The 55,437-nt window shown below is 59.5% G+C and carries 56 protein-coding genes (2 of these 56 cut by a window edge); 32 read left to right on the top strand and 24 right to left on the bottom strand.

What is annotated here, in order from left to right; all coding sequences use genetic code 11:
* The 4 genes from addA to AB1E33_RS24310 form a co-directional block, all read left to right on the top strand.
* A protein-coding gene (addA, locus tag AB1E33_RS24325; RefSeq protein WP_372579833.1) for a double-strand break repair helicase AddA crosses the window boundary here: on the top strand, positions 1–1,480 show its 3' end. It extends 1,880 nt beyond the left edge of the window; only the last 1,480 of its 3,360 coding nucleotides appear in the window; its start codon lies off the left edge, out of view; its stop codon occupies positions 1,478–1,480.
* Between the two features lie 61 nt (positions 1,481–1,541).
* Positions 1,542–1,862, top strand: a complete 321-nt coding sequence (gene trxA, locus AB1E33_RS24320) for a thioredoxin (RefSeq protein ID WP_249708743.1) — start codon at positions 1,542–1,544, stop codon at positions 1,860–1,862.
* A 101-nt stretch (positions 1,863–1,963) separates the two neighbouring features.
* On the top strand, positions 1,964–2,329 hold the full coding sequence (locus AB1E33_RS24315; RefSeq protein WP_372579832.1) for a Lin0512 family protein: 366 nt from the start codon (positions 1,964–1,966) through the stop codon (positions 2,327–2,329).
* Positions 2,326–2,694 carry a Lin0512 family protein gene (locus AB1E33_RS24310; RefSeq protein ID WP_372579831.1) on the top strand — a complete coding sequence of 123 codons (369 nt, stop codon included), beginning with the start codon at positions 2,326–2,328 and terminating at the stop codon, positions 2,692–2,694. The genes AB1E33_RS24315 and AB1E33_RS24310 overlap by 4 nt, the downstream gene beginning before the upstream one ends.
* A gap of 55 nt (positions 2,695–2,749) precedes the next feature.
* On the opposite strand, the gene AB1E33_RS24305 is transcribed toward AB1E33_RS24310, so the two are convergent.
* Complete coding sequence (locus AB1E33_RS24305) at positions 2,750–2,947, bottom strand: DUF1127 domain-containing protein (RefSeq protein ID WP_372579830.1); 198 nt, start codon at positions 2,945–2,947, stop codon at positions 2,750–2,752.
* A gap of 221 nt (positions 2,948–3,168) precedes the next feature.
* Between AB1E33_RS24305 and hslV the strand changes: the two genes are divergently transcribed.
* Positions 3,169–3,726, top strand: coding sequence for an ATP-dependent protease subunit HslV (hslV, locus tag AB1E33_RS24300; protein WP_372579829.1), 558 nt, complete (start codon positions 3,169–3,171; stop codon positions 3,724–3,726).
* A 160-nt stretch (positions 3,727–3,886) separates the two neighbouring features.
* Here the strand turns inward: hslV and AB1E33_RS24295 are convergent, their stop codons facing one another.
* On the bottom strand, positions 3,887–5,125 hold the full coding sequence (locus AB1E33_RS24295) for an MFS transporter (RefSeq protein WP_372579828.1): 1,239 nt from the start codon (positions 5,123–5,125) through the stop codon (positions 3,887–3,889).
* A 134-nt stretch (positions 5,126–5,259) separates the two neighbouring features.
* Positions 5,260–5,655: a DM13 domain-containing protein gene (locus AB1E33_RS24290; protein ID WP_372579827.1), complete on the bottom strand. Its 396-nt coding sequence runs from the start codon at positions 5,653–5,655 to the stop codon at positions 5,260–5,262.
* Between the two features lie 198 nt (positions 5,656–5,853).
* On the opposite strand from AB1E33_RS24290, the gene hslU reads away from it, so the two are divergent.
* From hslU to AB1E33_RS24275, 3 genes are read left to right on the top strand one after another with little or no spacing between them, the layout of a single operon-like run.
* Positions 5,854–7,161, top strand: coding sequence for an ATP-dependent protease ATPase subunit HslU (gene hslU / locus AB1E33_RS24285; RefSeq protein WP_372579826.1), 1,308 nt, complete (start codon positions 5,854–5,856; stop codon positions 7,159–7,161).
* Between the two features lie 54 nt (positions 7,162–7,215).
* The gene (locus AB1E33_RS24280) at positions 7,216–8,328 is read left to right on the top strand and encodes an alpha/beta hydrolase (RefSeq protein ID WP_372579825.1); all 1,113 of its coding nucleotides are present in this window, start codon (positions 7,216–7,218) and stop codon (positions 8,326–8,328) included.
* Entirely contained in the window at positions 8,325–9,566 is a 1,242-nt protein-coding gene (locus AB1E33_RS24275) for an MFS transporter (RefSeq protein WP_372579824.1), read from the top strand. The genes AB1E33_RS24280 and AB1E33_RS24275 overlap by 4 nt, the downstream gene beginning before the upstream one ends.
* On the opposite strand, the gene AB1E33_RS24270 is transcribed toward AB1E33_RS24275, so the two are convergent.
* From AB1E33_RS24270 to AB1E33_RS24260, 3 genes are read right to left on the bottom strand one after another with little or no spacing between them, the layout of a single operon-like run.
* Entirely contained in the window at positions 9,530–10,126 is a 597-nt protein-coding gene (locus AB1E33_RS24270) for a Smr/MutS family protein (RefSeq protein WP_372579823.1), read from the bottom strand. The genes AB1E33_RS24275 and AB1E33_RS24270 overlap by 37 nt on opposite strands.
* The gene (gene mltA, locus AB1E33_RS24265) at positions 10,126–11,169 is read right to left on the bottom strand and encodes a murein transglycosylase A (RefSeq protein WP_372579822.1); all 1,044 of its coding nucleotides are present in this window, start codon (positions 11,167–11,169) and stop codon (positions 10,126–10,128) included. Before mltA ends, AB1E33_RS24270 begins: the two co-directional genes overlap by 1 nt.
* Entirely contained in the window at positions 11,166–11,822 is a 657-nt protein-coding gene (locus tag AB1E33_RS24260; RefSeq protein ID WP_372579821.1) for a Tim44/TimA family putative adaptor protein, read from the bottom strand. Before AB1E33_RS24260 ends, mltA begins: the two co-directional genes overlap by 4 nt.
* A gap of 108 nt (positions 11,823–11,930) precedes the next feature.
* Here AB1E33_RS24260 and AB1E33_RS24255 point away from each other — a divergent pair, with 108 nt between their 5' ends.
* Positions 11,931–12,434: an FxsA family protein gene (locus tag AB1E33_RS24255; RefSeq protein ID WP_372579820.1), complete on the top strand. Its 504-nt coding sequence runs from the start codon at positions 11,931–11,933 to the stop codon at positions 12,432–12,434.
* 55 nt (positions 12,435–12,489) lie between these two features.
* Positions 12,490–12,993 carry a protein-export chaperone SecB gene (secB, locus tag AB1E33_RS24250; protein WP_372579819.1) on the top strand — a complete coding sequence of 168 codons (504 nt, stop codon included), beginning with the start codon at positions 12,490–12,492 and terminating at the stop codon, positions 12,991–12,993.
* A 24-nt stretch (positions 12,994–13,017) separates the two neighbouring features.
* Here secB and dnaQ read toward each other — a convergent pair whose 3' ends face one another.
* The 4 genes from dnaQ to AB1E33_RS24230 are packed head-to-tail and all read right to left on the bottom strand — an operon-like array spanning position 13,018 to position 15,752.
* Positions 13,018–13,743 carry a DNA polymerase III subunit epsilon gene (gene dnaQ / locus AB1E33_RS24245; RefSeq protein WP_372579818.1) on the bottom strand — a complete coding sequence of 242 codons (726 nt, stop codon included), beginning with the start codon at positions 13,741–13,743 and terminating at the stop codon, positions 13,018–13,020.
* The gene (gene coaE, locus AB1E33_RS24240) at positions 13,736–14,326 is read right to left on the bottom strand and encodes a dephospho-CoA kinase (RefSeq protein ID WP_372579817.1); all 591 of its coding nucleotides are present in this window, start codon (positions 14,324–14,326) and stop codon (positions 13,736–13,738) included. The genes dnaQ and coaE overlap by 8 nt, the downstream gene beginning before the upstream one ends.
* Positions 14,323–15,156 (bottom strand): shikimate dehydrogenase, encoded by an 834-nt coding sequence (locus AB1E33_RS24235; protein ID WP_372579816.1) that lies wholly within the window; start codon positions 15,154–15,156, stop codon positions 14,323–14,325. The genes coaE and AB1E33_RS24235 overlap by 4 nt, the downstream gene beginning before the upstream one ends.
* The gene (locus AB1E33_RS24230) at positions 15,153–15,752 is read right to left on the bottom strand and encodes a Maf family protein (RefSeq protein ID WP_372579815.1); all 600 of its coding nucleotides are present in this window, start codon (positions 15,750–15,752) and stop codon (positions 15,153–15,155) included. Before AB1E33_RS24230 ends, AB1E33_RS24235 begins: the two co-directional genes overlap by 4 nt.
* Before the next feature lie 402 nt (positions 15,753–16,154).
* On the opposite strand from AB1E33_RS24230, the gene AB1E33_RS24225 reads away from it, so the two are divergent.
* The 7 genes from AB1E33_RS24225 to AB1E33_RS24195 all read left to right on the top strand — a co-directional run bounded on the left by AB1E33_RS24225 (position 16,155) and on the right by AB1E33_RS24195 (position 23,512).
* Positions 16,155–16,604, top strand: coding sequence for a CopD family protein (locus AB1E33_RS24225; RefSeq protein ID WP_372579814.1), 450 nt, complete (start codon positions 16,155–16,157; stop codon positions 16,602–16,604).
* A 121-nt stretch (positions 16,605–16,725) separates the two neighbouring features.
* The gene (rho, locus tag AB1E33_RS24220) at positions 16,726–17,997 is read left to right on the top strand and encodes a transcription termination factor Rho (protein WP_372579813.1); all 1,272 of its coding nucleotides are present in this window, start codon (positions 16,726–16,728) and stop codon (positions 17,995–17,997) included.
* 31 nt (positions 17,998–18,028) lie between these two features.
* On the top strand, positions 18,029–19,315 hold the full coding sequence (gene mnmE, locus AB1E33_RS24215; RefSeq protein WP_372579812.1) for a tRNA uridine-5-carboxymethylaminomethyl(34) synthesis GTPase MnmE: 1,287 nt from the start codon (positions 18,029–18,031) through the stop codon (positions 19,313–19,315).
* 3 nt (positions 19,316–19,318) lie between these two features.
* Positions 19,319–21,196, top strand: coding sequence for a tRNA uridine-5-carboxymethylaminomethyl(34) synthesis enzyme MnmG (mnmG, locus tag AB1E33_RS24210; RefSeq protein WP_372579811.1), 1,878 nt, complete (start codon positions 19,319–19,321; stop codon positions 21,194–21,196).
* Positions 21,196–21,813, top strand: a complete 618-nt coding sequence (gene rsmG / locus AB1E33_RS24205; protein ID WP_372579849.1) for a 16S rRNA (guanine(527)-N(7))-methyltransferase RsmG — start codon at positions 21,196–21,198, stop codon at positions 21,811–21,813. Before mnmG ends, rsmG begins: the two co-directional genes overlap by 1 nt.
* Positions 21,806–22,609, top strand: a complete 804-nt coding sequence (locus tag AB1E33_RS24200; RefSeq protein ID WP_372579810.1) for a ParA family protein — start codon at positions 21,806–21,808, stop codon at positions 22,607–22,609. The genes rsmG and AB1E33_RS24200 overlap by 8 nt, the downstream gene beginning before the upstream one ends.
* Before the next feature lie 12 nt (positions 22,610–22,621).
* A complete protein-coding gene (locus AB1E33_RS24195; RefSeq protein ID WP_372579809.1) occupies positions 22,622–23,512 on the top strand; it encodes a ParB/RepB/Spo0J family partition protein in 891 nt (296 codons plus the stop codon).
* On the opposite strand, the gene AB1E33_RS24190 is transcribed toward AB1E33_RS24195, so the two are convergent.
* From AB1E33_RS24190 to rph, 4 genes are read right to left on the bottom strand one after another with little or no spacing between them, the layout of a single operon-like run.
* Positions 23,502–23,855: a YbaN family protein gene (locus AB1E33_RS24190; RefSeq protein WP_372579808.1), complete on the bottom strand. Its 354-nt coding sequence runs from the start codon at positions 23,853–23,855 to the stop codon at positions 23,502–23,504. The genes AB1E33_RS24195 and AB1E33_RS24190 overlap by 11 nt on opposite strands.
* A gap of 4 nt (positions 23,856–23,859) precedes the next feature.
* Positions 23,860–25,017: a radical SAM family heme chaperone HemW gene (gene hemW / locus AB1E33_RS24185; RefSeq protein WP_372579807.1), complete on the bottom strand. Its 1,158-nt coding sequence runs from the start codon at positions 25,015–25,017 to the stop codon at positions 23,860–23,862.
* A complete protein-coding gene (rdgB, locus tag AB1E33_RS24180) occupies positions 25,007–25,621 on the bottom strand; it encodes an RdgB/HAM1 family non-canonical purine NTP pyrophosphatase (protein ID WP_372579806.1) in 615 nt (204 codons plus the stop codon). The genes hemW and rdgB overlap by 11 nt, the downstream gene beginning before the upstream one ends.
* On the bottom strand, positions 25,618–26,331 hold the full coding sequence (gene rph / locus AB1E33_RS24175; RefSeq protein WP_372579805.1) for a ribonuclease PH: 714 nt from the start codon (positions 26,329–26,331) through the stop codon (positions 25,618–25,620). Before rph ends, rdgB begins: the two co-directional genes overlap by 4 nt.
* Before the next feature lie 114 nt (positions 26,332–26,445).
* Here rph and hrcA point away from each other — a divergent pair, with 114 nt between their 5' ends.
* Together hrcA and AB1E33_RS24165 are read left to right on the top strand one after the other, a co-directional pair.
* Complete coding sequence (hrcA, locus tag AB1E33_RS24170; protein ID WP_372579804.1) at positions 26,446–27,510, top strand: heat-inducible transcriptional repressor HrcA; 1,065 nt, start codon at positions 26,446–26,448, stop codon at positions 27,508–27,510.
* A gap of 10 nt (positions 27,511–27,520) precedes the next feature.
* Entirely contained in the window at positions 27,521–28,084 is a 564-nt protein-coding gene (locus tag AB1E33_RS24165) for a nucleotide exchange factor GrpE (RefSeq protein ID WP_372579803.1), read from the top strand.
* A gap of 28 nt (positions 28,085–28,112) precedes the next feature.
* On the opposite strand, the gene mutS is transcribed toward AB1E33_RS24165, so the two are convergent.
* Positions 28,113–30,731 carry a DNA mismatch repair protein MutS gene (gene mutS, locus AB1E33_RS24160; RefSeq protein WP_372579848.1) on the bottom strand — a complete coding sequence of 873 codons (2,619 nt, stop codon included), beginning with the start codon at positions 30,729–30,731 and terminating at the stop codon, positions 28,113–28,115.
* Between the two features lie 156 nt (positions 30,732–30,887).
* On the opposite strand from mutS, the gene AB1E33_RS24155 reads away from it, so the two are divergent.
* Positions 30,888–33,143: an NADP-dependent malic enzyme gene (locus tag AB1E33_RS24155; protein ID WP_372579802.1), complete on the top strand. Its 2,256-nt coding sequence runs from the start codon at positions 30,888–30,890 to the stop codon at positions 33,141–33,143.
* 61 nt (positions 33,144–33,204) lie between these two features.
* Here the strand turns inward: AB1E33_RS24155 and msrA are convergent, their stop codons facing one another.
* A complete protein-coding gene (gene msrA, locus AB1E33_RS24150) occupies positions 33,205–33,867 on the bottom strand; it encodes a peptide-methionine (S)-S-oxide reductase MsrA (protein ID WP_372579801.1) in 663 nt (220 codons plus the stop codon).
* Positions 33,868–34,066: 199 nt separating this feature from the next.
* Between msrA and AB1E33_RS24145 the strand changes: the two genes are divergently transcribed.
* Positions 34,067–34,780, top strand: coding sequence for a sulfotransferase-like domain-containing protein (locus AB1E33_RS24145; RefSeq protein WP_372579800.1), 714 nt, complete (start codon positions 34,067–34,069; stop codon positions 34,778–34,780).
* Between the two features lie 10 nt (positions 34,781–34,790).
* On the opposite strand, the gene AB1E33_RS24140 is transcribed toward AB1E33_RS24145, so the two are convergent.
* The 3 genes from AB1E33_RS24140 to AB1E33_RS24130 form a co-directional block, all read right to left on the bottom strand.
* Entirely contained in the window at positions 34,791–35,831 is a 1,041-nt protein-coding gene (locus AB1E33_RS24140) for a M48 family metallopeptidase (RefSeq protein WP_372579799.1), read from the bottom strand.
* A gap of 18 nt (positions 35,832–35,849) precedes the next feature.
* The gene (locus AB1E33_RS24135; protein ID WP_372579798.1) at positions 35,850–36,917 is read right to left on the bottom strand and encodes a YjgN family protein; all 1,068 of its coding nucleotides are present in this window, start codon (positions 36,915–36,917) and stop codon (positions 35,850–35,852) included.
* A 146-nt stretch (positions 36,918–37,063) separates the two neighbouring features.
* Positions 37,064–38,287, bottom strand: a complete 1,224-nt coding sequence (locus AB1E33_RS24130; RefSeq protein WP_372579797.1) for an argininosuccinate synthase — start codon at positions 38,285–38,287, stop codon at positions 37,064–37,066.
* A 139-nt stretch (positions 38,288–38,426) separates the two neighbouring features.
* Here AB1E33_RS24130 and AB1E33_RS24125 point away from each other — a divergent pair, with 139 nt between their 5' ends.
* Both AB1E33_RS24125 and ilvA read left to right on the top strand, forming a co-directional pair.
* Complete coding sequence (locus AB1E33_RS24125) at positions 38,427–39,191, top strand: hypothetical protein (RefSeq protein WP_372579796.1); 765 nt, start codon at positions 38,427–38,429, stop codon at positions 39,189–39,191.
* A gap of 57 nt (positions 39,192–39,248) precedes the next feature.
* On the top strand, positions 39,249–40,475 hold the full coding sequence (ilvA, locus tag AB1E33_RS24120; RefSeq protein WP_372579795.1) for a threonine ammonia-lyase IlvA: 1,227 nt from the start codon (positions 39,249–39,251) through the stop codon (positions 40,473–40,475).
* Here ilvA and AB1E33_RS24115 read toward each other — a convergent pair whose 3' ends face one another.
* On the bottom strand, positions 40,476–40,805 hold the full coding sequence (locus tag AB1E33_RS24115) for an Hpt domain-containing protein (protein WP_372579794.1): 330 nt from the start codon (positions 40,803–40,805) through the stop codon (positions 40,476–40,478).
* A 159-nt stretch (positions 40,806–40,964) separates the two neighbouring features.
* On the opposite strand from AB1E33_RS24115, the gene AB1E33_RS24110 reads away from it, so the two are divergent.
* Positions 40,965–42,236, top strand: a complete 1,272-nt coding sequence (locus AB1E33_RS24110; RefSeq protein ID WP_372579793.1) for a PP2C family protein-serine/threonine phosphatase — start codon at positions 40,965–40,967, stop codon at positions 42,234–42,236.
* A gap of 6 nt (positions 42,237–42,242) precedes the next feature.
* Here the strand turns inward: AB1E33_RS24110 and AB1E33_RS24105 are convergent, their stop codons facing one another.
* Entirely contained in the window at positions 42,243–42,689 is a 447-nt protein-coding gene (locus AB1E33_RS24105) for an NUDIX domain-containing protein (RefSeq protein WP_372579792.1), read from the bottom strand.
* A 77-nt stretch (positions 42,690–42,766) separates the two neighbouring features.
* Here AB1E33_RS24105 and hslO point away from each other — a divergent pair, with 77 nt between their 5' ends.
* The 8 genes from hslO (at position 42,767) to AB1E33_RS24065 (ending at position 52,013) form a co-directional block, all read left to right on the top strand.
* The gene (gene hslO, locus AB1E33_RS24100; RefSeq protein WP_372579791.1) at positions 42,767–43,753 is read left to right on the top strand and encodes an Hsp33 family molecular chaperone HslO; all 987 of its coding nucleotides are present in this window, start codon (positions 42,767–42,769) and stop codon (positions 43,751–43,753) included.
* A complete protein-coding gene (locus tag AB1E33_RS24095) occupies positions 43,734–44,342 on the top strand; it encodes a CoA pyrophosphatase (protein ID WP_372579790.1) in 609 nt (202 codons plus the stop codon). The genes hslO and AB1E33_RS24095 overlap by 20 nt, the downstream gene beginning before the upstream one ends.
* On the top strand, positions 44,339–45,496 hold the full coding sequence (locus AB1E33_RS24090; protein WP_372579789.1) for a CCA tRNA nucleotidyltransferase: 1,158 nt from the start codon (positions 44,339–44,341) through the stop codon (positions 45,494–45,496). The genes AB1E33_RS24095 and AB1E33_RS24090 overlap by 4 nt, the downstream gene beginning before the upstream one ends.
* A gap of 197 nt (positions 45,497–45,693) precedes the next feature.
* The gene (locus tag AB1E33_RS24085) at positions 45,694–47,532 is read left to right on the top strand and encodes an ABC transporter ATP-binding protein (protein WP_372579788.1); all 1,839 of its coding nucleotides are present in this window, start codon (positions 45,694–45,696) and stop codon (positions 47,530–47,532) included.
* Positions 47,529–49,361 (top strand): ABC transporter ATP-binding protein, encoded by a 1,833-nt coding sequence (locus tag AB1E33_RS24080; RefSeq protein WP_372579787.1) that lies wholly within the window; start codon positions 47,529–47,531, stop codon positions 49,359–49,361. The genes AB1E33_RS24085 and AB1E33_RS24080 overlap by 4 nt, the downstream gene beginning before the upstream one ends.
* Positions 49,362–49,400: 39 nt before the next feature.
* The gene (locus tag AB1E33_RS24075) at positions 49,401–50,636 is read left to right on the top strand and encodes a class I SAM-dependent RNA methyltransferase (RefSeq protein WP_372579786.1); all 1,236 of its coding nucleotides are present in this window, start codon (positions 49,401–49,403) and stop codon (positions 50,634–50,636) included.
* A gap of 16 nt (positions 50,637–50,652) precedes the next feature.
* Positions 50,653–51,438 carry an ion transporter gene (locus tag AB1E33_RS24070; protein WP_372579785.1) on the top strand — a complete coding sequence of 262 codons (786 nt, stop codon included), beginning with the start codon at positions 50,653–50,655 and terminating at the stop codon, positions 51,436–51,438.
* A gap of 62 nt (positions 51,439–51,500) precedes the next feature.
* The gene (locus tag AB1E33_RS24065; RefSeq protein WP_372579784.1) at positions 51,501–52,013 is read left to right on the top strand and encodes a L,D-transpeptidase family protein; all 513 of its coding nucleotides are present in this window, start codon (positions 51,501–51,503) and stop codon (positions 52,011–52,013) included.
* Here AB1E33_RS24065 and AB1E33_RS24060 read toward each other — a convergent pair.
* The 3 genes in view from AB1E33_RS24060 to AB1E33_RS24050 are tightly spaced (at most 6 nt apart) and all read right to left on the bottom strand, a layout consistent with a single transcriptional unit that may run on beyond the window.
* The gene (locus AB1E33_RS24060) at positions 52,010–53,443 is read right to left on the bottom strand and encodes a nodulation protein NodH (RefSeq protein ID WP_372579783.1); all 1,434 of its coding nucleotides are present in this window, start codon (positions 53,441–53,443) and stop codon (positions 52,010–52,012) included. The two genes, AB1E33_RS24065 and AB1E33_RS24060, sit on opposite strands and share 4 nt — an antisense overlap.
* Positions 53,444–53,449: 6 nt before the next feature.
* Positions 53,450–55,150, bottom strand: a complete 1,701-nt coding sequence (locus AB1E33_RS24055) for a DUF5927 domain-containing protein (RefSeq protein ID WP_372579782.1) — start codon at positions 55,148–55,150, stop codon at positions 53,450–53,452.
* Positions 55,147–55,437, bottom strand: the final stretch of a protein-coding gene (locus tag AB1E33_RS24050) for a glycosyltransferase family 2 protein (RefSeq protein ID WP_372579781.1). Its footprint extends 696 nt past the window's final position; only the last 291 of its 987 coding nucleotides appear in the window; its start codon lies beyond the right edge, outside the window — the gene reads right to left on this strand; the stop codon is at positions 55,147–55,149. Before AB1E33_RS24050 ends, AB1E33_RS24055 begins: the two co-directional genes overlap by 4 nt.

Genomic DNA, 55,437 nt, shown 5'->3' with positions numbered 1-55,437 from the left:
GGCTCTGCTGAGCTTTCTTGCAACGCCCGAAGACAGCCTGTCGCTTGCCACCGTGCTGCGCTCGCCGCTTTTCGGCTGGAGCGAGCAGCAACTGTTCGATCTGGCGCATCGGCGTGAGGAGGTGTTCCTGTGGCAAGCGCTGAGGGGCAGGGGCGAAGCGTTTCCCCAAACCCTCGCCATGCTTAGCGATCTGATGGCGCAGACCGATTTCCTGCGCCCGTATGATCTGATCGAACGGATCCTGACCCGCCATGACGGGCGGTGCAAACTGCTGGGTCGGCTGGGGGCCGAGGCCGAGGACGGCATCAACGCCCTGCTGTCGCAGGCGCTGGCCTATGAACGCAGCGACGTGCCCAGCCTGACCGGATTTCTGGTCTGGATGCAGACCGATGATCTGGAAATCAAACGCCAGATGAGCGGCGTGGGCGACATGATTCGGGTGATGACGGTGCATGGTGCCAAAGGCCTGGAGGCCCCGATCGTCGTCCTGCCCGATACCGGAGTGCGCCGTGCGCCCGCCGATGCCGAGGTGATGCGGGCAGGGGATACGCCGGTCTGGCGGGTGTCGAAAGATGTCTCCCCCGCAGTGATCGCGAGGGCGCGGGCAGAGGCGCGGGAAAAGCAGATTAACGAACGTCTGCGGTTGCTCTATGTGGCTCTAACACGAGCGGAAAAGTGGTTGATCGTCGCCGCGGCGGGGGACTTAAGCAAGACGGGTGATAGTTGGTACCAGATGGTGCAGGCCGCTATGGGACCGGCGGGAGCAAGCCTGCTGCCGGATGGACAAACCCTGCGCCTGGAACATGGCGATTGGGACGGGCTGCCGCTGGTCGAGGAAAGCGCGACCGCAGCACCAACCGCCGACCTGCCCGATCTGTTCCTGCGCAACCCGCCCGAACCAGTGCCGCACCCCAAATCGCTCAGCCCGTCCGATCTGGGCGGCGCCAAGGCGCTGCCGGGGGATCAGGGCCAGGATGAAAACGCGGCAAAGCGTCATGGGACGGCGGTGCATCTGTTGCTGGAACACATGCCGCGATGTGATTCCTCCGATTGGCCTGCGCGCAGCGAAACCTTGCTGGCCGATCATGACAAGGCAGAGAGGGATCTGGCGCTGAAAGAAGCAAGCGCGGTACTGCGCAATCCTGCGCTGGCCGCCATCTTTGCCCCCGAGACGCTGTCAGAGGTCACCGTGACCGCTCCGATGGACGGCCATCGTATTCACGGCATCATCGACCGTCTGATCATAACGCCGGATTACGTTCAGGCCATTGATTTCAAATCGAATGCCACGGTCCCTGACTCGCCCGAGACCTGCCCCGAAGGCCTGTTGCGCCAGATGGGTGCCTATGTCAGGGCCTTGGCTCAGGTCTATCCCGACCGGCGGATCAAGGCGGCAATCCTGTGGACCAGAACCGGCATCCTGATGCCTCTGCCACACGATCTTGTGACGGCTGCAGTAAGCCGCACCCAGATATCTTGACGTTGCATAGAAGGCTACATAGGTTCACTGCCCAAGCCCACCCCATTCAGGAGACATCGTAATGTCCACCGTAGCCGTCACCGACGCCACTTTCGACGCAGAGGTCAAGAACTCCGACATTCCCGTCGTTGTGGATTTCTGGGCCGAATGGTGTGGCCCGTGTAAACAGATCGGCCCCGCTCTGGAAGAGCTGGCCAGCGAGTATCAAGGCAAGATCAAAGTTGCCAAGGTCGATGTCGACAGCAACCCGAACGCCGCCGCTGCCATGGGCGTGCGCGGTATTCCGGCGCTGTTCATCTTCAAGGATGGGCAGGTGGTATCGAACCGCGCCGGCGCAGCCCCCAAGGCAGCGCTGCAAAGCTGGATCGACGATTCGATCTGAGCCGACCCAGCCCGGACCGAACAAAGGCGCCCCGACCGGGCGCCTTTTTGGTTGCGCCCGGCAAGCGGCTGGGCACACTGCACGGATCGAGGAGATACATCATGGCAAAGACACGGGTTCTGGTAGAGTTCGGCATGGGCACATCGCTCAGGCGTGCGGATTATACCGAGGCGGCGGCGCGCGCGCTCAGGGACGCACTCTGGCGTAACTCGATGAATATGGCCGAGCTGTTCGGCTTTCCCAAAGACGCCATGATCGTCGAGGCCGAGATTGGCGTGCAGCAGCCCGATCAGGTGGACACGGACGCGCTCAAGACCGTGTTTCCCTATGGGCAGGTGCAGATCGGCGTGACGCAGGGCGGGTTGGATATCGACAAACCGGATGGCCGGGGCCGCACCGTCATGGCCAACGCCGCAATATCGGTCTTTTTCGACATGGAACCGGAGCAAGGGGAGCCCGCACAATGAGCATGAAGCGCATCATTTTGGAAATGGGCTTTGGCACCAACCTGCATGGCATGGACTACACGAAAGCGGCCCGGCGCGCGGTTCAGAATGCGCTGCACCGGTCCTCGGTCACGGTGATGTCGTCGCTTGGACTGGAGCACACCGAGATGCGGGTTCAAGTGACCATCGGCGTGCAGCAGCCCGATCTGGTCGATTGCGGTCTGGTTGCCGCCGACCTGCCGCGCGGCAAGGCACTGTCGGTTCGGGCGGTCAAGGGCGGCCTGGATGTCGATGATCTGCCGACGGGCGACCGGCATATCATGGCAACCGCCGCGATCGAGGCGTTTCTGCCCGATCAGCAGGGGGCCTATCGGCTCACCAAATGAAAAAGCCGCCCGGTAACCGAGCGGCTGGTTTTCTGTAGCAGTCCTGAGATCCGGTTCAGATCAGAGCGATCTGCTCACGGGTCAGACCGATATCGTCCAGCTGAGCGTCGCTCAGAGCCGACAGTTCCTTGCGGGTCTGACGGGCTTCGTTCCAGTCCGCGACCGAACGGAGGGCCGAACCGAACGCGTCTACGATGCGGTGGATGGTGATTGCGCCCAGCGGCGCGTGTGCTTGTACAGAGGCATTTGCCATTGCGCTGTTCCTTTGATGTGAGTTTTCCGATCTCGTCGGTATGAGGCTCATGTAAGCCCGCCAGATGAGTCTCACAATTGCTCGTTCGACAGCCCCGAATTGCGCGCTGTGCATAACAAACAGGCAACGTCAAAACCCGCCCCACCGCCCGCATGGAGACGAGGCCCCTTGTGCGCCCGCACCGCCCGATCCATATAGACCACGATCAGATGGAGGCATTCATGGCGGACAGCGACTTTCCCGGTTGGCACGGCACGACGATCATCGGCGTCAAGAAAGACGGTAAAGTGGTCATTGCCGGGGACGGGCAAGTCTCGCTAGGGCAAACCGTCATCAAGGGCACCGCACGCAAGGTGCGCAGACTCAGCCCGGGCGGGTTCGACATGGTGGCCGGATTTGCCGGATCAACGGCGGATGCCTTTACCCTGCTTGAACGGCTTGAAGCCAAGCTGGAGGCGACACCGGGTCAGTTGGCACGCGCCAGCGTCGAACTCGCCAAGGACTGGCGCACCGACAAGTATCTGCAAAAGCTCGAGGCAATGCTGATCGTTACCGACGGGACCGACATGTTCGTGATAACCGGAGCAGGCGACGTTCTGGAGCCTGAGCATAACGTGGCTGCAATCGGGTCGGGTGGAAACTTTGCCCTTGCTGCCGCGCGTGGGCTGATAGACAGCGACCGCAATGCCGAAGAAGTGGCGCGCGCCGCCATGGCCATTGCCGCCGATATCTGCGTCTACACCAATGGCAACCTGACCGTGGAATCGATCGGGGGCTGAGTGTGTGCCCCAGCCCCCCGGGCCCCGTGCGTGAGTGGTGGTGCCCGTGCTTCGACTTCCGGGGGAAGCGCGAAGACTGACAGGGATATGATGAGGGCAGGGCTGCATTTGTAGCCCCGATCACGACGCGCTGATCGGGCGTGTGCCGGAATGTGGGCGGTTATTTCAGAAGTGCCCGCAGCTCCTTGCTGCGCCAACCGCGATAGGTGCCGATCAGGCCAAGGACCGCCGATACGAACACGATGTAGAAGGGCAGCCGGATATCGACGCTCATCAGCCCGCCGCCAATCAGCGACATGACCCCGCCCGCAAGGCAGAACACCGCCGTGGTCACCCCCATGACCCACCCCTGATCGCCTTCGGCAACGCTTGAAGAGAACAGGCCAAGCAAGGTGGGGTAGGCTACGCCAAAGAAGAAATAGAACAGAAAGACAGGCACATAGCTGAGCGCGCCGCTGGGGCTGAAGGCAAAGGCCAGCGTGCAGACCATCATCGTGGTCAGGGATGCCCGCAGGATCGTGTGTTTGGTAAATCTCTCCTGCGCAGGTTTGACCAGAAAGGTGCTGGAAAAGGCCAGTGCGACACCAATGGTCACCATCAGGATGCTGGCCCCGACAACGCCGTAGCCAAAGGCGCTGGTCTGAAAATTCTCGGCAAACACGTAGAATGTGACATTGGCGATCATGAAAAACGCGTAGACCGGCAGCAGTTTCAGAACCAACGGATGATCCTTCACCGCGATCAGGCTGTCGGTGATGTCGGCAGGGCGGAAGACGAAGGGTGACCGCTCGATCCTCAGGTCCTTGAAGAAGAACAGCACCAAGAAGATCGCGATTAGAACCAGCAGGAAGGCCCCGTAAAACGGCGTCTTGAACGATGCCGCCCCGAACAGCGGCAGGTTCGACAGGGCGGCCCCGATCAACGGCCCGCCCACCAGACCAAAGCTGATACCGGTGACGATATAGCCCATGTTGCGGTCGCGGTCAGCGGCATCGGTGCTGCCGTCAATCATCGCCGCCTGTGCAATCGGCTGGTTGCCGGCGGTAAACCCGGTGATGCTGCGCCCCAGGATCAACAGCAAGAGGCTGTCGAGATAAAGCGACGCAATGGTCAGCGCATAGCCCACCAACGCACCACAAAGACAGATCAGCAGCGCGTTCTTCCGCCCGATCGCGTCCGAGACTTTGGACACATAGACGACGCCCAGAAACCACGCGAGAAAGAAACACCCGATCACCAGCCCGTAGTAGAAATGCCTCCGCCCGTCCGACGTTGCCTCGGGCAGAAACCCGGTTTCGGGTTTCATTATCAAAGTGTCGATGATCGGAAAGACCAGCCCCTGACCAATCAGATCGACAAAGACAACAAAGAGCAGGGTGATCTTGGCAATTTTTGTCATGACGGGCCCCGCACGCTGTGGTCTTACGCGGCCAGCCTAGCAAATGTCTGGAATATTTCCATATTTTCCGGGCCACGGCCCGGAGGCATGAAGAAGGGGCCGAATCGTCGCCCGGCCCCCAGTATGGCGAAATCTCAGTTGATCTTGGCCACGCCCAGCGGCACACCGGCCACCTCGCACCAGATATAGACCTCGTCATAGGCCGAGACATCCCAAGTCGCGGGCACCGCATATTGTTGCTTGCCCGTCAGGTTCAGCAGGGCGCCCAGTTTTGTGTCGGGGTCATAGCTGCCGCCCTTGCCAAATGCGACACGCGGATCAGGGCCGCCATCCAGCGAGAAATCCTCGCCAAGTTCGACGATGTACCGGTCCCCATCCTTGAAGACCCGGACCGATCCCGAGGTCTCGTGGTTGGAGCGGCCTTCGAAACTGCCCTTGGCGCCGCCGGCGATGGCCGAGCCCGCAGTGGCAAGCGTCAAAAGCGCGCCGGTGGCGGCAGCGGTGGCGAACAGTGAGCGGCGGGTCATCATGATGGGGGTCCTTCCGGTTGAGGCGTTGGCAGAATTGCCTTGCCGCAATCTGTGCACAGGCCGAGCAAATAAAACCATCCTTCACAAACCCCTGAAAACGCGTGTTCATTCCGTGTGAGTCCGTGAGATTGCCGTGATCTGCTTGCGTTTTCCCGCGCCATGCTTAGGTTCCCAGCGAAACAGAGAGACCGAGAGATCATGACCGACCTGACGCCCCGCGAGATCGTATCCGAGTTGGACCGCTTCATCATCGGCCAGCGGGACGCCAAGCGCGCGGTTGCCGTCGCGCTGCGCAACCGTTGGCGGCGCAAGCAACTGAGTGACGATTTGCGCGATGAGGTCTATCCCAAGAACATCCTGATGATCGGCCCCACCGGTGTCGGCAAGACCGAGATCAGCCGACGTCTGGCCAAATTGGCCCGCGCGCCCTTCATCAAGGTCGAGGCGACGAAATTCACCGAGGTGGGGTATGTCGGCCGCGATGTCGAACAGATCGTCCGCGATCTGGTCGATGCAGCAATCATCCAGACTCGCGACTACATGCGCGAAGACGTCAAATCCCGCGCCCATGCTGCCGCCGAGGAACGCGTGGTCGAGGCCATCGCAGGCTCGGATGCCCGCGAGTCGACGCGCGAGATGTTCCGTAAAAAGCTGAAGTCGGGTGAGTTGGACAATACCGAGATCGAGCTGGAACTGTCAGACACATCCAACCCGATGTCGATGATGGAAATCCCCGGCCAGCCCGGTGCCAATATGGGCATGATGAATCTGGGCGACATGTTTGGCAAAGCCTTTGGTGGGCGCACCGTGAAACGGCGGATAACTGTTGCGGAAAGCTATGAAGTGCTGATCGGCGAAGAGGCCGACAAGCTGCTGGACGATGAAATCGTCAACCGCACCGCGATGGAGGCGGTCGAACAGAATGGCATCGTCTTTCTGGACGAGATCGACAAGGTCTGTGCTCGCACCGAAGCGCGCGGCGGCGATGTCAGCCGCGAAGGGGTACAGCGCGACCTGCTGCCACTGATCGAGGGCACCACCGTCAGCACCAAACATGGGGCCGTGAAGACCGACCATATCCTGTTCATTGCCTCAGGCGCGTTCCACATCGCCAAACCCTCGGACCTGCTGCCTGAATTGCAGGGCCGCCTGCCGATCCGGGTCGAGCTCAGGGCGCTGACCGAAGAAGACTTCGTACGCATCCTGACCGAAACCGACAATGCGCTGACCCGGCAATACACTGCGCTGATGGGTACCGAAGAGGTGACCGTGAGCTTCACCGATGACGGTATCGCTGCTCTGGCCAAGATCGCGGCGGACGTGAACCAGAGCGTCGAAAATATCGGGGCGCGCAGGCTTTACACCGTGATGGAACGGGTGTTCGAAGAGCTGTCTTTCACTGCGCCCGACCGATCCGGTGACGCGGTCACCGTCGATGCCCGGTTTGTCGAGGCAAATCTGGGTGAATTGACGAAATCAGCCGATGTCAGTCGCTACGTTCTCTAGACCTCGGCGTGGAATCGTCTAGCGTGGGGCCGCATTCAAACCGGAGTTTTGTTCATGCGGCCCGTACTGCTCGGACTTTTTGCGATTGTCCTTACCGCCTGCGTTGATCGCAGCGTCAATCCGGTCGTTCCCGAGGCGCTGGAGGTCGGAAGCCCTTACACCGTCTTTGTCGCGTCAAGCCGCGCGAAAGAGGCCGACGGAACCTATGGGTTTCGCCGCTCTGACAGTCTAAGCCTGCTTGAACTTACCGTGTCGATCCCGCCAGAGCATCAGCCAGGCAACTTAAACTTCTCTTACGCCAACCCGGACCCCGAACGGCAGTTCGCACTTGCGGGTCAAAAGGAGTTCGCGACGCAGCGCGACTTCAACACGCGCCTGGCCCAGCGTATGCGCAGCTTTGATGCAGCCAACCGCGAGGTGGTGATCTTTGTCCATGGCTATAACACGACCCAAGTAGAAACCGCCTTTCGCGCTGCACAAATGGCGCATGACGTGGAAATCCCCGGCCAGATCATGATGTATTCCTGGCCCAGCCGTGGGCGGGCCTATGGCTATGCCTATGACCTCGACAGCATGCTGTTCGCGCGCGATGGGCTGGAAAGCTTTGTAAAACAGGTCAAGGCCGCCGGGGCAAAACGGATCATATTGGTGGCACATTCCATGGGCTCGGCCCTGACGATGGAAATGCTGCGTCAGGTTGAGCTCAAGAACCCCGGCTGGGCAAACCGCACCTTCGAGGGCGTTATCCTGATCTCACCCGATCTGGATATCGATCTGTTTCGCGAACAGATGGATGAGATCACAAACGTGCCGCAACCCTTTGCCATCCTCGTCTCGGAAAAGGACAAGGCGCTTGGATTTTCCTCTCGCTTGCGCGGAACCGCTGACAGTGAACGGTTGGGAAATATCAGCTCAATCCAGAAAATCGCCGATCTGCCGGTCGAGGTGATCGACACCACCGAATTCAGCGAAGATGCGGAGTCTTCGCATTTTGTAGCGGCAACCTCTCCTTCACTTCTGGCGATGTTCAAGGCCACTCGCCCATTGAGCCAGGCACTTGAGCCCGAAAGCATCGGGGTCGAGGCATTGATTCCGGCTGGCTTGCGCAATTCGCCGGGTGCAACTTCAGTCAGACTCAGCGCGCCGCTTTCCGGCGACGAAAGATGAGCGATGGCGGGTTACGCGGATACCTGATCCGCAATGCCCGCTGGTTGGGCGCGGGAGGGCTGCTGAGTTTCCTCTCCTGTTTTGGGCAGACCTTTTTCATTTCGGTCTTTGCCGGAGAGATTCGGGGTGAGTTCGGACTCAGCCATGGCGGCTGGGGCGGGATTTATTTCATTGCCACCGCTTTGTCGGCCATCGTCATGATCTGGTCCGGCGTTATGACCGACTGGTTTCGGGTGCGTGTTCTAGGGCCAGCGGTGCTGTTGGGCCTGTCGCTCGCCTGCCTCGGCATGGCCTGGAACAGTTCGGTTGTCCTGCTGCCGATTGTGATCTTTGGCCTGCGTCTATTCGGGCAGGGGATGAGCACCCATATCGCGCTGGTGGCAATGGCCCGCTGGTTCCAAGCAACGCGGGGCAGGGCGCTGGCCATCGCGACGCTTGGCTTTGCCATCGGCGAGGCGGTGCTGCCATATGTTTTCGTCAAAGCAATGACACACTTTGACTGGAGAGACCTTTGGACATTTTGCGCAGTTGTTTGCGTGGTGGGAATTCCGATTCTGATGTGGTTGCTCCGCCGTGAGCGCACGCCGCAGAGCCTGGCAAAGGGCGATTCGAGCACCGGCATGAACCATCATCACTGGACCCGGGACGAAGCCATCTCGCATCCCTTGTTCTGGTTCATCGTGCCGTCGATCCTGGGCCCCTCCGCCTTCATGACAGCCACCTTCTTTCATCAGGTCCATCTTGCCGAGGTCAAGGGGTGGGAACACCTGACCTTCGTGTCCATGTTCCCCGTCTATACCGGGCTATCGATTCTGACCGCCATCGCGACCGGTCTGGCGTTGGACAGGTGGGGCACAGCGCGCATCTTGCCCCTGTTCCAATTGCCCATCGTACTGGGCTTCCTGATATTTGCCTTCGGCACCGGCATTGGCACTCTCTTGCTGGGTTTCGTGCTGATGGCACTGACGGCAGGGGCATATTCAACCTTGCCCAGTGCGTTCTGGGCCGAATTCTACGGCACCGCCCATATCGGGTCGATCAAGGCGCTGGCGACCGCTGTCATGGTGCTGGGCTCGGCCATCGGACCGGGGTTGACCGGAGTGCTGATCGACGCCGGAATCGGAATAGAAACCCAATTCCTCTGGTTTAGTGCCTATTTCCTGGTGGCTTGCCTGCTGGTGTGGATTGGCATCAACCGGGCTCAGAGCCCGCCACGCGAGCGTCGCAGATACACGTAATACGCTCCATCGCCACCATGGCTGATATGAGCAGGCGTGACCTGCAGCACCGCCTGCGCCAAGGGCGGCAATGACAACCATTGCGGCACCTGGTTGCGCAAGACGCCACGCGGTGTCGGGATCGGGCCGGGCTCATCGCGGTCCTTGCCCTTGCCGGTGATCACCAGCACCAGCCGCTTGCCAGAGCTGTGCGCCGACAGGATGAACCGCACCAGCGCCGGATGCGCGGTATCGGTCCGCATCCCGTGCAGGTCCAGCCGCCCCTCGGGCTTGATCCGGCCGCGTTTCAACTTGGAAAACGCCTTTTGATCCATCTGCAGCGGCAGCGCGGCAAGCCGGTCCGTCACTGCCGGTTTCAGATGAGAGCGCTGAGGCTTCTGCTTGGCCGACTGGCCCAGATCAAACGCCTCGATCCGAGGCAAAGGGGTCTTAGTGGGCTTGGGCTTGGGCAAAACTGCGGGGCGCACCGGGTCAGCCTGTTGCGGATGCAACCGTTCAGTGCGTTCGACGACCTTTTTCCAGAGGTCGATCTCGTCCTGCCGCAGTTTCCGCCGTGTCATCACGGCCCATCCGGTGCCAGCGCATAGGCGCGTTGAATGGGCAGCAGGACCACCATCCGCCCCGGATCCCTGAGCTGTCCGGCGGCCCGGCCCGCAGCGTCCCCGGTGCCAAAAAAAATATCAGCCCGCTGTGCGCCCTTTATGGCTGAGCCGGTATCCTGCGCGATCATCAGGCGGCGGATCGGGTCCTTGCCGTCTTTTTCCAGCCAGACCGGTGCGCCCAGCGGCACAAAACCGGGATCAACCGCGATGCTGCGCAGAGTGGTGACAGACCGGTTCATAGCCCCCAACGGGCCGACGCTTGCAGGCAGGTGTTTGAGTTCACGAAAAAACACATAGGAAGGATTATGAAACAACAGATCGGCACCTGCCGCCGGGTTGGCCCGCACCCAGCGCTTGATCACCTCGGCGCTGACCTGATGGGCGGCAAATAGGCCTCGGCGCACCAACTCGCGCCCAACTGAACGGTAGCCATGCCCATTCGCCCCGCCATAGCCGACCCGTACCGTGCCGCCGCCCGGCATCCGAATGCGGCCTGAGCCCTGAATCTGCAGAAAGAACAGCTCCACCGGGTCATCGACCCAAGCGATCTCAAGCCCCCGGCCTTCCATCACGCCGCTGGTCAGAATGTCGCGACGGTGCAGCCATTGGCCGGCCTCGCGCGCCTCGGGCGGCATCTTGTAGACGGGGTATTTATAGGGGCCGCCGCGGCCGCGCGCGCCGTTCAGTTCCGGCTCGAAATACCCGGTGAACAGCGGCTCGGCACCGTCCTCGATCAACACTGGCCGAAAGAACAGTTCGAAAAACGCCCGAGCGCCAACCGGGTCCTGTTCCCTGCCCAGCGCACACAGCGCCCGCCAATCGGGATCGTCCAGATCGCCACAGGTGTTCAGAAAAACCGAAAGAGCGGCGGAATGATCATCCGCCGCCCAGCCATCCAGGCCGTCATAGTCCAGCACTGTATGCGTGGCTTCTGCCCCCGACGATGGTCCCGCGACCATTATCGCACCCGCCAGAAAAGCCGACCGGAGCGCCGCAATCATGCGTCCGTGGCGACAAGTAGCCAGTTGGGGTCATCCGTGCCCATGTTGCGGGCAAAGGTCCAGGTGTCCTTCTGGCGTTTGACCGTGTTCGGATTGCCCTCGACGATCTCGCCATCGCTGTTGCGAACAACCGAGGTCAGCTCACCAACAAAGCGCATGCTGATCTGGGCCAGGTTGGTGTCCTTGTCGAATGTGACATCCGCCACCGAGGTTTCGCGCACACCGACAAATTCGGACTCGATCGTCAGGCCCTGATCCTCGCGCGCCGCGACAACCGACACAAAGGTGTCAAACACGTCTTCGGCGAGAAATGGCTCGATTTCTTTCAGGTTGCCATGTTCGAACCCCATGACGATCATCTCATAGGCACCGCGCGCGCCATGCACGAACTCTCCGACCGAGAAGGCCGGTTCGATCCGCTTCATCGCCGCCAGCGCGTTGGCCGCGTCGCTGTCCTCGTCAACATGGTCGGTGATGTCGTGGTCGGGCCCGCCCTCGATCACTTCGAAGTCGCGCTTTGACCGGCCGTCCGGTTGCTGCGTTACAGGTGGTTTTTCAAAGCCTTCGCGCGTCCCCAATACGCTTCTGAGGCGCAGGATCAGGAAGATGGCAATGCCGGCCAGCACGAGTAGCTGGATCAGGGGTGAGTTCATTTTGTCCTCGTCTTAGACCTCAGGCTTTGTAAGCAGAGCCTCACGCCATTATGTAGGGGCTAGGCGGGGGCAAGTCCACCGCTCAACCCGACGGAAAGGACCCTGAAAATGTATCTGCTTCTGGCGTTTCTGCTGATACCGATCATCGAGATCGCGCTGTTCATCCAGGTCGGTGGCCTGATCGGGCTGTGGCCGACGCTTGGCATCGTGGTTGGCACCGCCTTTCTGGGCACCTGGCTGGTGCGGACGCAGGGCCGAATGGCGCTTGGAGAATTGCAACGCGCCTTTGCCGAATTGGACGATCCGACCGAGCCGCTGGCGCATGGCGCGATGATCCTTCTGTCGGGAGCGCTGCTGCTGACGCCAGGGTTCTTTACCGATGCGGTTGGCTTTGCATTGCTTGTTCCTGGCGTGAGAGTGGCGGTGTTCCGCTACCTTCAAAAACGGGTGGTGGTCACGCGGTTCCAGATGGGTCCCGACCCGCGCACTCGACCGGATTTCCGCGATCGGGGCGCTGGCGACGTGATCGACGGCGAATACGAAGAAGTGGCCCGCCCACGCGATCCGAACGCCCCGCCTTCGGGTTGGGTCGAAGGACCGGACCGCCATTGAGGTGACGGGATCAAGCTGCTAAGCATTGGCGGATTTTTTATTCAGGAGTGGTTTCATGGCCGAAGACGACGCTGCAGCAGATCAGGAACAGCAGCAGCCCCCGCAGGTCCAGATGCGCGTTTTGGCGCAGTTCATCCGGGACCTGTCCTTTGAGAATGTCATGGCGCAGAAAGGTGCGTCGGGTCAGATCGAACCGGATATCAATGTCCAGGTCAGCGTCGACGCGCGCAGGCGCCAGGTTGAACACCAGTATGATGTGACGCTGAAGCTCAACATCACCAACAAGGCCAAGGGCATGGACGATGTCCTGTTCCTGATGGAGCTGGATTATTACGGAATTTTCCACGTCGAAGGCATTCCGCCAGAACAGTTACAACCGTTTTTGCTGATCGAATGCCCACGTCTGCTGTTCCCTTATGTGCGCCGCATCGTCAGCGACATAACCAGCGATGGTGGCTTCCCACCGCTAAACCTGGACCAGATCGATTTTGTGCAAATCTATCGCCAGCGTCTGGCGCATGTGCAGGCGCAGCAGAAAGATCAAAAGGCAGACGCCTGATCTTGGCTCCCGCGCCTGACTGGATCAGACGCGGGACCACAGGGCGTTTTCGCCCAGTTTTTTCACAAAGTCCTTGTGTGCTGCGCGTTCCTCTTCACTGATCCGTGGCGGTAGGGCTGCCGAGCGCGGCTGCGGGCGCCAGTTGTCCTTGGCGTCTGATCCGCCCCGGTCGCCGGAACTGGACAGCCCGAAATCGGGTTGCCGGCCCCCGATCAGTTCCAGATAGACATCGGCCAGGATTTCGGAATCGAGCAAAGCCCCGTGCAGAGTGCGTGCGGTGTTGTCGATATTAAACCGGCGGCACAATGCATCCAGCGTGGCGGGCGAACCAGGGAACCGCTTGCGCGCTATGGCCAACGTGTCGATGGCCTGCTCCCACGGGATCTCCTCGACACCCATCCAGCGCAGTTCGGCATTGAGGAATTTCATATCGAAGGCGGCGTTGTGGATCACCAGCTTGCCATCGCCAACAAAATCCCGGAATGCCCGTCCGATCTTGGCAAAAACCGGCTTGTCCTTGAGCAAGACCGCACCGGGCGCAGGTGTCTGCGGCGGCTCAAGCAGGTCTGGGCCGATCCCGTGCACCTCGAACGCCTCTTGCGGCATGGATCGTTCGGGGTTGATGTACTGGTGATAGGTGCCGCCTGAGGCTACATGATTCCAAAGCTCGACCGCGCCGATTTCCACAATCCGGTCACCGCTTTGCGGGTCAAAGCCCGTGGTTTCGGTATCGAGTACAATCTCACGCATTTGCCAGCCCTGTCCGTATCTGCCCGACAATATCATGAACCTGCCGTCTGGCATGGTCCAGCGTGTCGGTGATGATCACGTAATCCGAACGGGCGCATTTTTCCGCGTTCGGCATCTGCTTCGCCCGGATCTGTTCGAACTGCGCCTCGCTCATGGTGCCGCGATCCAGAACTCGCTGGCGTTGAAGATCGGCGGGGATCGTCACGCAGGCAACCGCATCCATTGCGACATCGCCGCCGGTTTCGAACAGCAGGGGGATGTCGAAGACAAGTATGTCGGCCTGTGCCGATTGGCGAAACTTGGCGCGGTCCTGGGCCACCAGCGGATGAACGATCGCCTCAATGTCTTTTAACGCCGCTGGATTGACCGTGATGATCTGTTTCAATGTCGCGCGATCCACCGTGCCATCGACAATCGCATCGGGAAACCGTGCCGCGATCGGGTCAACCGCCGCGCCCTTGTTATAGAGGCGATGCACTGCCGCGTCGGCATCCCACAATGCACAGCCTTCCGCAACAAACATGGCCGCAGTGGTGCTTTTGCCCATGCCGATCGAACCGGTCAGCCCGAGGCAAAAACTCATCTGAGCGCCGCCGCCCGCGTCGCCTCGTCCACCACCGGGCGCTGGCCAAACCAGCGTTCGAATCCGGGCACGGCCTGATGCAGCAACATGCCCAGACCGTCGACAACGGTGCATCCGGCCTCTTCTGCGGTCTGCAACAGCCGGGTTTTGAGCGGCGCATAGACCAGATCGGTCACCACGCAATCAGGTGAAAGCCCGTCCAGCGGCACGCGCAATTCCGGTTTCTCGACCATACCCAGCGACGTGGTGTTCACCACCAACTTGGCCTCCTCCACCACATTGCCTGCCTGCACCCAGTCGGCAACCACAACACGCTGACCGAAATCATCCTTCAGTCGTTCAGCGCGGGGGCGGGTGCGGTTGGTCAGGATAATCCGGGGCACACCGGCCTCGGCCAGCGAGGCAACCACCGCCCGTGCCGCACCGCCTGCGCCGAACACGACCGCCGGTCCCGAGGTCGGGTCCCAGTCGGGTGCTCCCTCGCGCAGGTTCGAAATAAAGCCATACCCGTCCGTGTTGTCGGCATGAATCAGCCCGTCGGCACGAAAAATCAGCGTGTTCGCCGCCCCGATCAGCGTCGCCCGGTCGGTGACCTTGTCGGCAATGGACATCACCGCCTCTTTATAGGGGATCGTGACGTTGAGCCCGACAAACCCGGCCTTGGGCAGGGTGCGAATGACGGTTTCAAGATCCTGCGCGGTCACATCGATTGGAACGTAGAACCCTGAAATTCCCATCGTGGTCAGCCAGTGACGGTGAATGAAGGGAGACTTCGAATGTGCGATCGGGTGCCCAATGACACCGGCCAGTGGTATCCGCATGTCTGTCATTGGTCGATAACCCCCCGCAAAACCAGATAATTGAGCAACTCCAACAAAGGGATACCCAAAACGTTAAAATAGTCGCCGTCAATGGCGGTGAACAGGCGCACACCTTCTTCTTCCAGCTTGTAGCCGCCGACCGCGTGACGGATACTGTCCCAGTTCCGCTGAACATAGCCGGTCAGATAAGCATCAGTGCTATCCCGCATCCGCAACCGCACCTGACCCACATGGCGCCAAACCGGCTTACCTCCTTCATATAACACAGCCGCCGACAATAGCATGTGCCGTTTGCCGCGCATCTGCTGCAACTGCGCCAGCGCGGCCTCGGGCGTGGCGGGCTTCGACAATAGCTGCCCCTCGAAATCCAGCACCTGGTCGCAGCCCAAAACCATCGCCTCGGGGTTTCGTTCACTGATCCGCCGCGCTTTCCAATCCGCCAGCGTGTCGGCAATATCACGGGGAGCCGCGTTTTCGGCCAGCAGGGCCGCCTTGATCTGATCCTCGTCCACACGCGGGACTTGGACCTGGAACGGGACGGCCGCGTTTCGCAGAAGCTGCGCCCGGATTTCCGAGCCTGAGGCAAGCAGGAGTGGGACAGACATGTGGAAAACCCCTTGAGCAAGTATGTAATCCGGCGTGAACCCTTTGCATGATTTCTCGCAAAAAGCGCAAGAGTTATGAGGCAAGCGAATGTGTCCCGAAACCAACCTGCTGCTATCCCACCGGGACAAGGATAAGTCGCAACCCGTGGTCAAACCCGATCTTCTAAAGTTATATCGGATTTATCCACATTTCACAGGCCTGTTACTTGCCATAACTAACCGATTAATAATGTTTTAATCCGCCCTCAACACTTTCTTGCCTCGCCCCTCGAAACTTTTCCCTGCTGGGGATAAGCGGGAGCAAAACCCAATAATCCACCGAAATCCTTCTCCCAACAAAACCATCATCCTTTTTTCTTTCTTTCTTTTTTATTAGGGAGGGTCCGAGCAGGACAGGACAGCATGACCGATTTTCTTTTCATTCTTTATCCGTGGATCAAGTCACTGCACATCATGGCCGTGATTTCCTGGATGGCGGGGCTGTTCTATCTGCCCAGACTTTATGTCTATCACGTCGAAAACGCCGGATCGGTCGAGGGTGCCTCAGCAATCTTCGTGACCATGGAACTGAAGCTGCTGCATGTGATCATGCGCCCCGCCATGATCGTCAGCTGGGTCTGCGGCCTGATCCTGGTGCTAACCCCGGGTATCGTCGACTGGAGCTATGTCTGGCCTTGGACCAAGGGCGCATCGGTGATTGCGATGACATGGTTTCACTATTGGCTCTCTCTGAGGCGCAAGGATTTCACGGCCGGGCGCAACCAGCTAACAGGGCGGCAGTTTCGGATGATGAACGAGGTTCCGACCATCTTGATGGTGATCATTGTCATCTCGGTCGTCGTAAAGTTCTGACGGGCATTTGACTCCGCCCTCCGCGCCACCTATGTAGACCGGGTCTGCCCGTCCGGGTGGAATGTTTTCCAAGTCTATGAATGTCTGTGCCGCCTTTGTCGCGGCCAAGGGTCCTATCACTATGACAACCGAATCCCTCAATCTTGCCGATCTCAAATCCAAGAGCCCCAAAGACCTTTTGGCGATGGCCGAAGAGCTCGAGATCGAAAACGCCTCGACCATGCGCAAGGGAGAGATGATGTTCCAGATCCTGCGCGAACGTGCGGACGAGGGATGGGCCATTGGCGGTGATGGCGTCCTTGAGGTGTTGCAGGACGGTTTCGGCTTTCTACGCTCGCCTGAGGCGAATTACTTGCCGGGTCCGGACGACATCTATGTCTCGCCCGACATGATCCGCCAGTTCAGCCTGCGCACCGGTGACACGATCGAGGGACAGATCAAGGCCCCCAATGACAACGAGCGCTATTTCGCGCTGACCAATGTCACCAAGATCAATTTTGAAGCGCCCGAGAAGGCCAAGCACAAGATCGCTTTCGACAACCTGACGCCGCTCTATCCCGACGAGCGGTTGCAGATGGAGGTCGAGGATCCGACCATCAAGGACAAATCGGCGCGGGTGATCGATCTTGTGTCGCCCATTGGTAAAGGCCAGCGGTCGCTGATCGTGGCGCCGCCACGAACCGGTAAAACGGTGATCCTGCAGAACATTGCGAATTCGATCGAAAAGAACCATCCGGAATGCTACCTGATCGTGCTGCTGATCGACGAACGCCCCGAAGAAGTGACCGACATGCAGCGCTCGGTAAAAGGCGAGGTCGTGTCCTCGACCTTTGACGAACCGGCAACCCGTCACGTCGCAGTGTCCGAAATGGTGATCGAAAAAGCTAAGCGTTTGGTCGAGCATAAACGAGATGTTGTGATCCTTCTCGACTCAATAACAAGACTTGGTAGAGCCTTCAATACTGTGGTGCCCTCATCTGGTAAGGTACTAACTGGTGGTGTGGATGCAAACGCACTGCAGCGCCCGAAACGGTTCTTTGGCGCGGCGCGGAATATCGAAGAGGGCGGATCGCTGACCATCATCGCCACCGCGCTGATCGACACCGGCAGCCGGATGGACGAGGTCATCTTCGAAGAATTCAAAGGCACCGGTAACTCGGAAATCGTTCTGGATCGCAAGATCGCGGACAAACGCGTCTTCCCAGCCATCGACATCCTCAAATCCGGGACCCGGAAAGAGGACCTGCTGGTCGACAAGGGCGATCTGGCCAAGACCTTTGTTCTGCGGCGGATTCTCAACCCGATGGGCACCACCGATGCCATCGAGTTCCTGCTGTCCAAGCTGAAGCAGACCAAGACAAACTCCGAATTCTTCGATTCGATGAACACCTGATCCTATTCGTGACCATCGCGAGGCCATCGGTATGGACACCATCTTTGCGCTGGCCAGCGCGCAAGGCAAAGCTGGCGTTGCCGTAATCCGTGTGTCCGGGCCCCATGCCCGGACCGCCGCCGAAGACATGTGCGGCGCGACACTGCCATCGCGCGGCATGCGGTTTCATCAGCTGAGTGATGTCTCGGGTGAGCATCTGGACGAGGCGCTTGTCTTGTCCTTTCAGGCCCCGGCCAGTTTTACCGGCGAAGACGTGGTCGAGTTTCAGACCCATGGGAGCTCTGCTACCATCTCCGCAATGCTGCGTAGCCTGTCCGAGCATGACGCGCTGCGTTTGGCAGAGCCCGGTGAATTCACCCGCCGCGCGATGGAAAATGGCAAACTCGACTTGGCCCAGGTCGAAGGTCTGGCTGATCTCATCGACGCTGAAACCGAAGCGCAGCGAAAACAGGCACAGGTGATCCTGGCCGGAGATCTCGGAAAACTGGCCGAGTCCTGGCGCAGTGATCTGATCCGCGCGGCCTCGTTGCTGGAGGCGGTGATTGATTTCGCGGATGAAGAAGTCCCGACCGATGTGACGCCTGAAGTCCGGTCATTGCTCAGCAGGGTTACGGCGGACCTCGAACGAGAAGCGGCCAATGTCAAGATCGCCGAGCGCATCCGAACTGGGTTCGAAGTCGCGATCGTTGGTCCCCCAAATGTGGGAAAATCCACTCTACTCAATGCGTTAGCAGGTCGCGAGGCGGCGATCACTTCGGAATTTGCCGGAACAACGCGTGACATCATTGAGGTCCGGATGGACCTTTCGGGGCTGCCGGTGACCTTGCTGGATACGGCCGGTTTACGCGACACGGAAGACTATGTGGAAGGTATCGGCATCCAGCGCGCCAAGGATCGTGCCGATAGCGCCGATCTGCGGGTGTTTTTAAGCGAATCGCTTGGCGATCTGAGGATCACACCGCAGTCCGAAGATATCCACGTTCGACCCAAAGGGGACCTGAGCGGGGAACAGCCCGGTTCGATCTCGGGTTTGACCGGGGCTGGCATCACGCAACTGGTCGATGATATTTCCGAGCGGTTGCTCAATCGTGCTAGTGGTCGTGGCATCGCCACGCGTGACCGCCACCGAATCGCGATGATTACTGCCCTGGCCGCGATGTCGAATGTCTCAATGATCCTCGACTCTGGTCCGGATCAGTATGATATAGCTGCTGAGGAATTGCGCACGGCAATCCGGTCGCTTGAATCACTGGTCGGTCGTGTTGATGTTGAAAACCTGTTGGACGAGATCTTTGCGAGTTTTTGCCTGGGAAAGTAAGGAGTGTTTCACGTGAAACATTCGGAGTTTGATGTCGCCGTTATCGGGGCAGGGCATGCGGGCTGCGAAGCGGCCCATGCTGCCGCACGACTTGGAGTGCGTGTGGCGCTGATCACCCTCAAGCGCGCAGACATTGGCGTGATGTCCTGCAATCCGGCGATTGGCGGGTTGGGCAAGGGACATCTTGTTCGCGAAATCGATGCGCTCGACGGGGTCATGGGCCGAATTGCGGATTACGCCGGTATCCAATTCCGCTTGCTCAATCGCCGCAAGGGGCCAGCCGTGCAGGGACCGCGTGCCCAAGCAGACCGCGCACGGTATCGTTCTGCTATGCTTTCCGAGACCGAGAACCGGCAGGGACTTACGATAGTCGAGGGCGAAGCCGTTGATTTTCTGATGAAAGGTGCAGGGGTCGCTGGCGTTCTTCTTGCCGATGGGTCCGAAATTCGATCATGCACTGTCATTCTGACCTCAGGCACATTTCTGCGTGGGATCGTTCATATCGGGGATGTCAGCCATCCGGGTGGGCGCATGGGCGATAAGCCGTCAGTCAAACTTGCCGAGCGGCTGGACTCGTTTGAACTGTCGCTTGGTCGCTTGAAAACCGGAACACCGCCGCGGCTAGACGGGCGCAGCATCGACTGGAGTGATCTGCAAATGCAGCCGGGCGATGATGATCCGGTCCTGTTTTCGTTCCTCTCTGAGGCGCCCGCAGCGCGGCAGATTTCCTGCGGGATCACTCACACCAACGCGCAAACGCACCAGATTATCGTCGATAACCTCGAACGTTCTGCGATGTATGGCGGTCATATCGATGGGGTGGGACCCAGATATTGCCCCTCCATCGAAGACAAGGTTGTCCGTTTTGCGGAAAAGGAGTCGCATCAGATCTTCCTCGAACCGGAAAGTCTCGATGATCACACCATTTATCCCAATGGAATTTCGACGTCGCTCCCGCAAGATGTTCAGGAAGAATATGTTCAGTCGATCAAAGGCCTTGAAAAAGCTGTCATTTTGCAGCCCGGTTATGCGATCGAGTATGATTATGTCGACCCTCGTTCGCTTTCTACTCGGTTGTCTTTGGACGCGGTGCCTGGTCTTTTTCTGGCAGGGCAGATCAACGGCACAACCGGATATGAAGAGGCAGCGGCACAAGGGTTGGTTGCTGGGCTGAACGCGGCGCTGGAGGCCAAGGGCGCGGAACCGCTACATTTTGGCCGATCCGACAGTTACATCGGTGTGATGATTGATGATTTGACCACGCGAGGTGTCACCGAACCCTATCGAATGTTTACGTCACGTGCAGAATTTCGGTTGTCATTACGCGCCGACAATGCCGACCAGCGATTGACGACTATGGGCATGGAAATAGGCTGTGTTGATGAAGCGCGTCGTGCGCAGTTTCTTGAGAAAATGGAGCATTTAGACAAGGCGGAATCACTTCTAACCAGAAGCACATATACACCTAAGCAACTGCAGGGCGCAGGAATTTCCGTGAATCAGGACGGAAACCGGCGGGACGGAATGGCGGTTCTGGCCTTTCCTGATGTGAAATTCGAAGATCTTCTGCCCTTGATTGACGGATTGGAGGTCGTGCAGGATCCGATCCGACGACAGGTGGAGCGCGATGCGCTGTATGCCAATTATATCGCAAGGCAACAGAAAGATGTTGATGCGTTGAAGCGTGACGAAAACCACCGCATTCCGACCGTGTTTGATTTCTCGGTTCTGGATGGATTATCCAGCGAGCTGAAGCAAAAGCTCACCGCGGTGCGGCCGGAAAACTTGGCCCAAGCCGCGCGGGTCGAGGGCGTGACACCTGCCGCCTTGGCGCTGATCCTTGCGCATCTTCGCCGTTTGAAACGAGCGCGTAGCGCATGATGGAGGCAGCGCGCGCCGTAAGTGGCTTCGATGTTTCACGTGAAACAATCGAGCGGCTGACAATATTCGCGGAATTGGTGAAGAAGTGGAACCCGCGGATCAATCTAGTTTCCAAAAGCAGCCTTGAATCCTTGTGGACCCGGCATTTTGTGGATTCTCTTCAGGTTTTTCAATGTGCCGATCTCGGCGGCCACTGGGTGGACATTGGCAGCGGCGGAGGATTTCCCGGCTTGGTCACGGCAATTGCTGCAATGGACAGGCACGTGGATCACCGCTTTACTTTGATCGAAAGCGATCACCGGAAATGTGTGTTCTTGCGAACGGTTATTCGCGAGACGGGATGTAGCGCCAAAGTTCTGACCGAACGTATCGAGTCAGTGGACCCGCAACAGGCAGATATTCTTTCAGCCCGTGCGCTGGCTGATCTGGACACGCTTTTATCCTTTTGCGACAGGCATTTGAAACCAAATGGCCTGGGCCTGTTTGCCAAGGGAGCCAGTTGGAAAAAAGAAGTGGATAACGCAGCGAAGCAATGGAATTTCATTACGGATGCGATTACTAGTTTAACCGAACCCAATGCGGTTATACTGAAAATCCGAGGAATTGCGCGTGTCTGACCTGTCTCGCCCCGACGGCCCCCGTATCATCGCGGTTGCAAATCAAAAGGGTGGTGTGGGCAAAACCACGACTGCAATCAACCTGGCGGCGGGTCTGGTCGAGCAGGGACTACGCGTTCTGGTGATTGACCTCGATCCGCAGGGCAATGCCTCCACCGGCCTTGGCATCGAAGAACGATCGGGAACCACCTATGAGCTATTGATTGATGAGGCGCCGCTGGCCTCGGTTATTCGGGATACCGACATCGAAGGCCTGTCGATTGTGCCTGCCACGGTTGACCTCAGCTCTGCGGATATCGAGATGATCTCCAACGAAAAGCGCAGTTTCCTGTTGCATGATGCGTTGCGGCAGACCGCGATGGACGCGTTTGGATGGGATTATATCCTGATCGACTGCCCGCCATCGCTGAGCTTGCTGACCGTGAACGCCATGGTCGCGGCGCATTCGGTTCTGGTGCCGCTGCAAAGCGAATTTTTTGCCCTGGAAGGTTTGTCGCAGTTGATGTTGACGATCCGAGAGGTCAGACAGACGGCGAATCCTGACCTTCGAATCGAAGGTGTAGTGTTGACCATGTATGACAAACGCAACAACTTGTCCCAGCTGGTTGAACAGGATGCGCGGGACAATTTGGGCGCGCTTGTGTTTGACACCAAGATTCCACGCAATGTACGACTGAGTGAGGCGCCTTCTTTCGCGCTGCCGGTGATGAATTACGATACAAATTCGCAAGGTGCTGCGGCGTATCGGGCCTTGGCCGAGGAATTGCTGCGCAAACATAACAAAATCGCCGCATAACGGCGGGGAGGAATGAGCATGACAACGTCGAAACCACGCGGGCTTGGTCGCGGTCTTTCTGCCCTTATGGCTGATGTGACATCTGAGCCGGCAGCGCCAGAGACCGCGCCGCGCCGGTCGGGTATGAACGTCCCGATCGAAAAGCTGCGTGCGAACCCAAATCAGCCCCGGCGGAGCTTTTCGCAAGAAAATCTGGATGAACTTGCGGCCTCGATCCGAGAAAAGGGAATTCTGCAGCCGCTGATCGTCCGCGCGCGCGCTGAGGGTTACGAGATCGTCGCTGGGGAGCGCAGATGGCGCGCCGCCCAGATGGCGCAGCTGCACGAGGTTCCGGTTCTTGTCCGCGATCTGGATGATACCGAAGTTCTTGAAATCGCAATTATCGAAAACATTCAGCGCGCCGACTTGAATGCGGTGGAAGAGGCGGCGGGCTATCGTCAGTTGATGGATAAGTTCGGTCATACCCAGGAAAAGCTGGCGGAAGCGCTAGGCAAAAGCCGCAGCCATATCGCGAACCTCCTCCGGCTGTTGTCATTGCCTGCCGATGTTCAGGCTTATGTGATCGACGGCAAGCTGTCGGCGGGGCACGCGCGAGCGTTGATTACGGCCGAAAACCCGTCTGAGCTGGCGAAACAGGTGGTGCGGGACGGTTTGTCGGTTCGGGCGACCGAAGCGCTGGTCAAGAAGCAGCAACAGGATGAAGCCGGGGAAAAACCGGACCGTCCACGCCCCTCGGCACCGACAAAAGATGCGGATACGCGTTCTTTGGAACGGGACCTGTCGGCGATCCTGGCGATGAAAGTGGCGATCAATCACAAGCCCGGGGCGGAATCGGGGCAGGTTGTTTTGACCTACGAAAACCTCGATCAGCTGGATGATCTCTGCGCCAAACTCAGCCGTTAGGCCGGGTCCAGATGAAGACCAAAACGCAGCTCAGCACCACGGCCTGGATAATCAGGACATAGGTGGGAGCGCCAAATACAAGTGACAGCAGGAATACGGCGGCAACCGACAAGGTGGCCGCCTTTTTTGCGCCGGGCCGGATTGCTCCGGAGCTATGCCAGTCGTCGATCATCGGGCCAAAAAGGCGGTGCGTCAGCAGCCAAGTATGCAACCGGCTTGAGGATCGGGCAAAAAAGAAGGTTGCCAGCAGCAGGAACGGCACAGTCGGCAGCAGGGGCAGGACAACGCCGATGATGGCGAGGCCAACGCAGATCAGACCGAGGGTTGCCCAGAGGTACTGCATCTGCTCAATCCGCCAGCAATTCGCGCAGGATAGCGTTCAAAACGGGTCGCCCCGTCGCCGTCGCCCGCAGGATGGTGCCGTCTTGTTCAACCATGCCCATATCAATGAGCTGTGTCAGTTTGTGTGGGTTGATCGGTGAATCGGAAAGTTTGGTGTACCTTTCCATATCCAGACCTTGAGACAGGCGAATACACATCATCATGTATTCCTCTGCTTGCTCCCCGGTTGAAAGCGGCGTTCTGATCAGGTCTCCGGAGCCGGAATTGACCGCTTTCAGCCACTCACCCGGTATCTGGTGGGTTTCGGTGGCATATCGTTGTCTGTTTATCGTCAGCCGCCCATGGGCGCCGGGACCGATCCCCAGATAGTCGCCATAACGCCAATAGATCAAATTGTGCCGAGATTCTGCTCCTGAACGCGCATGGTTCGAGACCTCGTAGGCGGGCAGGTCGTGGCGGGCGCAGATTTCCTGCGTGGCCAGGTACATATCGGCGGCGGTGTCGTCTTCGGGTAGCCCACGCAGTTTGCCACGGGCATACCGATCGCCAAAGGCGGTGCCGTCCTCGATCGTGAGTTGATAGAGCGAGAGGTGATCCACCGCCATGGACAGCGCTTGGGTCAGTTCTTCTGACCAATCCGCAAGTGTCTGGTTTTGACGAGCATAGATCAGATCAAAGCTGACCCTGTCAAAGCAGTTGCGTGCGATGTCAAAAGCAGCACGCGCCTCTGCCACCGAGTGGATTCGGCCCAATCGGCGCAGATCATCATCGTTAAGTGCTTGAATTCCCATTGAAATACGATTGACACCGGCATCCCGGTACCCGGCAAAACGGCCTGCCTCGACCGAACCGGGATTGGCCTCCAGTGTGATCTCAAGATCGTTTGAGACGGGCCAGTATTTGCGCGCGGCCTCGATCACTGCGGCCACGGTGTCCGGTTCCATCAGCGACGGCGTTCCGCCGCCAAAGAAGATTGTGTTCAGGACTCGGCCCGACAGATCAGGTGCGTTGCGGTCAAGCTCGGCCAGATAGGCCGCGACCCAAACCCGCTGATCGATCCGCGAGGAGACGTGGCTGTTGAAATCGCAATAGGGGCATTTGGCCTGACAGAACGGCCAATGCACATAGAGGCCAAAGCCGCCCTGTCGCCAGTCATCTGTCAAAACAACCGGTCACGAATTTCGCGACCGCGTCGGCGCGATGGCTGATCTTGTTCTTTTCCCAACGGTCCATTTCCCCAAATGTCTGGTCATAACCCTGCGGCACAAACATGGGGTCATATCCGAACCCGTCAATACCGCGCACCGGCCAAGTCAAGTGGCCGGGAGCGACACCCTCGAACACTTCGTCATGGCCGTCGGGCCAGGCCAGCACCAGCGTGCAGCGAAACTGCGCGTGTCGGGGATGGGGGGTGTTTTTGGCCTCAAGTTCGGTATGGGCGCGGGTCATGGCCATCATGAAGTCGCGGCCCTCGCCGGTTTCTGCCCAATCAGCGGTATAGACGCCGGGCGCGCCGTCCAGCGCATCGATGGTGATCCCGGAATCGTCGGACAAGGCCGGCAGGCCGGTGGCCTTCGCGGCGGCATGGGCCTTGATCCGTGCGTTGCCGACAAATGTGTCCTCGGTTTCCTCCGGCTCCAGCAGATCTATTTCACCGGCGCCGATGACCGTGACCCCAAAGGGCGTGAGGAGATGCGCCATCTCTTCAAGCTTGCCTTTGTTATGGGTTGCGACCAGCAGCCGGTCGCCGGTGAATTTACGGGTCATGCAGTGGTGGCCTTTTGCGCGGCGGCCAGTTCCGAGACACCTTTTTCCGCCAGGTCCATCAACTGGTTCAGCTGATCGCGGGAAAAGATCGACCCTTCGGCCGACATCTGCACTTCGATCAGTTTACCCGAACCTGTCATGATAAAGTTGCCGTCAACGCCTGCTTCGCTGTCTTCGGGGTAATCCAGATCCAGCACCGGCTGGCCCGCATAGATACCACAGGACACGGCCGCGACCGGATCGACCAGCGGGTCGGAAATCACGTCGCCCGTTTTCATCAGCTTGTTCACGGCGAGACGCAGTGCCACCCAGCCACCGGTGATCGAGGCGCAGCGGGTGCCGCCATCGGCCTGGATCACGTCACAATCGACGGTGATCTGACGTTCGCCCAAGGCAACCCGATCCACACCGGCGCGCAGGGCGCGACCGATCAGGCGCTGGATTTCCACCGTGCGGCCACCTTGCTTGCCCGAGGACGCCTCGCGCCGCATGCGGGTGTTGGTCGAACGCGGCAGCATGCCGTATTCGGCGGTGACCCAGCCCAGGCCCGAGCCCTTGATGAAGGGCGGCACGCGATCCTCGATGGTGGCGGTGCACAGCACATGCGTGTCGCCCATGCGGATCATGCAGGAGCCTTCGGCATGTTTGGTCACGCCGGTTTCAATTGAAACCGGGCGCATTTCATTCAATTCTCGTCCAGAGGGTCGCATGGGAAATCCTTATCCTGTCCGGCCTTGGGATACCGTCCGCGGGATGGAAAGCGCAACCCCGATTGACCTTTGTCTCTCATGGGTTTTAATGACCGCCCGACTGAGGATGCGCGTATGAACGATGCGACGAAACTGTTGGAAGACATGAACGAACGCTCGCGCGAGGTGTTCCGTCTGATTGTCGAGTCTTATCTTGATAGTGGCGAGCCGGTGGGCAGCCGCACCCTGACCCGCACACTCAGCGAAAAGGTGAGCGCAGCCACCGTGCGCAATGTCATGCAAGACCTTGAATATCTCGGCCTGCTCGACAGCCCCCATATCAGTGCCGGGCGGGTGCCGACGCAGATGGGGCTGCGGATGTTTGTCGATGGGCTGCTTGAGGTTGGCGAGCTTGAGGATGCTGACCGCACGCGCATCGATTCCACGCTTGGCAACGAAAACTCCGATGTCAGCGGTATGCTCGACCGGATCGGGTCTGCGCTGTCAGGAGTCACGCAGGGTGCCTCGCTGGTGCTGACGCCCAAGCATGAGGCCGAGATCCGGCATATCGAGTTTGTCTCGCTCGCCCATGATCGCGCTTTGGTGGTGCTGGTGTTTTCCGACGGACATGTTGAGAACCGGTTGTTCACCCCACCACCCGGTCAGACGCCCAGCTCGATGCGCGAGGCGGCGAATTTCCTCAACACGCTGATTGAGGGGCGCACAATCAGCGCCGTGCGGCGCGATATCCAGAGCCAGATCATCACGCGCCGGCAAGAGATCGATTCGCTTGCGCGTGAAATGGTGGAAAGCGGGCTGGCCGCATGGGATAGCCAGGATGTGGATTCGGCGCGGCTGATCGTGCGGGGCCGGGCGAATCTGTTGGGGGATGCGGGTCAGGCCGAAGAGTTGGAGCGGATCAGAACGCTCTTTGATGATCTTGAACGCAAGCGTGACATCGCGGATTTCCTGGAACTCACCGAAGAAGGTGAGGGTGTGCGCATTTTTATTGGCTCAGAGAACAAACTTTTCTCACTTTCGGGTTCCTCTCTGGTGGTGTCTCCATATATGAACTCTGATCGAAAGATTGTCGGTGCTGTGGGTGTCATTGGACCCACGCGCCTGAACTACGGACGGATCGTGCCGATTGTGAATTACACGGCGCAACTGGTCGGGAAATTAATTTCCGACCGGAGTTAGAGGTGAAAAGATGGCAGAGCCTAAAAACGAAGATTTTCTGGACGATATTGCTGAGGTCGAGGCCGAGGAACTTGCCGAAGAGCTGAGCGAGATCAGCAACGAAGAGGCCGACTTTGACGCGCTGCGCGCCGAGCGGGACCAGTACAAGGACCGGTTCATGCGCGCGCTGGCGGATGCCGAGAATTCTCGCAAGCGCGGCGACAAAGCGCGTCGCGATGCCGAGCAATATGGCGGCTCGAAACTGGCTCGCGACATGCTGCCGGTCTATGATAACATGAAACGCGCATTGGAAGCGGCGACCGACGAACAGCGTGAAGTGTCCGCCGCCCTGATCGAAGGCGTCGAATTGACCATGCGGGCCCTGCTGGACGTGTTTTCCAAGCACGGCATCCGGATTGTCTCGCCCGAGGTGGGCGACCGGTTCGACCCGCAGATGCACGAAGCCATGTTCGAGGCGCCGCTGCCGGGCACCCGTGCGGGCGATATCATTCAGGTTTCGGCCGAAGGCTTCATGTTACATGACCGTCTGCTGCGCCCGGCGCAGGTTGGCGTGTCGTCGATGCCGGCGAGCTAATTGCGCGAGAGCTAGATTGAAGGGGCGTTCAGGATCTGGCCGCCTCTTTCAGCTTGTAGATCAGGTCGAGCGCCTCACGCGGCGAGAGATCATCAGGCAGAATCTCGTTGAGCATGTCGAGTGCGGGTGAAGGCGCGGCTTTTGTGACGGGCGCAGCAGGCGGCGCGGCAGAAAATAGAGGCAGATCGTCGATCAGCGTCTGCTGTTTGCCGCCCTCGCGTTCGGTCTTTTCCAGCTGTTCCAACACGATACGCGCGCGCTCCACGACCGAGGCGGGCAAACCCGCAAGCTGTGCAACCTGCACACCATAAGAGCGATCCGCAGCCCCTTTGCGGACCTCGTGCAGAAAGATCACCTCACCTTCCCATTCCTTGACCGAGACGGTGGCGTTTTCGACGCCCGTGAGTTTCCCTGCAAGCGCGGTAAGTTCATGATAATGCGTGGCAAACAGTGCACGACTTTGGTTGGCGGTATGCAGGTGTTCCAGCGTGGCCCAGGCGATGGACAGCCCGTCATAGGTGGCAGTACCGCGTCCAATTTCATCAAGGATCACAAGCGCGCGGTCATCGGCCTGATTGAGGATCGCGGCGGTTTCAACCATCTCGACCATGAAAGTGGACCGCCCACGCGCCAGATCGTCCGAAGCACCGACGCGGCTGAACAGCTGGCTGACCAGCCCGATATGGGCCGCATCAGCCGGGACATAACTGCCCATTTGCGCCAACAGAGCGATCAGGGCGTTCTGGCGTAGAAAGGTCGACTTGCCGGCCATGTTTGGCCCGGTCAGCAACCAGATCGCCGCGCCGCTTTCGGTGCTCAGATCGCAATCATTGGGCACGAAACTTTCGCCGCCCTGTTGACGCAGGGCTTGCTCCACAACCGGGTGACGACCGCCGTCGATGGCGAAGGCACGGCTGGTATCGACACTTGGACGACACCAGTTTTCGCCCGTGGCCAAATCGGCAAGCGCGGTGGCCAAATCGATCTCGGCCAGCCCGCGCGCGGCCAGGTTGATTTCCGCGGAATCTTCCAGAATAGCGTCAGAAAGCCTTTGATAGAGCCGCTTTTCGATCTCAAGCGTCAAATTACCTGCGTTCAGGATGCGGGTTTCGATCTCGCTGAGTTCAACGGTCGTGAAACGGACCTGATTAGCAGTGGTCTGGCGGTGGATATAGGTCTCGCTGAACGGCGCGCTCAGCATTTTGTTGGCATGGGTGGCAGTGGTTTCGATGAAATAGCCCAGCACGTTGTTGTGCTTGATCTTCAGCGAGGCGATAGCGGTGTGTTCTGCATATTTCTGTTGAAACCCGGCAATCACGGACCGGCCCTCGTCACGCAGAGTGCGGGCCTCATCCAGTTCCGCATCGAAGCCTTCGGCGATGAATCCGCCATCGCGCGCCAGCTGTGGAGGATCTGCAACAAGCGCGGCATCGAGCAGAACGAGCAGGTCATCGAACCCGGAGAAGTTGCTGATGGATTGGGTCAGCAGGGCCGGCAGGCCCTGTTTCCCGGCGATCTGCGAAATTGCTTCGGCCTGTTTCAGGCCGTTGCGGATTGCGGCAAGATCGCGCGGACCGCCGCGTTCCAGCGCCAGTCGGGAAAGGGCGCGGTCCAGATCGGGTGTTTTGCGCAATGCCTCGCGCAGGTCGGTAGCGGTCAGGCGATCCTCGGTGGCGAAGCTGACCGCATCCAGCCGGTTGGTGATCACATCCAGATTGCGCGATGGGCTGGATAGGCGCTGTTCCAACAGCCGCCCGCCGCCGGGGGTGACAGTACGGTCGAGAACCGCCAACAGTGAGCCGGCGCGGCCACCGGAGAGCGACCGAGTCAGTTCCAGATTACGGCGCGTGGCGGCGTCGATCTGCACCACCCGGTCTTCGGCCTCTTTGACGGGCGGCTGCAAGAGCGGCAGTTTGCCTTTCTGGGTAATCTCAAGATAGTCGATCAACCCGCCCATCGCGGAGACCTCGGCGCGGGCGAATTGCCCGAACGCGTCCAGCGCGCCCACATTGAACAGCGCGCATAGCCGTTTCTCCGCCGCCGTGCTGTCGAAACTGGCACGTCCAAGCGGGGTGAGCGGAACGCCCATATCAGAGACTATTTGGGCGAAATCGTCCTCTGACCCATCCGCGATAACCATTTCGGCGGGGGCAAGGCGGGCAAGCTCGGGACCTAGCCGCAGGGGGGTCAGAGGCATGACATGGAATGCTCCGGTCGAGATATCGGCCCAGGCCAGCGCGGCAGCATCGCGCACCACTGCGTAAGCGGCCAGAAAATTGTGCCGCCGTGCCTCAAGCAGCGAATCCTCGGTCAGTGTGCCAGGGGTAACCAGCCGCACCACATCGCGTTTCACAACCGACTTGTAACCGCGCTTTTTGGCCTCGGCGGGGCTTTCCATCTGCTCGCAGACGGCGACGCGAAATCCCTTGCGGATAAGCGTCAGAAAATACCCTTCGGCAGCATGAACCGGGACGCCACACATTGGGATATCATTGCCCTCATGCTTGCCGCGCTTGGTCAGCGCGATATCTAGCGCCTCGGAGGCGGCAACGGCGTCGTCAAAGAACATCTCATAGAAATCGCCCATCCGATAAAACAGCAGCGCATCGGCATGCGCCGCCTTGATGTCGAGATATTGCGCCATCATGGGGGTGACTGTGGTCAAGGTCTGTCTCTCCGTGGGTGAACCGGCGCGACCTTACAAACCCGATTAGCATCGCGAAAGGCGAAACTGTATCGCCGTTGAGGCGGCAGCCATGCTGCGCTATGAGGCATTGGCCCCTTTAGCAAAAAGAAGACCCACATGCCCAAAGCCAAGATCAGCCGCGAAGAAGCGCTTGCCTTTCACATCGAACCCACGCCGGGCAAGTGGGAGGTGCAGGCCACCGTCCCCATGACGACACAACGCGATCTGTCGCTGGCCTATTCGCCGGGCGTTGCGGTGCCCTGCGAGGAAATCGCGGAAAACCCCGAGACGGCTTATGACTATACCAACAAGGGCAATCTGGTTGCCGTGATTTCGAACGGAACAGCTGTACTTGGGCTGGGCAATCTTGGCGCGCTTGGCTCGAAGCCGGTGATGGAGGGCAAGTCGGTCCTGTTCAAGCGCTTTGCCGATGTGAACTCGATCGATATCGAGCTGGATACCGAAGACCCGGATGAATTCTGCCGCGCCGTGCGCCTGATGGGGCCGACATTCGGTGGCATCAACCTCGAAGACATCAAGGCGCCGGAATGTTTCATCATCGAACAGCGCCTGAAAGAAGAGATGGATATCCCCGTCTTTCACGACGACCAGCATGGCACGGCCGTGATCTGCGCCGCGGGGCTGATTAACGCGCTGCATCTGAGCGGCAAAAAGATCGAAGACGTCAAGATCGTGCTGAACGGAGCTGGTGCGGCGGGCATTGCTTGTATCGAGCTGCTGAAATCCATGGGGGCGAAACACGACAATTGCGTTGTCTGCGACACCAAGGGCGTGATCTATCAGGGCCGGACCGAGGGGATGAACCAGTGGAAATCCGCTCATGCGATCAAGACCGATCTGCGCACGCTGGATGAGGCGATGAAAGGCGCGGACGTGTTCCTTGGCGTTTCGGTCAAGGGCGCGCTGACCCAGGACATGCTGGCCGGGATGGCGGAAAACCCGGTGATCTTCGCCATGGCCAACCCCGACCCCGAGATCACGCCCGAAGATGCCCATGAGGTGCGCGCCGATGCCATCGTCGCAACGGGTCGGTCGGACTATCCCAATCAGGTCAATAACGTGCTCGGCTTTCCGTATCTCTTCCGGGGCGCGCTGGACATTCATGCCCGCGCCATCAACGATGAGATGAAGATCGCCTGTGCCAATGCGCTGGCCCGGCTGGCGCGCGAGGATGTGCCTGATGAGGTGGCGATGGCCTATGGCAAGAGCCTGACCTTTGGGCGTGACTATATCATCCCGACGCCGTTCGATCCGCGGCTGATCCACCGCATTCCGCTCGCTGTTGCACGGGCTGGTATGGATACCGGTGCAGCTCGGCGGCCGATCGTCGATATGGATGCCTATGAGCTGAGCCTGAAATCACGGATGGACCCGACCGCCAGCATTTTGCGCGGGATGAACGCCCGCGCCCGTGCGGCGCAAAGCCGGATGATCTTTGCAGAGGGCGATGATCCCCGCGTTCTGCGCGCTGCGGTGATGTATCAGCGTTCGGGCTTTGGTAAGGCGCTGGTTGTGGGTCGTCCGGAAGAGGTGAAGGAAAAACTGGAAAGTGTGGGGCTCAGCGATGCCACGCGCGAAATGGAGGTAGTGAACGCCGCCAACACCCTGCATCTGGAGGCTTACAAGGAGTTTCTTTACGAGCGACTTCAAAGAAAAGGCTTTGACGAAAAGGATGTGCACCGACTCGCGGCGCGTGACCGGCATGTGTTTTCGGCCCTGATGCTGGCGCATGGGCACGGCGATGGTCTGGTCACCGGGGCGACGCGGAAATCAGCTCATGTGCTGGACCAGATCAATCATGTCTTTGATGCCGACGTGCATAGTGGAGCCGCCGGGATCACCGCGCTGCTGCACAAGGGTCGTATCGTTCTGATCGGCGATACGCTGGTGCATGAATGGCCCGAACCCGAGGATCTGGCCGACATCGCCGAACGTGCGGCAGGTGTTGCGCGCCATATCGGGTTGGAGCCGCGCGTGGCCTTCGTCAGCTTTTCGACCTTCGGCTATCCGGTTTCGGAACGCGCCGAAAAGATGCATCAGGCCCCGCGTGTGCTAGAGGCGCGCGGCGTCGATTTCGAGTTCGAAGGTGAAATGACCGTGGATGTGGCGCTGAACGCCCAAGCGCAGGCGGGCTATCCGTTCCAGCGGCTGACCGGCCCTGCGAATATCCTCATCGTTCCAGCACGGCATTCGGCGTCGATCTCGGTCAAGCTGATGCAGGAAATGGGCGGGGCCAACGTGATCGGCCCCATTCTGGCCGGGATCGGCAAGCCGGTTCAGATTTGCTCGACCGTTTCGACCGCAAATGACATTCTGAACATGGCTGTGCTGGCGTCGAACGATCTGGGGTAAGTAACTTCCAAAAAAATCCCGCCGATTTCATTGGGCGGGTTTCTTATTTCCGGTGGCAAGCTCAGCTTCCGGCAAAGGGTGCCGCGTCGCCCCAAAGCTGTTTCACCCGGGTATCCCTGCCGCAGGCCTTGCGATAGAGTTTATAGGCGGTTGCCTGACGCTTGGGGCCGAAGCGGGTGAAGACAAGGCTTTTGCCCCTGTAGTAGTCCTGATGTGAGGCATCGGCGGGGTAAAATGCCCCGGCCGGGATCACCGGTGTCACGATTTTCTGCCCCAGCGCTGACTGGGCGTCGGCCTTTACCTGCTCGGCAAGCGCTTTTTCCCCTTTGTCAGAGACGAATACCGCCGTGCGATAGCTGTCGCCGCGATCACAGAACTGTCCGCCTGCATCTGTAGGGTCGACCGATCGGAAGAACATCTCAAGCAGCCGCCCGCGCGAGACTTTTCCGGAATCGAAGGTGATCTGGACCGCCTCGTAATGCCCGGTGCCGCCTTTGGTGATTTGCTTGTAGGTCGGGTTCTTGGTGGAACCTCCGGCAAAGCCCGAGACCGCGTCGATCACGCCGGGAACCTTTTCGAAATCGGCCTCGACGCACCAGAAACAGCCGCCCGCGACCGTTAGCGTTTCTTGCCCGGCGGCAGAGGCGGGAAGGCAGCGCAGCACGGCGGCGAAGGTTATCAGGGAAAAGAGCGCAATCGGCTTGATGTGATCGGACAGGGTCATGTCGGGTCTCCTTTGTCGTGATGGTGTGGCGAAGGGCACCCGCAGGCAAGAGGGTGACATGTTTTGTCACATGCAGGTGACCGGAGTTTACCCCTTGGCCCGAGCGCCTCACGGCAGTAGCTTGCGCGCCGGAGGAGAATAGCATGGCAGACAGGAAGAGCAGGCAGGGCAAGGCGTTGATCGGCAGCGAGGCGCAGGCATGAAGATCGCCATGTGGTCCGGGCCGCGCAACCTGTCGACGGCCATGATGTACAGTTTCGGCGCGCGCACCGATTGTGCGGTGATCGACGAGCCGTTTTACGCCGCCTATCTGGCGCGCACAGGCATCGATCACCCCATGCGCAATGATATACTGGCGTCGCAGGAGCAGGACGCAGGGCAGGTGGCGCAATATCTGTCCGGCCCCAACCCTGGCGCGCGACCGTTCTGGTATCAGAAACATATGACCCAGCACATGGTGGATGGCATTCCCCGCGACTGGATGCGGGCGGTGCGCAATGTGTTCCTGATCCGCCACCCCGCGCGGGTGATCGCCAGCTATGCGGCCAAGCGCGAAAACCCGGTGCTGGATGATATCGGGTTCCGTCAGCAGGTCGAGCTGTTTGACGAGGTCAATGATCGGGGCGGGTCGCCGGTTGTTGTCGACAGCTTTGACATCCGTGCCAACCCCGCCGAGACGTTGGAAAAGCTCTGCGATGCGATCGGTGTGCCGTGGTCGCCGCACATGCTGAGCTGGCCCAGGGGCGGCCATAAGGATGACGGGGTCTGGGCGGCACATTGGTACGGTGCGGTCTGGCAGTCGACAGGTTTTGCAAAACCCGAGGGGGATCTGCCGGAGGTGCCGGAAGACCTGCAACCGCTGCTGGCGGCCTCCATTCCCTATTACGAGCGGTTAACAGCTGACCGGATTTGATCAGGGCGGATCAGTGCAAATCTTCGAGAAGGCGCAGATTGCGCTTGCGGTCATCGAACCCCGGATGGGTGCTGAGCCAGCCCGAGATCCCGTCGACATCGTACAGGTTGTGATTATCGAAGAAGTCAAGCAGCCCGTCCGGGTCATAGCCCGCCTCCCTCGAAAGCGTGGCGCCGAACGTGTCAGCATGCAGCTCATGCGCACGTGAATAGGACAGCGACAGGATCAGGTTGCCCTGCAGCAGCGCGTCCTCGATGATCGGGCCGGTATCGCCCGCCAGCATGCTTATCAGGACAAAGCCACCAACCGAGCGATAGACCTGTTTGAGCCCGTGACGACCCGCGACATGGCCCATTTCATGCCCGATCACACCGGCCAGCGCATCGGGCGAAGCGGTCTCGGCCAGTGCGTCAGTGACGATGATGGTGCCATTGGGCAGGGCAAAGGCGTTTGGCCCCATACCGGGCATATCACGAAAGGCCAGCCGGTAAGTCTGCGCCGTACCGGTCGGGCTGGAATGTTCCAGCAGCTGGCTGAAGATATCGCGCAGCTCGGCCTGCCGGGTAGGGTCAAGTTTGCTGGGCTCGGCCATGACGCGGTCGATACTGCTCAGCATGCCTTGCTCCATGGCGTTGACGACCGGGTCAGGCGTCAGCCAGACCGCGACGTGGACCAGCGCAGTCAGCCCGTATTTCCACATCGCCCATGCACCAAGGATGCAGGCCAGCGCAACAGCTACAAGCCGAAAATGGAACTGCTCGAATCCGTGAAGGGCCGCGTGATCACCCAACAGATTGTCTACCGTCTCATGCGCGACGGTCAGAAACAGCGTGCCGTCGGGCAGGATGATCCGCCGCTCTGCCTGACCCAGACGCGGCTCGATTTTCACAGTGTCCAATGCGGCCTGAGTCAGGATCTTCTGGGCTGGATCGATCAGCCAGACCTGACCCTGTCCCACAGCCAGCCGGGCCACTATCTCGCGCGAGCTGAGCGGAGGATAGGCGCGGCCCTGGATGGACACGCTGCCTTGGGTTGAGCGGATGAAAGGCATCTGCGATTACCGGACCGATTACACCGCAACCTCGATCCCGAACCCTTCGAGATCGCCATACGCGTCGCCGATGGCATTGCCGCTCGTGGTTTCCTCATCGACGAAGTCATCCAGCGACCCGCCAGGATAGAGCGTGGTATGGTCGGCCAGATAGCGCGCACGCCGCACATGCGCCCAGGGCATCATCAGGCCAAGAGTCAGCAGCACCACAAAGAAGTTCGACACCGAAATCCACAGCAGTTTCAGTGGTGAAACGCTGGAGTGAAAGCTGTGTAAATCATCCAGTGTGAGGTTGTTATAGACCGTGTTGCGTACCATCGCGTGATAGATCAGCGCCGCCGGAACGATGGCCACCAGCAGCAGCACATAGATCAGCCCCGCATTGATGAGGGTTGCAGTCTCTTCGGAACCGGCCTCAAGCGCCTGCAGGGCACGCGGGATATTAAGGCTGGTGCTGACAACCGCAAAAAGGATCATTATGGAACCGAGACCCCAGACCATCGCCGCCAGCAGCGCCTTGTAGAACGGACCAATCGTGCTGCTGAAACTGAACCGTGTGGTGCCCAGCCCGTGTCCGTTGGCCAGAAAGCGCTGTATGGCACGGGTGACGAAAGGCCAAGCTGTGTAAAGCGAAAGGGCGGCGAGGATGGGATAGAGGTAATAAACCTTTAGCGCAGACCCGAAGCCGCCGTGAAACGTGAAGCGGATATTCGACCAGCTGGACATGCGGGCATTGAAGCGCAGCGACCGCACCAGCAGATAGGGGATCAGCGCAATCAGGCCCAGGATCATCAAAACCGCCGCAATCTCATTCGTACTGAGCAACGCGTAAGCCACAATCCCGGCAATGACGATCAGCCGCCCGAACATGATCTGCAATCCAGTGGCGTGATAGTCGAAATTGCGCCCGGCCACATAGGTGTTCTGGTAGAAGTATTTCTTGGTCCGTACCTTGGCCCAGGCGCTATAGATGCCAAGCGTCAGGATCGACAGCAGCAGATTGACGATCCAGATACCAAAAAACTCGCGCGCCGATCCGCGAAATTCGAACCTCGCTTTCGATAAATTTGAGCTGCTTACCTGCATGTTCGCCTCTGTGTTCTACAAGGTTACCGATACGCGGACCGCCGAGTTTCACTTGAGGCGGCCCGCATTCGGGAATCGCAGAACAAAGGGGCAAATCTTTGGCAGAGTTGTAGCGGTTCGGGGGTATCTACAACTCTGGCGCGTATTTATTTCAGGCGCTTTTCCCGCGCTGCCAGCAGTTTCAGACGCAGCGCGTTCAACTGGATGAAGCCCGCCGCGTCCTTTTGATCGTAGGCGCCCGCGTCTTCCTCAAACGTTACATGTGCCTCGGAATAGAGCGAGTGATCCGACCAGCGGCCCACGGTCGAGGCAAGGCCCTTGTAGAGCTTCACGCGCACAATGCCGGTGACATGGTCTTGAGATTTATCGATGGCGGCCTGCAGCATCTCGCGTTCGGGGCTGTACCAGAAGCCGTTATAGATCAATTCGGCATATTGCGGCATCAACTGGTCTTTCAGGTGCATCGCGCCACGGTCCATGGTGATGGATTCGATGCCGCGATGCGCCTCCAGTAGCACCGTGCCGCCCGGGGTTTCATAGATGCCGCGCGATTTCATGCCCACGAACCGGCCTTCGACCAGATCGAGACGGCCAATGCCGTGCTTGCCGCCATATTCGTTCAGCTTGGTCAGGATTGTGGCGGGGCTCATTGCTTCGCCATTGATGCTGACCGCGTCGCCTTTTTCAAAGCCGATTTCGATGAATTCCGGCTCGTTCGGCGCGTCCTCGGGATGCACCGTGCGCTGATAGACGTAATCGGGCGCCATATCGGCGGGGTCTTCCAGAACCTTGCCCTCGGACGAGGTGTGCAGCAGGTTGGCATCGACCGAGAACGGCGCCTCGCCGCGCTTGTCCTTGGCGATCGGGATCTGATTGGCCTCGGCGAACTCCAGCAAACGGGTCCGGCTGGTCAGGTCCCACTCACGCCAGGGCGCAATCACCTTGATGTCGGGGTTCAGCGCATAGGCTGCCAACTCGAACCGCACCTGATCGTTGCCCTTGCCGGTTGCACCATGGGCGACGGCGTCAGCACCGGTGGCCTCGGCAATCTCGACCAGACGTTTAGAGATCAGCGGCCGCGCAATCGACGTGCCCAGCAGATAGAGCCCCTCATAGACCGCATTGGCGCGAAACATCGGGAAGACGAAATCGCGGACGAATTCTTCGCGGATATCCTCGATATAAATGTTATCGGGCTTGATCCCCAGCAGCTCGGCCTTCTTGCGCGCCGGGTCCAGTTCCTCGCCCTGGCCCAGATCGGCGGTAAAGGTCACCACCTCGCACCCGTATTCGGTCTGCAGCCATTTCAGGATGATCGACGTATCAAGCCCGCCGGAATAGGCCAGCACAACTTTTTTGGGCGCAGACATGGGATTTCCTCTCAATCGAATGACGGATGGCCCCTAGCGGTTTTTTGGCAACAGGGCAAGGCGATCACATTGACGGCGCGGTTTGGCTGCGATCAAGTGCGCCAAACATTTCGCCAAATGGTTGAGGAGACGGGTTCAGATGTTGGGTTGGAAGATTTTTGCGCATTCCGTGCAGATGGTGCTGCGTAATCTGACGCAGGCGCTGCAAATCTCGGTAGTGCCGGGATTGATCGGCGGGGCAGTGGTCGTTGGGCTTTTTTATCTGTTCGGTATGCCGTTCGAAAGCTTCGATACGGAAACCACCGGTTTGCCTGAAGGCGTGACACAAGGCCAAGTAACGCTGTTCATGATCGCTTTTGCGATTACCATTTCTGTGGTGATGTTATGGGTTGTGGTTTCTTGGCACAGGTTTGTCTTGCTTGAAGAATATCCAAGCGGTGTCATACCACCCTTCAGGTTCGACCGTATTCTGGCTTATTTTGGCCGTTACCTGCTTTTGATGCTTCTGGCGTTTTTGGCGTTTATTCCCGTTGGGTTAATCCTGATGATATTGCAGGGCGCGCCGGTCCTCGCCGTTGCAGTGTCGGTCGTTGCGTTTCTGGCGCTCATCATCTGTTTTATCCGGCTTTCGATCATCCTGCCATCCGCGGCAATTGGAAACCCCATTACATTGTCGCAGGCCTGGGCCGCCACTGAGGGATCAACCGGCGCAATCATCGTTTTGGTGATCGTCGCGGTTCTTTTTCAGATCGCAATACAACTTGTTGCGTCCTTGCTTGCGTTGATCCCGGTCATTGGCATCATAGTCGTGCTGTTCGCCACCATGCTGGTCTTGCCGCTGATCAATGTCAGCATCCTGACGACCATGTATGGGCATTTTGTCGAAAAGCGCGAGCTGACGTAATCTTCGTACACTCATGTATTCCTTGCCCTTTCGACGGTGATGCGGCACGACACGCTCATGACTGATTTCATGACCCGCGCCCGTGCCGCTGAGCAGGCAATGCGCTCCGTCTTTCCACCGACGCCGCTGCAGCGCAATGCACATCTGTCCGAGCGTTATGGCGCTGACATCTGGCTCAAACGCGAAGATCTGAGCCCGGTGCGGTCTTACAAGCTGCGTGGGGCCTTCAACGCCATGCGCAAGCAGCAGGGGCAGGACCTGTTCGTTTGTGCCAGTGCGGGGAATCACGCGCAGGGTGTGGCCTTCATGTGCAAGCATATGGGGGTGCGGGGCGTGATCTTCATGCCGGTCACCACGCCGCAGCAGAAAGTCCAGAAGACCCGCAAATTCGGTTGCGAGCAGATCGAGATTCACCTGACCGGCGACTATTTCGATGACACGCTGGCCGCCGCACAGGACTGGTGTGCACAAAATGGCGGGCATTTCCTGTCGCCCTTTGACGATGAAGATGTGATCGAGGGGCAGGCCTCGCTCGCGGTTGAGATTGAAGAGCAGTTGGGGGGCGTGCCTGATCATGTGGTGCTGCCGGTGGGTGGTGGCGGCATGTCCTCGGGTGTGGCCACCTGGTTTGGCGACCGCACCCACTGCCTGTTTGTGGAACCGGCGGGCGGTGCCTGTCTGCGGGCAGCGCTGGCGGCGGGGCATCCGGTGACCTTGGGTCATGTGGATAACTTTGTGGATGGCGCGGCGGTGGGCCGGATCGGGGAAAAGACCTTTGATCTGCTGCGAAAAACCCATTTATCGGATGTACTGGTCCTGTCCGAGGACCGGATCTGCGTCACCATGATCGACATGCTGAATGTCGAGGGAATCGTTCTGGAGCCGGCGGGCGCGCTGGCCATCGACGCAGTCGAAGAGGTGCAGAGCTTTGTCCGGGGCCGCAGCGTTGTCTGTGTCACATCGGGCGGCAATTTCGATTTTGAACGCCTGCCCGAGGTAAAGGAACGCGCCCAGAGATATTCCGGCGTGAAGAAGTACTTTATCCTGCGTTTGCCGCAAAGACCGGGCGCTTTGAAGGAGTTTTTGGGGATTCTGGGCCCCGAGGACGACATTGCGCGATTTGAATACCTCAAGAAATCGGCGCGCAATTTCGGGTCGGTGCTGATCGGGATAGAGACTCTCAAGCCGGAGAATTTCGAACGTCTTTTTGCACATCTGGAGGATGCCGGGTTTACCTATACCGACATCACCAACGACGAAACGCTGGCGCAGTTTGTGATCTGATCAGACCAGATGTGCCTTGGCTTCGGCCTGAAAGGCAATCCGGGAGTTTTCAAATTCGGCAATGATTTCACCGATATCCACCGTGTCGGCATTGCCGTTTGCGGCCTCGCGTTCGCCATTCTGGCACAATGTGGAAAAGGTGCTGAAACCAAGGCTGAGCGCGCTGCCTTTCAGAAAATGCAGATCACGCTCCAGCGCGTCGCGATCGGGATTCACCTGCAAACGCGCGATCACCTCTCCGACCTCTTCCAGAAACAGGTCGAACACCTCGCCAAAGTCGTCCTCGCCAACCTCGTCACGCAGCTGGATGACGCGGGACCAGTCAATCATCTTTCACCTCTCGGGGCCGTTCTGCCCTGTGCGCAGTTTGACGAAGAGGTTGTAAACACAAAGTAAAGATTTTCCCGTAATTAGTGTTTCATAAGATGTTAAGACCATCTGCCTAGCGTGGTCGGGTGTCGGTAACGAAATCGTATCCGGGGTTGAGCGTTGCTGCAGGTTGGATCGGCAGAAGATCATTCGCAAAAGGTGTTGGGCTCGATCCGCCATGTGCTGGTCGTCGACGACAGTCGGCTGCAAAGACGAATCCTTGCCAGCTCCTTGAAAAAATGGGGGCTGGAGGTGGTCGAGGCCGATAGCGGCGACGAAGCGCTGCGCATTTGTGCCGAAGATCCACCCGATCTGGTGTTGAGCGATTGGGTCATGCCGGGCATAAGCGGCCCGGATTTCTGCCGTGCCTTTCGCGATCTTGAAACCAATTGGTACTCCTATTTCATCCTGCTGACCTCGAAGAGCGAAAAGAACGAAGTTGCGCAGGGGCTTGATGCCGGGGCGGATGATTTCCTGATCAAACCGGTCAGTTCCAATGAACTACGCGCGCGCATTTCCGCAGGCGACCGCGTGTTGGGGATGCAGCGCGAATTGTCGGAAAAGAACCGCCAGATTGAAGAGGCGCTGGAGGAGTTGAAGCTTGCGCATGACGCGATCAACAAGGACCTGATCCAGGCGCGCAAGATACAGGAATCGCTGGTCCCCGAACTCAGCCGCAATTTTGGCGCCTCGCGGGTCAGCCTGCTACTTGAGCCTTGCGGGCATATCGGCGGTGATCTGGTCGGAATGTTCTCGCCCGGGTCGGGACGGCTGGGGTTCTACAGTATCGACGTATCGGGTCATGGAATCACCTCGGCGATGATGACCGCGCGGTTGGGCAGCTATCTGTCGGCAAGCTATCCGGATCAGAACCTTGCGATGGAGGGCCGGTTCGACAGGTTTTATTCGCTGCGACAACCCGAAGAGGTCGCGCGTATCCTCAACGCCAGATTGCTGACCGATCGGGGGGTCGAGGAATATTTCACCATGGCCTACGGGATTGCCGATCTTGAAAGCGGCGCATTGCGTCTGGTTCAGGCGGGCCATCCGCACCCACTGCTGCTGCGCAAGGACGGTACGACCGAGTTTCTGGGTGAGGGCGGTGTACCGATCGGCCTGCTGCCCGATGTGCCTTACACGCAGATCGAAACCCAACTGGAACGTGGTGATCGGGTGCTGATGTACTCCGACGGATTCACCGAATGCCGCATGAAGAACGGCGAGATGCTGGATGAGGACGGTTTGCTGGACCTCGTGCGCGCCTGCGATCCCGATCTGCAGGGACGGGCGTTTCTGGATGCTCTTTACGACAAGCTCAGCCAGCGCATGTCGCCCGAGTTTGGGATGGAGGATGACGTGTCGGCCACCTTGTTCGAATTCAACGGCCCGTGAGCGCGGTCAAAGCGTGCCCATCAAAAAGTGGTGGGCAAAATGCCGGTCGCCCGCATTGCCCAGCATCTGGGCTGCCTCATCCGCGCCCATCCAGACCGGCTCGTGAATCGCCTCGGTCGGTGGGCCAACGCGACGAACGGGCCGCGCGCAGTAGATCAGGCAGATCTTCTCGGCCCACAGATCGTATTCCGGCATATAGACGAACCGCCGGAACGCGCCGACACGACGCGGAGTTGCGATTTGCCAACCGGTTTCCTCATAGACCTCGCGATGCAGCGCAGGCAGGGGCGATTCGCCCGGATCGATGCCACCGCCGGGAAGCTGCAGGTCCGGCCCGGGTTCGGTCTGGCATGTCAGCAGGAGCGATCCCGACAGGGGCAGCAGGGCATAGACGCCTGCGCGCCGGATATATTTCCGACCCGGTTCCGGGCTTTCACCAAAACGTCTGATCATGTATGCGCCTCTTCCAACTCGGCTTGCCCGCCTTATATGGTCGCGGTATGCCAACCTGTGGCGCGTAAGGAAACCCCATGACACTCAGTACCAAAATCGCGTGGGACGATACGGTCCTGCCATTTCAACTTGATGTTCCGGACATGCGTGGCCGGGTCGCCCGGCTGGACGGCGTCCTTGACGGTATCCTCAGGCAGCATGAATACCCGCCCGTGGTCGAAGCGCTGGTGGCCGAAATGGCGCTGCTTACCGCGCTGATCGGCCAGACCATCAGCCTGCGTTGGAAGCTGTCATTGCAGGTGCAGTCCAAAGGCCCGGTGCGGATGATCGCAACCGACTATTATGCCCCCGAGCACGAGGGCGATCCCGCTCGCATCCGGGCTTATGCCAGTTTCGACGGCGACCGGCTGAGCGATGGCGCGCCATTCGAGCAGGTGGGCGAGGGATATTTCGCGATCATGATTGATCAGGGCAGCGGGACCCAGCCCTATCAGGGCATCACGCCCTTGGATGGCGGGTCGCTGAGGGCCTGTGCCGAGGCCTATTTCGCGCAGTCCGAGCAATTGCCGACCCGATTCTCGCTCAGTTTCGGGCGTTCGTCGGAACCTGGCACGCCTGAGCATTGGCGAGCTGGTGGCATCATGCTGCAGCACATGCCCAAGGCCTCGCCCTTCGTGGCCAGTGGCGACGGCGAAGGCCAGATTCTGACTGCCGCCGATCTGGTCGAAGGCGAAAGCGGCGAGAACTGGAATCGGGTCAATATCCTGCTCGATACGGTCGAGGATCTGGAACTGATCGGTCCCTCGGTTCCGCCCACCGACCTGCTGGTGCGTCTGTTTCACGAGGAACAGCCGAGAGTCTACGATTCGCAGTCGGTGCGCTTTGGCTGCTCCTGCTCAGAGGATCGCGTGCGTCAAAGCCTGTCGATCTATTCGGCGCAGGATATAGCCAAGATGACCACTGATGAGGGCGTCGTGACTGCCGATTGCCAGTTCTGCAGCGCGCATTACGTGCTGGACCCCAAGACCGTGGGGTTCGAGGCGGATGCGGATGAAAGTGACTGATCCAACCCAGGATCTGCGCGCAGCCCTGGCCCGTCCCGGGCTGGGGTCCAGCGATTTCGACCTCAATCCCGAGGCGGTGCTGCCCAAGGATCGCAAGTTGCGGCCTGCGGGCGTGTTGGTGCCGATCCTGATGCAGGGGGACGGACCAAGGCTGATCCTGACCAAGCGGTCCTCGGCGTTGAAACACCATCCGGGTCAGATCGCCTTTCCCGGCGGCAAACAGGATGAGGGCGACGCAGACGTGACCGCCACAGCTTTGCGTGAGGCGGAAGAAGAGATCGGCCTGCCGCGTGATCTGCCCCGTGTGATCGGCCATTTGCCCTCGCATGAGACGGTGACCGCGTTTGACGTGACCCCGGTTGTCGCGCTGCTTGACCGTCCTTTTGAGGTGGTGCCCGAACGTGGCGAGGTCGAAGAGGTGTTCACCGTGCCGCTGTCTCATGTCACGTCGCCCGCGAATTTCATGGTGGAATCGCGCCGTTGGCGGGGACAGCGCCGCAAGTATTTCGTGGCGCCCTATGGCCCCTATTACATCTGGGGCGCGACGGCGCGCATTCTGCGCGGGCTGGCCGCGCGGATGACCCCGTGACGCGGATCAGCGATAGCTGGCTGACCCGGCCTGCAACGCAGGCGATCTGCCGTACCCTGACGGAGGCGGGTGCGCAGGCGCTGTTTGTTGGTGGATGCGTGCGCAACGCGCTGCTGGGTGCGCCTGTCTCGGATATCGACATCTCGACCGATGCGCTGCCGGACCAGGTCATGGAGCTGGCACAAGCCGCTGGTATCAAGGCAGTGCCCACAGGCATCACCCACGGAACGGTGACGCTGGTCAAGGGCGGTATCCCGCATGAGGTCACGACCTTCCGCCGCGACGTTGCCACCGATGGCCGCCGCGCCGTGGTCGCCTTTTCCACGGATCTGGCCGAGGATGCCGCACGGCGCGATTTCACCATGAACGCGCTTTATGCAATGCCCGACGGCACGGTGCTTGATCCGCTGGACGGGATCAAAGACCTGACCACCCGCCGGGTCCGGTTTATTGGTGTGGCGCAGGACCGTATTCGCGAGGATTACTTGCGGTCGCTGCGCTACTTCCGGTTTCACGCCTGGTACGGTGACCCGGCACAAGGCTTCGACCCCGACGCGCTTGCGGCGATTGCCGAAAACCTGGATGGGCTTTGCGCCCTCTCGCGCGAGCGGGTGGGGGCTGAGATGCTAAAGCTTCTGGGCGCCCCCGATCCGGCCCCCTCAGTTGCCACCATGCGTGCCATCGGTGTTTTGACAGCGGTGTTGCCGGGCGCGGATGACCGGGTCCTGGCCCCGCTGGTACATCTTGAAGCCGAGGCAGGGCTTGCCCCCGACCCGCTGCGGCGGCTTGCGGCGCTGGGCGCGCCTGAGCAGTCGTCCACCTTGCGCTTGAGTCGGGCACAGACGGGAACGCTTGCGAAACTTCATGAGGCTGCGACCGGTACCGCACAGGCGGGCGAATTGGGCTATAGGATCAAGGCAAAACTGGCGGTGGATTCGCTGGTGCTGCGCTGCGCCTTGCTGGAACAGCCCTGGAATTCGCAGTGGAAACCCCAGGTCGAATCCGGGGCCAAGGCGCGGTTTCCGGTGTCTGCCGGCGATCTTATGCCAGAATTTCAGGGACCGGCGCTGGGTGCGAAACTGGCTGAGTTAGAGACGAAATGGATAAAGTCTCAGTTTGATTTGTCGCGCGACGAACTGCTTGGAATGGCGTGATATTTGCGCCGAAAAATTTTCCTGGTGACAACTCGCCCGGTTTCCAGTTAGCTTGCGCTCAGTCACATGAAGGGAGGGCTGCGAATGTATCACGGGATCTGGTTCCGCTAACGCTGGGATAACCGACCCGTATCGGGTGGTGTCCTGGCACCGCCGCTTTCGCATGTCTTTCTGTCTGCTCATCCGGAGCACGTTTCATGTTTCGTTACTTCGAAAATCTCGTCGACCCTTTTGTTGCCTATCCCGAAAATGACCGGCCGCCGCGCAAGCTCTGGCCGTTCATGTTGGACTACTCACAGCCGTTCAAACGGGTGTTTGTCTGGGTTTCGCTGATCTCGATCGTTGTTGCAGCGATTGAGATCGGATTGATCTACTACATGGGTCGGGTCGTTGACCTGCTGACCGGCGAACCGCAGCAGGTCTGGGCCGCGCATGGCACTGAACTGATCCTTGTGGCCTTGTTCATCTTGTTCTTGCGGCCGCTGATCCAGTTCATTGATGTGCTGCTCTTGAACAACGCGATCCTGCCGAATTTCGGCACGCTGATCCGCTGGCGGGCGCATAGGCATGTGTTGCGTCAATCGGTGGGGTGGTTTGAAAACGATTTCGCGGGCCGGATCGCCAACCGCATCATGCAAACGCCACCCGCTGCGGGTGAAGTGGTGTTTCAGGTCTTTGACGCGATCTCATATTCGCTTGCCTATCTGATCGGTGCCGCGATCCTGTTGATGACGGCCGAGGCCCGGCTGCTTTTGCCGCTACTGATCTGGTTTGCGCTTTATGCCTGTCTGGTGCGTTGGACGGTTAGGCGGGTTGGCCCGGCCTCCAAGGCGGCATCGGATGCGCGGTCTGCGGTGACGGGTCGAGTGGTGGACAGCTATACCAACATTCACTCGGTCAAGATGTTCGCGCATCACGACCTGGAACTCGACTATGCCCGCGAGGCGATCGAGGAAACGCGGCGGACATTTCAGGTCGAGATGCGGATCTTCACTACGATGGATGTGGTGTTGACGCTGCTGAACGGTCTGCTGATCGTTGGCGTTGTCAGCTGGGCGATCTGGCTTTGGTATTACGGGATGTCTTCGGTCGGTGTCGTCGCGGCCGCCGCCGCGCTGACCCTGCGGCTAAGCGCGATGACCGGCTGGATCATGTGGGCGCTGACCAGCTTCTTCCGCGAACTTGGCGTCGTGGCCGAAGGGATGGAGACCATCGCACAGCCCATCGACCTCGTGGATGCGCCCAAGGCCGAACCGCTGCACCTGACCGATGGTCGGATCGAGATCCGCGAGCTGTCGCACCATTACGGGCGCGGTGCCGGTGGTCTGGACCGGATCAGCATGACAATCGAGCCCGGCGAAAAGATCGGGTTGATTGGCCGGTCCGGCGCCGGGAAATCGACCCTCGTCAAGTTGCTGTTGCGGTTCTACGACGCCGAGTCTGGTGAAATTCGGATCGACGGACAGTCGATTGCCGATGTCACGCAGGACAGCCTGCGGCGCAATATCGGTATGGTACAGCAGGACAGTTCGTTGCTGCACCGCTCGGTGCGTGACAACATCCTCTATGGCTGTCCTGATGCCAGCGAGGATGAGATGATCGCCGCTGCCAGACGAGCCGAGGCGCATGAGTTCATCCTTGATCTGGCCGATCCCGAAGGTCGCCATGGCTATGACGCCAAGGTCGGTGAGCGCGGGGTGAAACTGAGCGGTGGTCAGCGGCAACGGGTGACGCTGGCGCGGGTGATCCTGAAAAACGCGCCGATTCTGCTGTTGGACGAGGCGACCTCTGCACTAGATTCCGAGGTCGAAGCGGCCATTCAGGATACGCTATACGGCATGATGGAAGGAAAAACCGTGATCGCTATTGCACACAGGCTCAGCACGATTGCCCGGATGGACCGTATCCTGGTTATGGATCAGGGTCATATTGTCGAACAAGGACCGCATGCCGAATTGCTTGCACAGGGCGGGCTCTATGCTCAGTTCTGGGCGCGGCAATCGGGAGGGTTCATGAACCCGGAGGCCGCTGAATGAGACTGGCGGACCTGATTGATCCGTTCCGTAAGATCGAAACGCCCCCGCCCGACCGGCTGGGGGCGTTCATGCGCTGGTGCCTTGCGGGGGCATGGCCGATGCTGTTTATGGCCGCCGGTTTCTCGGCCACAGCCGGGATCATGGAGGCTGGCACCGCCTGGATTCTGGGCCGGGTGATCGACACCGCGACATCGGGCGGGCAAGATCTGTTCTTCTCGGCCGGCAATCTCGCCATGATTCTGGGCGCAGTGACATTTTTTCTGCTGATCCGCCCGGTCTTTTTTGGCCTCACCGCATTGTCGAACAACTATATCGTCATGCCCAACATCCCACCGCTGGTTCTGGCGCGGCTTAACCGCTGGACGCTGGGCCAGTCGGTGACCTTCTTCGACGACGATTTCGCCGGGCGGATTGCGCAGAAACAGATGCAGACCTCGAATGCCATGTCTTCGGTCGTGTCCGAGACGATTAGCGCAATGGTGTTCGCTCTGGCCTCGCTGGTTGGCACGGTGGCCCTGCTGGGCTCTATCCATCCGCTGGTCTTGCTGCCCTTCATCGGATGGCTTGGTGTCTATTTCTTTCTGATCCGCTGGTATCTGCCGCGTATCCGCAAACGCTCGGCGGCGCGGGCAGGGGCGCGGGCGCTGGTGTCGGGCCAGATTGTCGACGCGATCACCAATATCAAGACGGTCAAGCTGTTCGCCCATTCCGATCACGAGGAAAGTGCCGCGCTCGACGCGCTGGACGAGATGCGCGAACGCTCGTTGGAATTCGGCGCGCTTTCGGCCAGCTTCCGGTTCATCCTGATGTGCCTGGCGGGGGTTCTGCCGGTCATGCTCCTGGGGGTAACGCTGCTTTTGTGGCAATCGGGTAGTGCAACAACGGGCGACATTGCTGCCGCCGGGACCATCTCGATCCGCATCGCGCAGATGACCGGTTGGGTCAGTTTCACGTTGATGGGGATGTACGCCAATGTCGGCGAGGTCGAGAACGGCATGAAGACCCTGGCCGTCGCCAACCGAATCGAAGATGCGCGCGGGGCTAATGACTTGCGGGTTACTGAGGGCGAGATCGTTTTTGACGATGTGGGATTTGCCTATGGTCGTGACATTGGCGGTGTTCAAGGCATCGCGCTGACCATCAAGCCGGGCGAGAAATTGGGCATCGTCGGCGCCTCGGGGGCCGGGAAATCGACGCTGGTTTCGCTATTACTTAGGCTCTATTCGGGCGAAAAAGGTGAAATTTGCATTGACGGACAGAACATCGCCACTGCCACACAGGACAGCTTGCGGCGGCAGATCGGCATGGTCACGCAGGAAACCGCCATGTTCAACCGTTCGGCGCGTGACAACATCCTGTATGGCCGTCCAGATGCAAGCGAGGCCGAACTGATCGCCGCCGCCGAAAAGGCCGAGGCGCATGAGTTCATCCTGAGCCTGCAGGACGGGCAGGGGCGGACCGGCTATGACGCGCATCTGGGCGAGCGGGGCGTGAAACTGTCCGGCGGGCAACGCCAGCGGATCGCTCTTGCCCGCGCGATTCTGAAAGACGCGCCGATCTTGGTTCTCGACGAGGCGACCTCGGCGCTGGATTCAGAGGTCGAAGCCTCGATCCAGACCGCGCTTAGCCGGGTGATGCGAGGCAAGACCGTGCTGGCGATTGCGCACCGGCTGTCAACGCTCAGCGAAATGGATCGGATCATCGTGATGGATCAAGGGCGGATCGTCGAAAACGGCACCCATGACAGTTTGCTGGCCAAGGGTGGGCTCTATGCGCAGTTTTGGCATCGGCAGTCGGGTGGCTTCATCCGGACCGAGGCAGCGGAATAAGGGTTTTTTGTCGCGTGTCGCCCCTGTATCAGGCGGGTCATGAGCGAGATTTATCACATTGAGCGGTTGGGCCATCAGGGCGACGGCGTTGCCGTCGGCCCGATCTATGTGCCCCGCGCCTTGCCCGGTGAACGGGTCAGCGGCGTGCTGGACGGGCGCAACCTGACCGATATTCGGATCGAAGAGCCATCGGAAGACCGGGTAAAGCCACCCTGCCGTCACTACCGCGCTTGCGGCGGGTGCCAGTTGCAGCATGCCAGCGATGGCTTCGTCGCCAACTGGAAGCAGGAGGTGGTGCGCACAGCGCTCGCCGCGCAGGGCGCTGAAGCTGACCTGCGCCCGATCCACACCTCGCCCGCTGCCTCGCGTCGCCGGGCGACGCTGGCGGTTCGGCGCACCAAAAAGGGCGCGCTTGCCGGCTTTCACGGCCGTGCCTCGGGCGTGATCACCGAGATCATTGATTGCCAGTTGCTGGACCCTGCCTTGCTGCGGGCGATCCCGGTGGCCGAAGCGCTGGCACAGCTTGGCGGCAGCCGTAAAGGCGCGCTTGCGGTTACGCTCACTTTGTCCGATGCTGGTCTTGATGTGGCGGTCAGGGGCGGCAAACCGCTGGACGGGCCGCTGGAACTGGCGCTGGCACAGGCTACCGAACACCACGGTCTGGCCCGGCTAAGCTGGGAGGATGAGGAGATCGCCATGCGCGATCCGCCCACCCAACATTTCGGCACCGCGACCGTCCTGCCGCCGCCCGGAGCGTTCCTGCAGGCCACCAAAGACGGTGAATTGACTCTGCTAGAGGCCGTTTCCGAAGCCGTCGGAGACGCGAAACGGATCGCCGATCTGTTTGCCGGAAGCGGTACATTCAGTCTGCCGCTGTCTCGAAAAGCCGAGGTGCACGCTGTCGAAGGCGATCGTGAGATGACTCGCGCACTGGATGCCGGGTGGCGCAAGGCAAGCGGACTCAAGAAACTCACCACCGAGGCGCGCGACCTGTTCCGCCGTCCCCTGATGCCGGATGAGCTGGCCAAGTTCGACGCGGTCGTGCTCGACCCGCCACGCGCCGGAGCCGAGGCGCAAGTGGCCGAGATCGCCGCCTCCCGGGTTCCGGTGCTGGGCTATGTCTCGTGCAACCCGGTCAGCTTTGCGCGCGACGCAAAGACACTAATCGACGCAGGCTATGCTCTGAACTGGGTGCAGGTGGTCGATCAATTCCGCTGGTCGTCCCATGTCGAGCTTGCGGCCTCATTCTCGATCACCCATATGAGCGCCAACTGAGCAGGAGCAGGCGGATATGGGGTTCAGAGAGCGGTTGGGCGCATTTGTGGAACATGTCCGGTTCGGGCAGTTCATTACCGGTGTCATCATCGCCAACGCTGTGCTGCTGGGGATGGAGACCTCACCTGCGTTGATGGACAGGTTCGGGTCTTTGATCGTTTCCCTCGACAGGCTGTGTCTGGGGATTTTCGTCATCGAAATCCTGATGAAGCTGATCGCGCGGGGCCATCGGTTCTTTACCAATGGCTGGAATATCTTCGACTTCCTCGTGGTGGGCATCGCGCTGGCACCGGCCACCGAAGGCCTGTCGGTCTTGCGGGCGCTCAGGATTCTGCGGGTGCTGCGCGTCATCTCGGTCGCGCCGCGCCTGCGCCGTGTGGTCGAGGGGTTCATCACCGCTCTGCCCGGCATGGGCAGTGTCTTTGTTCTGATGGCGATCATTTTCTATATTGGCGCGGTGATCTCGACCAAACTGTTCTCGCATTCCTTCCCGGACTGGTTCGGCGATCTGGGGCTGTCGGCCTATACGCTCTTTCAGATCATGACGCTGGAAAGCTGGTCGATGGGCATCGTGCGCCCGGTGATGGAGGCCTATCCCTATGCCTGGGTTTTCTTCGTTCCGTTCATCATGGTCACCACCTTTGCGGTGGTGAACCTGCTGGTCGGTCTGATCGTTAACTCGATGCAGGACGCGCATCATGCTGAAGACGAGGTCAAAACTGATGCCTATCGCGACGAGGTTCTGATGCGGCTTGAGGCAATTGAGGAACGGCTGGGCAAGCAGTTTACGACAAAAAAGTGATTTTGTTTTTTAGTGATTTCGTTCTATGCGGGTAAAAAAGAGAAAAAACGAGGCAGATGGCAATGGATCGGCGGACATTTTCACTGGGCGCGGTTGCGACGCTGGGAGTTTCAGGCTGCGGCAGCAGTTCGGCGCGGCGGTTTCGCAGCTATAACGGACCCAAGGTGACCTCGGTTGTGGTCAACAAGGGCACGCGGCGGATGTATCTGATGCACAATGAGCAGATACTCAAGGAATATGACATCGATCTGGGCTTTGCCCCGGCTGGTGACAAACGGGTCAAAGGCGATGGCAAGACGCCCGAGGGCACCTATTGGATCAACCGTCGCAATCCCAACAGCAGCTATCACCTGTCGCTGGGCATTTCGTACCCCAACGCGCTTGACCGGGCAGAAGCCAAGGCCATGGGCAAGGAACCGGGTGGTGACATTTTCATTCACGGCGAACCCAACCGGAACCGGCGACAGGCAAGGGACCCGGACTGGACCGCCGGCTGCATTGCGGTCAAAAATAAAGAGATCGAAGAGATCTATGCCATGGTCACCGACTGGACGCCGATTGCGCTGCGTCCCTAAGGTGCAGACCAAGCGGTGAAGCCAAACTGGATATAGTCGCGTTGATAGATTTCGGCGCAGGCCTGCTCCAGATCGGCATCATAAATATCGGCCAGAGCATAAGGCGTATCATCGGGGGCAATTTTTGGCACCGGTGCGTCCGTGCGGCCCAATTGCCGGGCAAGGGCGGGAAGCTGCGTGGGCATCTCATCTTCGCGCAGGACCATATCCGGTAGGGCAAAACCGGCAAATCCTGCGAGGGTTTCGGTCTGACTGCCCCAGGTTCCATCCACACGGATCGATGTCTGTCCCGCCAGGTTCTGCCGGAGAAAGCCCAGGAACGCCTCGAATGCGGCACGGTGACCGTCTTTGGAATAGCTCTCATCGGGCGCCTCGGTCGGAAGCGGGATCTTGTGGTAATCTCTGAGTAATCGCCGAATCCTCAGATAGCTGCCTTGCTCGGTTCCCAGAATTTGGCGGCAAAAAACCGAATGCGCGCGGGCCAACGGATGGCGCAGAACCGTAAAGCGGCGGTGTTCAGGGCGTTCCCGCATCCAGTGACGGATGGTTTTCTGGTTGGCACCTGAGGTCAGGTTGCCCACGGGCACATCATCAATCGCGGCCATCCATTGCTGGACCTCGGCCTCAGGCCCGCCGCGCACCGGCATAAACATCAACGGGGTTTCCGACCCCAGCACATAGCCAGGCACTGCCGGACCCCGGCGGGGTTCGAAATTTGGCGTGCGGGTCAAATTGAACCGGTCCAACTCTGCCAGAGCCTTTGCCATCTCGCGCGGGTTTGACACCTTGGCCTCGACCGGTTCAGGATTCTGTCGCGTTAGGCTCTGATCCAGCTCGTTCAACCGCCCGTCAACGCCAAGCCAGGTGGCCAAGCCATTCAGTATCTCGACGCTTTGTAGGTCTTCATAGGCCATATAAAACGCCGTCTGTCCCGCTTTTTGCAGTGTATTCAGTAGGGTGACCTGAAAAGTCTGGGTGGATTCGACATGGCCCAGAAACTCCGGCCCGTCGAATCTGGTTTTGGCATTCCGGCGTTTCTTGACGTTGGTGAGTTTCCATTGCTTGGTCGTGCGCGCGATCTTCCACGAGACATAGCTGTCCAGCGGGTTGCGAGTCAGGATGATCTTGGCGCAACTCGGGTCGGACAGCGCATGACCCAGAATCCGCGGATCGTGATCGTGGAAATACCGAAACCCGCCAAGCGTGCCAGGTACTTCGCGGATTGCGGCTAACAGGGAAAGCGGGTCGCGGTCGCGTGCTTCTTGCGAGATGTTCAGAATCTCGGAATATTTCGGGCCGCCAATGAAATGTGGATTGAACGCCTCTCCATAGCTGGTGACGCCGGGCAGCGCATTTAGATTGGCCTCAAGAAAGTTCGAACCGGTGCGCATCTCGGCGAAGACAATGAAATAGTCGAATTTGGCGGGCATTTTGCGTCAACGCACCAGATAGGGTTTACGCAGCGATTTCGGTGGGTTGACCGGATCCGGTTCAACTGGGAAATCGCCCATCAGATAAGGGTGCATGCCCTGGTTCTTGAGATTTTGCAGGAACTGCCCAAAGCCGCTGAGATCGACCATCTTCGGGGCCTCGGTCAGCTGGGATGTTGGGGCTGTGGCGATCTCGTCAATGATCATCTGTACCGGTTCCATCGGGGATTCCACGAATTCGGCCATGGTCCAGATCCGCACCCGCGCCTTGGTCAGGCCAGAGCGCAGGATAGTCAGATGCTCACTCTCAATCTTTTGCAGGCGCGCGGCTTCGGCACGCAGATCAGCGAAATTTCGGTTCGACCGGAATAACGGGACTGCCCAAGCGCCCGTGATCACCGAGATTTGGGCGTTGGTATCGCGTGCCACCAGACCGTTGATAGCCTGATTGTCGCCGGGACCGAACTGGAAACACTGCCGCTCGCCGCGCGTGTTCCAGATCAGGTTGGTCAGAAAGGCAGTCGGATTATAGTCGCGCATTACCGCATTGTCGCAGAGCGCGCCGTTGATCATTGTGTCGCCCCCGGCGAATTGCACGCGATCAGGCGCGAACAGGTGGCCATGCACGCGCATTCCGGTCGCCTTTTTCAGCCAGGGTTCGAAATTTTCGAACAACTCGGTAAAACCCTGGAATAGGGAATAGGGGTTCGATGTCAGCCCGTTTTCGTTGCCATGCTTGGGAAAACGGCTTTGCATATACAGCCCGTCGCGCCCGCGCGTGCGCCGTTCTACCGCCTTGGCAAAAATGCGGTCGATCTTGCCGGGATTGGGCTCAGTCCGTTTCATCGCCTCAGACTGGTCGGTCAGAAATGCCTGATAGAGACGATTGGCGCGCGGCCAGATCTTGCGGGCCACAAAGCAGTCGGACCGCCGCAAGAGCTGCAGGTGATCGTCATAGAAAATATGCGGCTTGCCTCTGAAATCGAACTTCGACAGAGTTAGTGACCGGCTTTCGATACGGCCGGAATAGAGCCGCGCCAGGGTTTGGTAGTAGCTTTCGTCGGGGATCCAGACCTGCCGGAAATACCGGTCATAACGTGCACGATTGGGGTCCTGAAGGATTGCAGACAGGGTCTGGCGCGTCAGGCACCACCACTGGCTGCCCATATGAGGCGTCAGCCCTTCGGGAATCTTGCGCTTTAGGCCCAGCGCGCGCTGAAGAGCGACGAATTTGTCGAACAGGAACCGGTTTTTCCGCCACGAGAACGGGAAGCGCAAGGTGAACCGTTCGCTGTCCAGCCCGCCAACGGTCCAGGGCACATCGGCGGTGGTGGCGCTTTCGACGAAATCGGTGCGGGGCCGGTCGGCCAGATAATCGATAAGTTCCTGTACCGGCCGCAGCGGCAGGCAGGCCCCCGAGGCAAGGTAGACATGGCGCACATCGGCAAACGTCTCAAGCATCATTTCCGAGGCGGATTGCGAGGCGGCAACGATGCCCCATGTGCCCCATTCGCATGTGTGGCGTTTGCTGAACAGGATCTGTGGGTCGTTTGCACAGGCCGTGCGGAAGGCGTCATAGATCGGGCGGGGCACCTTCCGGTCTACGTGAATGACGACCGGGCAGCCAGCCGCGCGCCAATGGCGCGCCACCTGCTCGGCGCGATCCAGCGCGCTATGGACCAGCATGACGATGCCAACGCTGCTCATGCCCAGTTCCCCTTGGACATGAGACCGAGGATCTCGAGCTGGCGCCAGTTAATGTATCTTTCGGACCATTTGCACCACATGTCCGGAAGATCTTGCGTTGCCGTCTCATAGGCGTGGTATTCGGCCGAGTTGGCATAGTGCTGATTGCGCTGCACTTCTTCCTTTGCCTTGGCCGAAAATGTGTCCAGAAACTTGGTGTGCAGCAGCGCGCCGCTGGCTTTTTCGCCGCCCCATTCTTCATAAACCTGGTTCAGGCCGCGTGGCAGCAGCGCATGTGTGGAACTGAC

This window comes from Ruegeria hyattellae (assembly GCF_041537925.1).
Lineage (GTDB): Bacteria > Pseudomonadota > Alphaproteobacteria > Rhodobacterales > Rhodobacteraceae > Ruegeria_C.
Note: the sequence above shows the minus strand (reverse complement) of the source record. Positions and strands in the feature narration are given on the sequence as shown.

Excerpts from the sequence above, each read along its gene's own strand:
- trxA (WP_249708743.1), top strand. The coding sequence starts at position 1,542 with ATGTCCACCGTAGCCGTCACCGACGCCACTTTCGACGCAGAGGTCAAG.
- AB1E33_RS24315 (WP_372579832.1), top strand. The coding sequence starts at position 1,964 with ATGGCAAAGACACGGGTTCTGGTAGAGTTCGGCATGGGCACATCGCTC.
- AB1E33_RS24310 (WP_372579831.1), top strand. The coding sequence starts at position 2,326 with ATGAGCATGAAGCGCATCATTTTGGAAATGGGCTTTGGCACCAACCTG.
- AB1E33_RS24305 (WP_372579830.1), bottom strand. The coding sequence starts at position 2,947 with ATGGCAAATGCCTCTGTACAAGCACACGCGCCGCTGGGCGCAATCACC.
- hslV (WP_372579829.1), top strand. The coding sequence starts at position 3,169 with ATGGCGGACAGCGACTTTCCCGGTTGGCACGGCACGACGATCATCGGC.
- AB1E33_RS24295 (WP_372579828.1), bottom strand. The coding sequence starts at position 5,125 with ATGACAAAAATTGCCAAGATCACCCTGCTCTTTGTTGTCTTTGTCGAT.
- AB1E33_RS24290 (WP_372579827.1), bottom strand. The coding sequence starts at position 5,655 with ATGATGACCCGCCGCTCACTGTTCGCCACCGCTGCCGCCACCGGCGCG.
- hslU (WP_372579826.1), top strand. The coding sequence starts at position 5,854 with ATGACCGACCTGACGCCCCGCGAGATCGTATCCGAGTTGGACCGCTTC.
- AB1E33_RS24280 (WP_372579825.1), top strand. The coding sequence starts at position 7,216 with ATGCGGCCCGTACTGCTCGGACTTTTTGCGATTGTCCTTACCGCCTGC.
- AB1E33_RS24275 (WP_372579824.1), top strand. The coding sequence starts at position 8,325 with ATGAGCGATGGCGGGTTACGCGGATACCTGATCCGCAATGCCCGCTGG.
- AB1E33_RS24270 (WP_372579823.1), bottom strand. The coding sequence starts at position 10,126 with ATGACACGGCGGAAACTGCGGCAGGACGAGATCGACCTCTGGAAAAAG.
- mltA (WP_372579822.1), bottom strand. The coding sequence starts at position 11,169 with ATGATTGCGGCGCTCCGGTCGGCTTTTCTGGCGGGTGCGATAATGGTC.
- AB1E33_RS24260 (WP_372579821.1), bottom strand. The coding sequence starts at position 11,822 with ATGAACTCACCCCTGATCCAGCTACTCGTGCTGGCCGGCATTGCCATC.
- AB1E33_RS24255 (WP_372579820.1), top strand. The coding sequence starts at position 11,931 with ATGTATCTGCTTCTGGCGTTTCTGCTGATACCGATCATCGAGATCGCG.
- secB (WP_372579819.1), top strand. The coding sequence starts at position 12,490 with ATGGCCGAAGACGACGCTGCAGCAGATCAGGAACAGCAGCAGCCCCCG.
- dnaQ (WP_372579818.1), bottom strand. The coding sequence starts at position 13,743 with ATGCGTGAGATTGTACTCGATACCGAAACCACGGGCTTTGACCCGCAA.
- coaE (WP_372579817.1), bottom strand. The coding sequence starts at position 14,326 with ATGAGTTTTTGCCTCGGGCTGACCGGTTCGATCGGCATGGGCAAAAGC.
- AB1E33_RS24235 (WP_372579816.1), bottom strand. The coding sequence starts at position 15,156 with ATGACAGACATGCGGATACCACTGGCCGGTGTCATTGGGCACCCGATC.
- AB1E33_RS24230 (WP_372579815.1), bottom strand. The coding sequence starts at position 15,752 with ATGTCTGTCCCACTCCTGCTTGCCTCAGGCTCGGAAATCCGGGCGCAG.
- AB1E33_RS24225 (WP_372579814.1), top strand. The coding sequence starts at position 16,155 with ATGACCGATTTTCTTTTCATTCTTTATCCGTGGATCAAGTCACTGCAC.
- rho (WP_372579813.1), top strand. The coding sequence starts at position 16,726 with ATGACAACCGAATCCCTCAATCTTGCCGATCTCAAATCCAAGAGCCCC.
- mnmE (WP_372579812.1), top strand. The coding sequence starts at position 18,029 with ATGGACACCATCTTTGCGCTGGCCAGCGCGCAAGGCAAAGCTGGCGTT.
- rsmG (WP_372579849.1), top strand. The coding sequence starts at position 21,196 with ATGGAGGCAGCGCGCGCCGTAAGTGGCTTCGATGTTTCACGTGAAACA.
- AB1E33_RS24195 (WP_372579809.1), top strand. The coding sequence starts at position 22,622 with ATGAGCATGACAACGTCGAAACCACGCGGGCTTGGTCGCGGTCTTTCT.
- AB1E33_RS24190 (WP_372579808.1), bottom strand. The coding sequence starts at position 23,855 with ATGCAGTACCTCTGGGCAACCCTCGGTCTGATCTGCGTTGGCCTCGCC.
- rdgB (WP_372579806.1), bottom strand. The coding sequence starts at position 25,621 with ATGACCCGTAAATTCACCGGCGACCGGCTGCTGGTCGCAACCCATAAC.
- rph (WP_372579805.1), bottom strand. The coding sequence starts at position 26,331 with ATGCGACCCTCTGGACGAGAATTGAATGAAATGCGCCCGGTTTCAATT.
- hrcA (WP_372579804.1), top strand. The coding sequence starts at position 26,446 with ATGAACGATGCGACGAAACTGTTGGAAGACATGAACGAACGCTCGCGC.
- AB1E33_RS24165 (WP_372579803.1), top strand. The coding sequence starts at position 27,521 with ATGGCAGAGCCTAAAAACGAAGATTTTCTGGACGATATTGCTGAGGTC.
- mutS (WP_372579848.1), bottom strand. The coding sequence starts at position 30,731 with ATGATGGCGCAATATCTCGACATCAAGGCGGCGCATGCCGATGCGCTG.
- AB1E33_RS24155 (WP_372579802.1), top strand. The coding sequence starts at position 30,888 with ATGCCCAAAGCCAAGATCAGCCGCGAAGAAGCGCTTGCCTTTCACATC.
- msrA (WP_372579801.1), bottom strand. The coding sequence starts at position 33,867 with ATGACCCTGTCCGATCACATCAAGCCGATTGCGCTCTTTTCCCTGATA.
- AB1E33_RS24145 (WP_372579800.1), top strand. The coding sequence starts at position 34,067 with ATGAAGATCGCCATGTGGTCCGGGCCGCGCAACCTGTCGACGGCCATG.
- AB1E33_RS24140 (WP_372579799.1), bottom strand. The coding sequence starts at position 35,831 with ATGCCTTTCATCCGCTCAACCCAAGGCAGCGTGTCCATCCAGGGCCGC.
- AB1E33_RS24135 (WP_372579798.1), bottom strand. The coding sequence starts at position 36,917 with ATGCAGGTAAGCAGCTCAAATTTATCGAAAGCGAGGTTCGAATTTCGC.
- AB1E33_RS24130 (WP_372579797.1), bottom strand. The coding sequence starts at position 38,287 with ATGTCTGCGCCCAAAAAAGTTGTGCTGGCCTATTCCGGCGGGCTTGAT.
- AB1E33_RS24125 (WP_372579796.1), top strand. The coding sequence starts at position 38,427 with ATGTTGGGTTGGAAGATTTTTGCGCATTCCGTGCAGATGGTGCTGCGT.
- ilvA (WP_372579795.1), top strand. The coding sequence starts at position 39,249 with ATGACTGATTTCATGACCCGCGCCCGTGCCGCTGAGCAGGCAATGCGC.
- AB1E33_RS24115 (WP_372579794.1), bottom strand. The coding sequence starts at position 40,805 with ATGATTGACTGGTCCCGCGTCATCCAGCTGCGTGACGAGGTTGGCGAG.
- AB1E33_RS24105 (WP_372579792.1), bottom strand. The coding sequence starts at position 42,689 with ATGATCAGACGTTTTGGTGAAAGCCCGGAACCGGGTCGGAAATATATC.
- hslO (WP_372579791.1), top strand. The coding sequence starts at position 42,767 with ATGACACTCAGTACCAAAATCGCGTGGGACGATACGGTCCTGCCATTT.
- AB1E33_RS24095 (WP_372579790.1), top strand. The coding sequence starts at position 43,734 with ATGCGGATGAAAGTGACTGATCCAACCCAGGATCTGCGCGCAGCCCTG.
- AB1E33_RS24085 (WP_372579788.1), top strand. The coding sequence starts at position 45,694 with ATGTTTCGTTACTTCGAAAATCTCGTCGACCCTTTTGTTGCCTATCCC.
- AB1E33_RS24080 (WP_372579787.1), top strand. The coding sequence starts at position 47,529 with ATGAGACTGGCGGACCTGATTGATCCGTTCCGTAAGATCGAAACGCCC.
- AB1E33_RS24075 (WP_372579786.1), top strand. The coding sequence starts at position 49,401 with ATGAGCGAGATTTATCACATTGAGCGGTTGGGCCATCAGGGCGACGGC.
- AB1E33_RS24070 (WP_372579785.1), top strand. The coding sequence starts at position 50,653 with ATGGGGTTCAGAGAGCGGTTGGGCGCATTTGTGGAACATGTCCGGTTC.
- AB1E33_RS24065 (WP_372579784.1), top strand. The coding sequence starts at position 51,501 with ATGGATCGGCGGACATTTTCACTGGGCGCGGTTGCGACGCTGGGAGTT.
- AB1E33_RS24060 (WP_372579783.1), bottom strand. The coding sequence starts at position 53,443 with ATGCCCGCCAAATTCGACTATTTCATTGTCTTCGCCGAGATGCGCACC.
- AB1E33_RS24055 (WP_372579782.1), bottom strand. The coding sequence starts at position 55,150 with ATGAGCAGCGTTGGCATCGTCATGCTGGTCCATAGCGCGCTGGATCGC.